This is a genomic window from uncultured Tateyamaria sp., assembly GCF_947503415.1.
Taxonomy (GTDB): domain Bacteria; phylum Pseudomonadota; class Alphaproteobacteria; order Rhodobacterales; family Rhodobacteraceae; genus Tateyamaria.
This window is the reverse complement of record NZ_CANNDS010000004.1, coordinates 337,370-392,409: the sequence shown is the minus strand read 5'-3', so window position 1 is coordinate 392,409 and position 55,040 is coordinate 337,370. Positions and strand designations below refer to the sequence as shown.

The window sequence follows — 55,040 nt, the reverse complement described above, 5'->3', positions numbered from 1 at the left end:
AAACGCCGCGGTCTTCGTGGTTGTCCGGCATCGGGATGCGCGCACCCGCCTCCAGCACGGCGTCGGCATAGAACATCTCCGAAAACGTCTCTACGGGCGCCTTTTCGCCCCAGGCGTCACCAAGGATCAATCGCACTTCCTTGCCCTCCCCCTCAAGCACCGGAAGCGTGTCCTTGGGCGCATGCTGGAAGTCCGCCGGATTGTCCTCGGCATCCTTGGGCAAAGCGACCCATGTCTGAATGCCAAACAGGTTGTGCGGTTTCTGGCGAATTTCACCGTCGGTCCGTTCGGAATGGGTGATGCCATGCCCGGCCACCATCCAGTTGACGGCACCGGGTTCAATCCATTGATCCGTGCCAAGAGAATCGCGGTGATGAATCTTGCCCTTGTAAAGATACGTGACTGTCGCCAACCCGATATGCGGGTGCGGGCGCACGTCGATGCCCTTGCCGGTCACGAACTCCGCCGGCCCCATCTGATCAAAGAAGATGAACGGCCCGACCATCTGCCGACGTGGCGCGGGCAATGCGCGGCGCACTTCGAAGCCACCCAGATCACGGGCGCGCGGCACAATCACGGTCTCGATGGCATCAACGGCGTCCCCCTTGGGACAATCGGGATCAAGGGCGGGGTTCCAGCTCATGGGGGTTCTCCTTGGGGATCTCCCTGCAAGATAACGGCTGAAACCCATCCCACAAGCAACAGATGTCCACCCCGCCTGTGCGCCGCTTCACAGGTGACGGGATCAGCCCTGCGACTTGTCGCGCAATTCCTGTGCCGTGCGCTCCATGTCAGCGGCCAAGAGGATCAGACGGGCGACCTCCCGCGCTTCGTCTGACTGAGCCATTTCGTAGGCTGCATATTCGAGCAGGCTGGCCGCTACGGCCAATGCGGCACTTGTTTTCCCTTCTTGCGGAAGATCATCCAACTCTCGCAACAGCCCCTGCACCTGTGCACCCAGCACGGGGCTCTGGACGGTAATTCCTTGCATAACAATTCCCTAAACATCTGCTAAAGCGTCATGCGTTCTAGGGAGTGCGGGTGAGGCATGTCATGTCACGCGCTTACGTGACATGACTTCAGGGCAGGATCAGACCGGCGCCAATCCCTTGGATGGCAGCCGTTGTCCGGTCCGCGACACCCAGCTTTGCAAAAATGCGCCGAACAAGCGTGTCGACCGTGTGCGGTGACAACAGCAATATATCCGCAATTGCGCTGTTGGACTTGCCGCGCGCGATCCATCGCAAGATCTGACGTTCGCGGGGCGACAGGTCAGCCAACGCCAGCGCGGGTGGGTTCAGTTCGCAATAGCGAATGTGGCCTGCCTGCGCCATGATCTGGATGTCGAGGATGCTGGAATCAGCCGGAAAGTCCCGCGGATGATCCATGCCCAACCCCACATACCCGTTGCGCAGGCCTGGCCCGAACACCTGAAAGGCCAGCCCGTCGCCGACGCCCGCCTCGCGCATTTCGTCCAGATAGGTCTGCTGATCCGCCGTCAGACGCACAAGGTCCCGAATGTCGGACCAGCGAAACGGAGTGGTGACGGCCTGCGCAAATTCGGTGATAGGGTCAATCGTATAGAGCTTTTGCTCGATGTAATGGCACACCCATTCATCGGAGAAGCCGTCCGCGCTGATGTTGACGGCGCGCCGCGTCCGGAAATCACCGGAACAGTGATGATAACTGACCTTGCTGATGCCGTGGTCGTGGAAATACCGCAGCAACAATGCCCAAAGCGCGCCGGTGTCCGTTTCGGCGCGCACCTCATCCAACGCGGTATCTGTCATCCTACCCCCCAAGGTCTGCTGGATCAGAATGCACGAGGCCATACCCGTGCCCGAATGATGTCAGCGCCGCTTGTCCCAAATGCACCAATACGGTCAGAACATGCTGCTTCACAAGCAGTGATGTCAGCCCCTGAGGAAGCGCCGTTCGCTTTGGCCGCGTCCTCGGCACGAACCAAACGCGAATTGGCAAACCAAGACGACGCGTCAACAGGCACGAAACAGGCAAAATGAATGGAGGGGTATGGTGGGTCGTGAGAGGCTCGAACTCCCGACATCTTCGGTGTAAACGAAGCGCTCTACCAACTGAGCTAACGACCCGATATGACGCCTCTTAGCCCAAGGCTGCGGGGGCGTTCAACCCCCTTCTGCAAGGCAAGACTGCGCGCCGCTGGCCATGTGGTAAATGACGCCCTGTCCGCCGGGCAAATCGGCGAACGCGGCAGGCTCCAGCCCCAGGTAGTGGCAGCGCATCATGCGCGATGTGATCCCGTGGGTGACGATGACTGCGGGCTGCTCAAGGTCCGCCAGAAACGCGCCTGTGCGGGCATAGAGCGCCTCAAGGCCCTCGCCGCCCGGCGCATGATCATACCAGTCCATACCGTCCCCAGCGTCAAAGAGCAGAGGTGCTTCGGCAGCAATCTCCGTGCGCAACTTTCCAGTCCAGTCGCCAAGGGTGATTTCGATCAACCGGCGGTCTTGTCGCGCCATGCCCGCTTGATCCCCCAAGGCAATCGCCGCCGTTTGCAAACAGCGGCCCAAAGGGCTTGTCCACATCCCCCACCGCGTCAGGTCCATTTGACCAAGCAATCGACCCTGCGCTGCGGCCTGCGCGCGGCCACGGTCAGTCAGCGGGCTGTCCGCCTCACCCTGCATGCGGCCCGCACGGTTCCACTCCGTCTCACCATGGCGCAGGATCAGAAGGTCGGGATAGGTCATGGGGCTGAGCTACGCGCACACGGCGCGCGCCACAAGGGGCAGTACGTGGTCCACAACCGCGCGGACACCCGGCGCAAACCGGGTGCGCGGATGCAAGACGCACCAAAGCGGACGCGATTCCACGTGGGCCGATGTCGGAAATCCAGCCGCCAGGGCGCGCGGCAACCATGCCTTGCCGATGCCTTGGGCCACGGCGGCCCGCGCGGACATTACATCCGACACCCGCAGCGCGATGGGTTCCTGCATCGCCTCTGTCCAAATGGATTGGGGAAGATGTGCGTTTTCAGGGCCGTATCCGATCCAGCCCGGGCCATCGCCAGCCGCGACAAAGGGCACGTCGCACAGTTTCCGCGCCACCGCGTCGCCCTCACCTTCGGGCCGCGCCAACCGCAACGCGATGTCCGCATCGCCCTGCAAAAGGCTCAGGTTGCCATGATCGGCAAGCAGGGACACTCGCACCTCCGGCGCGGATGGCCGCCAGTCCGCAAGCACGGGGATCAGCACGGTTTCGACGATCCACGGCACGGCGGTAAGACGCACGGCGCCGTTCGGCTGCGCGCCACCGCCAAGTGCGGTTTGCGCGGCGTGTACCTCTGCCTGCATGACATCGACATGCGACAGCAGCAGGTGCCCTTCTTCGGTCAAACCCGCCTCGGGTCCGCGCCACAGAATGTGCCCGCACGCCTGTTCCAGCTTGCGAATGCGCCGCGCGACCGTTGTTTCGTGCTGGCCCAGCACCTGACCTGCGCTGGCAAAGCTGCCCGCATGCGCGACGGCATGCAGGATGTGCAAGTCTTCCCAATCGATCCCCTGCAATTTTGCTGGCCTTTCCTGCACTCATGCACATTTACCCGCCAATTTTGCAGGTTCACACTGTGTGCAGCAACCGTGGAGGCCGCAATTGATTTACCTTATCCTGTTCGAAGACGCCCCGGACATGTCCCATATGCGAGATGCGTTGATGAAAGAGCATCTGGCGTTTCTGGCCGAAAACGCCAAGCAAATCCAATCGGCGGGTCCACTTTTCGATGGATCGGATGGGGCGGGCGGTGCGTGGTTGGTCGAAGTCGACACGCACGAAGAGGCGCAGAAACTGGTCGAGGCGGACCCCTTCTGGCCGTCGGGTCTCAGGCAATCGGTTCGTATTCTGCGCTGGCATCATGTGTTCAGGGATGGTGCGCAAACGTAAAGCGCCGAGCGGGGCATCGACCGGTTGTAGGGACATGGTGCTTAAGGCAACGCGATAAGGCTTCCCTGTGGAACGGAATCTTGTCGGTCTGAGGTGTAATGAATGACAGTGAACCGGCCATAGCGCCAAGCCGCGTCTGTCAAGTCATCAACAAAAGCCACCGCGGCTCGAATTCGCAACGGCAAAGCTTGGAGGGTGATAAGAGATCGACCTCCCGTCCCGGACAACCGCGAAGGTCAGGCCTACAGCCAGAGGGCACGCAGCTTAAATCCGAAATGGGAATGCTTGGTGGGTGATAAGAGATTCGAACTCCTGACATCTTCGATGTGAACGAAGCGCTCTACCACTGAGCTAATCACCCAAAGCCCGCGCGTCTTAGCCAAGTGCGCGGGACCTTGCAAGGGCCAGCAGGCCCAAAACGCTATTCGGCTGCGGTCTTGTCCGTTCCGGGTGCTGTATCCGCACTCGACCCGGTGTCGGGCCCTTGGTCGTCAGCAGGTTTGGCAGTGCCATCGTTCTGCCGGATGCGGGCCACCAGCATGCGGCCAGACGCAAGCTTCTTCTCGCGGTTGATCTTCACCTTGCCAAACGGCGGCAGATTGAGCTTGCGGCCATCCTGCAGCGCCTCACCCATCACGGCCAATGCCGCTTCAATGGCCGGTTTGACGTCTTTTTTCTTCAGGCCGCTGCGCGCGACAGCCGCGTCAACCAACTCTTTCTTGCGCATCATCGGACCAGCCACCACGGGGGTCGGCGCGTCCACGACCACAGGAGCCGCCGATTTGACCGGAGCGGGCGTCGCAGTGCTCTTGGCCGGTGTCGTTGCCTTGGTCGTCGATTTGGATTTGGTCGCGGTGCTGCGGGTCGTTGTGGTTTTGGGGGTCGTCTTTGTGGTGCGGGTCGCCATTTTGGCCTTCTCCGTTATGGACTGCTCGCAGCACCCATATCGTGAAACTTTAACTCAATCCATAACATCGCAACAAAACGGCAAAATGAACTTGGATTGTCGCGGTTTTGGCAACATTTCTTGGGCACACAAGACATCCGGAAACAAAAAGGGCGCGCAAGCAACAGCTTACGCGCCCTTCCTAAACTACAATACAAGTCAGTGCGCTGTTGCGCCTGCCCCGGAATCGCGCGCCGTCGCCGCCGCAGCAGCCGCTGCTTCTTCGGCCGCTTCGTCCCATTCGATGGCATCCGGCTTGGACACCAGCGCACGCTCCAGCACCTCGGTCACATGAGAAACGGGGATGATTTCCAAGCCCTCTTTCACGTTGTCGGGTATTTCGGTCAGGTCCTTCTCGTTCTCCTCTGGAATGAGAACGGTCTTGATCCCGCCGCGCAGCGCCGCCAGCAGCTTTTCCTTCAGCCCGCCGATGGGCATTGCGTTGCCGCGCAGCGACACCTCGCCCGTCATGGCGATGTCTCTGCGGACCGGAATGCCAGTCAGCACGGACACAATGGATGTCACCATCGCAAGGCCGGCAGAGGGGCCATCCTTGGGCGTCGCACCGTCGGGCACGTGCACGTGGATGTCCGTCTTGTCGAACAGGGGCGGCTTCACCCCAATTTCGGGGCTGATGGACCGCACGTAAGAGCTGGCCGCGTCGATGGATTCCTTCATCACGTCACCCAGCTTACCGGTGGTCTTCATCCGACCTTTGCCGGGCAGCTTCAGCGCCTCGATATGCAACAGGTCACCGCCTACAGACGTCCAGGCCAGACCGGTCACGACGCCGATTTGGTCATCCTGTTCGGCCAGACCATAGCGGTGCTTGCGCACACCCAGAAAATCGTCGAGGTTTTCAGAGGTTACAACGACTTCCTCAGCCTCTTTCTTGACGATCTTGGTCAGCGATTTCCGTGCCACCTTGGCAATCTCGCGCTCAAGGTTCCGCACACCGGCTTCCCGCGTGTAGTAGCGGATGATGTCCGACAACGCGTCGTCCTGCAGCACGAACTCGGACTTCTTCAGACCGTGATTCTTCACCTGCTTTGCGATCAGGTGCTGCTTGGCAATCTCGCGCTTTTCATCTTCGGTGTAGCCCGCCAGCGGAATGATCTCCATCCGGTCAAGCAACGGACCCGGCATGTTGTAGCTGTTCGACGTGGTCAGGAACATCACGTTCGACAGGTCGTATTCCACTTCCAAGTAGTGGTCCACAAACGTGCCGTTCTGTTCCGGATCAAGCACCTCAAGCATGGCCGAGGCCGGATCACCGCGGAAGTCCTGTCCCATCTTGTCGATCTCATCGAGCAGGATGAGGGGATTGGTGGTCTTCGCCTTCTTCAACGCCTGAATGATCTTGCCGGGCATCGACCCGATATAGGTCCGACGGTGCCCCCGGATTTCGGATTCGTCACGCACGCCACCCAGAGAGATGCGAATGAACTCGCGCCCCGTGGCTTTGGCGACCGATTTGCCCAGCGAGGTTTTACCCACACCCGGAGGGCCAACCAGACACATGATCGGGCCCTTCATTTTCTTCGAACGCTGCTGTACCGCCAGATACTCGACAATGCGCTCCTTGACCTTTTCAAGGCCATAATGGTCGTTATCAAGGATACGCTCGGCCCGGCCCAGATCCTTCTTCACGCGGGATTTCACGCCCCACGGGATCGACAGCATCCAGTCCAGATAATTGCGCACAACAGTGGCCTCGGCCGACATGGGCGACATGTTCTTGAGCTTCTTCAGCTCTGCATCGGCTTTCTCGCGCGCTTCTTTCGACAGCTTGGTTTCAGCGATTTTCGCTTCAAGTTCAGCAACTTCGTTCTTGCCGTCTTCGCCATCGCCCAGCTCTTGCTGGATCGCTTTCATCTGTTCGTTCAGATAATACTCGCGTTGCGTCCGCTCCATCTGGGACTTCACGCGGGTCTTGATCTTCTTCTCGACCTGCAGAACAGACATTTCGCCCTGCATAAGGCCATAGACCTTCTCAAGCCGCTCGCTCACCGCCAGCGTCTCAAGCAGGTCCTGCTTCTGATCTACCTCGATGCCCAGATGCCCGGCCACCAGATCGGCCAGTTTGGCAGGTTCGGTCGTTTCCCCGACAGCGGCCAGTGCCTCTTCGGGGATGTTTTTCTTCACCTTGGCATAGCGCTCGAACTCGTCAGCGACGGACCGCAGCAGGGCTTCGGTCGTGGCCACGTCACCCGGCATCTCGGTCAGATACTCGGCGCGGGCCTCAAAGAAGTTGTCATTGTCCAGATACTCGGTGATGCGCACGCGCGCCTGCCCTTCCACCAGCACCTTTACGGTGCCATCGGGCAATTTCAGCAATTGCAGCACATTGGCCAGAACGCCAGCCTTGTAGATGCCGGATGCTTCGGGGTCGTCGATGGACGGGTCGATCTGGCTCGACAGCAGGATCTGCTTGTCGTCGGCCATCACCTCTTCCAGCGCGCGGACGGATTTGTCACGTCCAACGAACAGCGGCACGATCATGTGGGGGAACACCACGATATCGCGCAGCGGCAGCACCGGGTACGAGGCGTTGAGTGGCTCTTGCATACTCAATAATTCCTTATCATTGGCAAGACAGCGCGGTCCCGCTTGGCGGCAACCCTGTGCTGTCTCCGTGTGTCGGACTGTTTGATCTGTGATCCCAGCCGCTCGGTTTCAAGGTGCATCCTGACGCGCACGCGGCAAGGGTGCAATGGGGCGAAGCAATCTGTCCCCAGTTTTTTGGCACAAATTGTCGTGGTCGAACGTTAACAAACCGCAACATCGTGCGATCATTTCTGTTCCATGCGGCAATCTGCGCACGCAGATGTGCTTGATCGGGAGGTGTCGGGCCTAAATCCCAACGCTCAGGAGGAGTTTCCCATGTCCACACTCGCCGTATTGCTGACCGCCCTGTTGTTTGGCGGTATGACCCTGTTTTCATTCGGCTTTGCCGCCGTTTTGTTCGCCAATTATGAGCCTGCGCTGGCGCGAAAGGGCATCCGAGGGGCATTCCCGCACTATTACCTTTGGGTCATCGCAACGGCTGCTGTTGCCGGTGCCATCGCCTTTTTCATCAACACGCTGGCTGCGTGGCTACTGATCGGCGTCGCGCTGAGCACGTTATATGCCCGCCAAAGCCTGATGCATCAGATCAACGCGGCCACGGACCGCGGCGATACGGCCCGGTTCAAATTGTTGCACGGGCTCAGCGTGATCATCCAACTTGCCCAGATCGGCATTGCCGGGTGGGCGCTGATCATTCTGGCAAGCTAAGCGCGGGTCACACCAGAGTCAGGACCGCCAATACGGATACTGAGAACCAAACAAACGAGAACACTGCAAACTGCATGACGGTCCCTCCCCAGGGTGTGCGACTGATTACAATGTATGCCACATTCGGAAACGCGGCGATGGGGGAATTCCTGACCTTTGGTCCCCGCCACGTCGCCTCCGGTCACATCTGTTGGTTCGCCCCTGCCCCGTCAGGCATGCCCATGGCACGAAAGATTCCCGAATTACGAGAATCACCGCACCACTGGTACACTCCGCCCATGCGGATCGATTCCCGCGCATTTTCACAATTTTTCAGGAGTTTTATTATGGGTTTTCCAGCAGATTACGCCAAAGCAATGGAAAAGCAGTTTGGGTTTCAAGTGATGTGGCCGCCGAACCGAACGGTCAAGATCGGGGACTACGGCACCATTCACGGAGGCAAAGGCAAAGGGGGTGCGTTCACCAAACTTGGGAACATTGCGAGAGATTTCGACATTCAATTCGAAACCGAAAACAGCGCTCGGGTCGAAGTGGAATCGCTGCAATCGGACGGTGTGTCCATCGTGAACGCCACAGCCGATGGTGGGGGCAAGGTGGAGGGCGTGGACTTCGCCGTCCAACTGTCCGTCAACTTCGAAAAGAAGAACAGCATGGTCTACAATGGCGCCGGCATGGTGGTCCGGTCCATGACCAATATCGGCTCCATCGGATCCAAGCTGGCCCAGAAACTGGCCGCTGGCACATGGAAAAAGAACTACCTCGTCGTCACCGATGTGCACGAGACAGAGGGCATGACCGTCCTGCTGTGCCAAACCAAAAACACCCAAGTCACGCTGGGTGGATCGGCGGCACTGTCCACCGGCAACATCGGCAAGGCCTCGGCCAATGTCGAAGTGATCTCGAACAAGTCTGCGGTTGCAAACTACATCGCGTCGACCCCGACGACACCGCTGCTCAAGGCGCGCGCCATCAACAAGCACGGTATGAAACTGCAGACCGACATGCTCGACAGCGGGGCACAAGCGGGCATCAACGCTGTCCTGCTTGATACCGGCGACACGTTCGAAGAGGTCCTGTTCGACTATTGCGATCTGGAGCACCTTCCAAACGCCGACGGCGATTGACACGCAAAACGTCAGAGCGGCGGGATATCCCCCTCCGCTCTGTCGCTATGAAACGCTGCCTGCCACGCCTCGAACGTGCCTCCCGCAATCGCGTCACGCATCCCCTGCATGATCTCTTGGTAATAATGCAGGTTGTGCCAGGTCAGCAGCATGCCCGAAATCATTTCCTGCGCCCGGAACACGTGGTGCAGGTACGCACGGGAATAATGTGAACAAGCAGGACAAGTGCAGTCTTCGTCCAAGGGGCGCGGATCATCGGCGTGACGCGCGTTCTTGATGTTGACCACGCCATGGCGGGTGAACACTTGCCCCGTGCGGCCCGACCGCGACGGCAGCACGCAATCCATCATGTCAATGCCACGGGCCACAGCGCCCACAATGTCATCCGGCTTGCCCACGCCCATCAGGTACCGCGGCTTGTCCTGTGGCAACTGCTCGGGCGCGTAGTCGAGACAGCCAAACATGGCCTCCTGCCCCTCTCCCACAGCCAGACCACCCACCGCATAGCCTTCAAAGCCGATCTCTTTCAAAGCCTCTGCACTTTCCCCGCGCAGATCTTCCTCGAGCCCACCCTGTTGAATGCCGAACAGCGCATGACCGGGCCGGTCCCCAAAGGCGTCACGCGACCGCTTGGCCCACCGCATGGACAGGCGCATACTTTCAGCAATGCGGTCCCGGTCGGCAGGCAGTGCGGGGCATTCATCAAAACACATGACGATGTCGGAGCCCAGCAGGCGCTGGATCTCCATCGACCGCTCGGGCGTCAGTGCGTGCTTGGACCCGTCGATATGGGATTTGAAGGTCACGCCCTCCTCGGTCAGCTTGCGCAGGCCTGCAAGGCTCATCACTTGAAAACCGCCACTGTCCGTCAGAATGGGCCGGTCCCAGTTCATGAACTTGTGCAGGCCACCCAGACGGTCGATCCGCTCCGCCGTGGGGCGCAGCATCAGATGATACGTGTTGCCCAGCAGGATATCAGCGCCGGTGGCGCGCACGTTTTCGGGCATCATCGCCTTGACTGTGGCGGCGGTGCCCACGGGCATGAAGGCAGGCGTGCGAATGTCGCCGCGCGGGGTTGAGATCACACCGGTGCGCGCCCGGCCATCGGTCGCTTTCAGATCAAAGGAAAATCGGGTCATCCCCCCTCATGCCGCGCTCAGCACAAAATGCCAAGTCCCGGTCGCTGACACACAGAAAGACCCTTCATTCGCCCGACGGTTGGGCGCATTGCGCCCATTTTTCAACAAATTGTCCGCATACCCACCGCAGAGCGAGTTTCCATAAGGCGCCCGGTGATCGGGTGCCGTCCCTGAACCAATGCGCGAGGCGTAGCCATGCCCATCATCGGACCCCCTTCCACGACCGTCACGGTCGAGGACACGGACAACAGCCAGGGCTGGACAACCATCTCCAGCGAATATGACGCGTCCGGGCTTCTGTCCGCCCGCACCACCGTCATGGACAATGGCAGCACAAATTCAGAAACGTTTTTCGGGCCGCAACGGGTGAGCCAGACAATCACGGATACCAGCGCAAATGATGCCAGTTGGTCCTCGCGCACGACAGAATGGGACTGGCTTGGCCAGAAGACCGCGCGCACCACGGAATTCGACGATGGCGACCAATTGATCGAACGGTTCGACACCGTCACCGGAACGCGCACCACACGGATCGATGTGGACGGGGACAATGACAAGCCTTGGTCGTTCCTCATCGCCACATATGATGCCGACACAGGGGGCCGCATCGGCACCACCAAGGTTCTGGACAACGGGCGCATCGACGCGATGACCTTCGATGCAGAGACCGGCAACCGAACCAGCCGTACAATCACGGATGGCGGCGATGACAAGCCGTGGCACTCCAAAACCCTTGTCTACGATGCGGACACAGGCGCGTTGACCTCACGCGAGATCATAGACGACGACGGCAGCTCCGACCTGATCACCTTCCAGAATGGCAGGAAGGCAACCCAGACCCTCACCGACGGCGACGCCGACACGTTCGACTGGATCACGTTCGAGACGACATACGACGGCAACGGACGCATCGCGCTGACCGAAGAGGTGCGCGATGACGGCGATCTGATCGTGTCGACATATGCAGGCGGCCGTCAGGTCGACCAGACGACCTACGACAACTCCGGGAACGAAGCGTGGCACGTCGAGGAAGTGTCATTCGACGCCGCCGGAGACGTCATCGAAACCATCTATTACGACGAGGCGGGCAACATCCTGATTGCCTGATCTCAGGAACAAATGCCTGCCCCACCGTCTTTACGTTGTGAGCGCACACCGCACTTGATACGGTGGCTGAACACACGGGGACAGGACACAAATACACATGGACACGCTGAATTTCGGCTGGGAAGAATGGGTGTCGCTGCCCGAACTGGGCCTGCCTGCCCTCAAGGCCAAGATCGACACAGGCGCGCGCACATCCGCCCTGCACGCCCATGATATCGAGGTGTTCGGCCCCGCCAAACAACCCAAGGTCCGGTTCAACGTGCATCCCATCGCGGGCAAGGATCATGTGTCCATCACCTGCTCCGCCCCCATCCTCGACCGGCGCGAGGTTACGTCGTCGAATGGTGAGGCGGAACTGCGCTATGTGATTGAAACCCGGCTTGAGGTTGGTGGGCAATCCTGGCCCATCGAGGTGACGCTGACGGACCGATCCGGCATGACGTCGCGCATGCTGCTGGGACGGCAGGCCCTGCAGGATCACATCACCATCACCGCCTCCGAAAAACGGCTGCAGCCGGACCTCAGCTACGACGTCTACCATTCATCGGCCATGCGCAAGGTGGCCCCTGCCCGCGCCCTGCGCATCGCCGTGCTCAGCCGTGAAAACAACTACTCCACCCGGCGGCTTGTCGAGGTGGGTGAGGCGCGCGGCCACACGGTCGAGGTGATCGACACCACGCGCTGCTACATGGCGATCAACGCCATGGCACCCGAGGTTCACTACGACGGCAAGCGTTTGCCGCGCTATGACGCGGTGATCCCCCGCATCGGGGCCTCCATCACCGCCTACGGCACCGCCGTCATCCGACAGTTTGAAACCACGGGCACCTACTGCCTGAACGGCAGTGCCGGGATCACGGCCAGCCGGGACAAGCTACACGCGCACCAGATCCTTGCGTCGAAGAAGATTGGCATGCCCACCACGGCCTTTGCCGCCTCGCCCAAGGACACGGCCAACATCATGGGGCTGGTCGGCACGGCACCTGTGATCGTGAAACTGCTGGAATCGACCCAAGGCAAAGGCGTCGTGCTGGCCGAAACCAAGAAAGCAGCCGAATCCGTGATCGACGCGTTCCGCGGTCTGCGCGCCAACTTCCTTGTGCAGGACTTCGTGAAAGAGGCCGCAGGCGAAGACATCCGTTGCCTCGTGGTCGATGGCAAGGTGGTGGCCTCCATGAAACGCACCGGGGCAGAGGGCGATTTCCGCTCCAACCTGCATCGGGGCGGATCGGCCAAATCGGTGCGGATCAGCAAGGAAGAACGCGAAACGGCGGTCCGTGCCGCGCGGGCGTTTGGGTTGGGCAAAGCAGGCGTGGACCTGTTGCGATCCGAGACCGGACCCAAGGTTCTGGAAGTGAACTCAAGCCCCGGCTTTGAAGGGATCGAGAATGCGACCGGGAAGGATATCGTTGGCAAGCTCTACGACATGATTGAGGCGCGCGTGAAACCCAAGCCGGTGCGCAAACGGGCCTGACACCGCACGAAAAGCAGGCCTTTTTCTACCACGGCGGGGCAACTCACTACTGGAGATTGCAACTTGGTTAATTTCGTGTTAACCAAGAGATTATTATTTTAAACGAGGATGTTCTGATGTCCCGACTATTTTCAATTTTTGCACTCGTAGCGATTACTGCGTTCCCTCTCCCGTTCAACCCAACAGATGCCGATCCGATGGCCGGGCCATGCAACCCTGCCGTCCAGAAATGCTGGTAGGCCTCTAGCCACAGGGTAAGTTCTTTGAATTTGATGATTTACGCCGGGGTGTTCGCCTTCGGCGCCGTCGCTCTATTGATCGAAGCACGGCGCAACTACCGCGAAAGCCTCAAGCAAGAACCGTTTCAACGCCACCCGATCCTGCACAATGCGCGGGTCGATGATCTGTGCACGCCACGAGACGGCTTCGTAGGGTTCATCATCTATTCGCTGCTCTATCTGGTCTCTTACGTCGTCATCCTGTCCTCGGCCGAGCTGTTCGACCTGATCCGGAATGTCAACATGGCCAAGGCGCAAGTGGGCGCGACCACCTCGTTCGATCCGTTCGCAGGCGATGTGCTGAACCTTGAGGGAACGGTGTACGCCAAGCCGATTTTCGTGTCGGCCTTTCTGATTGCAATCATGTCGGTGGGGGCCATGCGCCCCATCGAAAACTCGGTCCGGTCGGCGGCGCACCGGCTGGCTGGCATCCCGCGCGGCGTCTACCGCGTGATCGACGCGCTGCAAACTCCTGCCTTTCAGGCGCTGACATCGCGCCGGTCCGGACCTCTGCTGTCGCATTTCAGGCAGTTGATGAAGGCGCAATGCCCGGATCAGGACATTCATGACCTCGCAGGCCACCAGCACGATATCGAAGTGGCCCTCGGTGCCATCGACGTCCTGTCGCCCGCGGTCACACCTCACAAAAGGGCCAAGTATTTCCCGGCCTCTGAATTGGATATGCTCACGGAAATGGCGGGCAAGCTGCAGATCGAAATGGACGGACTGCGCAGCGATTTGATGACCTTTGTGCCCTCGGATCGCAGCCTTGAAGACCTGCAGGAAAAGGCAAACACCGCCGCCAACAACGTCAAGGCGCTCTTTGCGGTCCACTACATCCGCAACAACCGGTCGGTCAAAAACCTCGACCCCGGCTCGCCATTGCACCGATCCGTTGCGGTGATCGACAGGAACTACAATCCCGAACAGAACTCCATCGCGATGGCGGCGTTCCTGTCGGTGATCCTGGCGTTCTTCACGACGTTCTACCTGTACTACGATTGGCACAAGCGGACGGTGACGATCTACCCGGTGGTCGCCACAAAGGATGTGACCACTGCTGCGACCGCCGCAGGCATCGACGTGACCGCACAGCGCTGCATTGCCGTCTATGATACACGGCGGCTGCGCTATTCCGACGAACCCCCACCGCCACCGCTTGATCCCGCCGTAACCGATGAAGAGGTCAAATCCTGCATGCCCGTCATAGAGGCGGCACAATCCAGCTACATCCTGTCAATCCGCACCGATCTGGTCCGCGAAGCTTTCTGGGAAACGCTGCAAGGGGCGCTCATCACGCTGTTGGCCGTCACCTCCGTCGCCTTTGGGCGCGAGGTCAGGCTGGAACAGGAAAGCTGGAAACGCGGCTGGAGCCTTGCGCGCATGCCCTTCCTGCGGCTCTTCGGGCTTTGCCTGTTGCCATCCATCCTTGCGGTTGTCGGATCGGTCGGCGGCGAGTTGGCTGAACTGGCGAACGAGGCGGGTCCGATGAACCTGACATCCACGCAGATCGTCGATCTGTTTCAAACGAACTTCCTGCATTTCGCCCTGATGCTCGGGGTGGGCTTTGTGCTGTCCTTCTGCACGCTCATCATCCTCGACAAACATGACGACTTTTACAACGAAATCACCGTGCTCTTCCTCGGGGTGCCGTCCGCACTGGCCTGTGTCAGCATTTTCGGACTTGTCACCTTCGTAACCTATACATTCGCGGCACCGGAGTTGCCCGATGGCGGGATCAGCTACGTTCTGCGCGATATCCTGATCATGTCGGCCGTGCCCACCATCTTCATGATCACCTTCGCCATCTTCATCGAAATCACCGAAGAGCAGCGTTTGGGCAAGGACGGGATGCCCGAGCATCAATGGCTGGTGCAACGCATCCTGTTCGGGGAAGCCAAGGAAAAGGCGCTGCCATGAAGGGTCGGTTCCTTGCGACATGCTGCGCCCTGACCATCGCGCTGGTTGTGCAAGCCACGGCACAAGGCGCGCCGCGCACGGCGGCCAAAGACCCCAAATCGATATCGCAGTGCATCCTCGGCAATCCGCAGGCGCGCCTGCGCGTCGGTGTGCGTCACCACGCCCGACCGTTTTCCTACCACTCCTCCACGCTCAACGAGGTGTTGACGGCGGCCACGCCCGGCCCCCTCGCCGCGTCGAACTACACCGGCTACGTGGTCAAGATCTGCGATGCAGTGCTGAACGAAATGCGGATCGGGTCCGAGACAATGGCGCCGCTGCAAAGCAACGACGTGTCGATCCTCGACATCGATTGCGCGCAATCGGCCTCTCTCGGTGAGGCGGGCAGCCGTTTTCGGTTCATAAACGGCTCCGAAAAACCTCTGATAGACGTGCTTTGCGACCCTGCCACGATCACCAATGACAGGCGCACCGGAATGATGATCTCGGCGCCCATTTACCTCACGGGCGTCAGCTATATCACGCCCAAGAACATGCAGCGCCCGCGCGTGCCATCGGATGATGGTCACTGTCCCAGCTTCCTTCCCCCCGGCTCGGACAAGATCTTTTATCTCTTCGGGATGGTGGGCAACACCACGGCGGCAGGGGATGGCGTAAGGGCTGTGCTGGACGCGGACGAACTGCCCAACGACCGCGATGCACTGATCGAGTTTCTGAAGGAAACCGACAAATGCAGCGGTGCCGCGACGACAGCCGCGCTGGAAACCGGTATCCAGGGGCGCGGGCCGGTGCGCTTCTTCCGCACCCACGCCGAAGCGGCACGCGCATTCTGCAATCAGGAAATCTATTACTATGTCGGCGATCGAGAGATCATCACCGCCAACGCAGCCAGCGTTCCGGGGTGCGATTTCGACAATGGCACCCGCACCTTCACCACGGACCGCTATGCCATCTTCGGGCGCATTGACTACAACGAAAAGGACCGCGCATTGCTGGTCGCCCGCTTTTTCGAAGTGCTGAGCCAAAAGATCGTGTCGCACCCCTCCATTCTGGATCAGGCCTTCTACGACACGTTCCACCCCACCCGGCCAACGGACGCGCTCGACTTCTTTTTTCGCTCAGTGCGGGGCGCACCCTGAACGTGGATCGGCACCTTTGCGGTCCCCTGCCCTTTACCGCCCCGATGCTGTTCCCTATATAAACACTCAGGAACAAATCCGGGGACGACATGAACCAGCCCACAGAACAGATGGAAGGGACACCGCTCATTGCGCCGTCCTCCACCGATCATCCCCTGCACGAAGCTGTGGTCGAAGCCTGTCGCACGGTCTACGACCCTGAGATTCCAGTGAACATCTTCGAGCTTGGGTTGATCTATACCATCGACATCAATGCCGAGAACGAGGTGAAGGTCATCATGACACTCACCGCTCCGGGCTGTCCTGTCGCGGGCGAGATGCCGGGTTGGGTGGCTGATGCGGTCGAACCCCTGCCGGGCGTCAAACATGTGGATGTGGAACTCACATGGGAGCCGCCCTGGGGCATGGAAATGATGTCCGACGAGGCGCGGCTCGAATTGGGCTTCATGTAAGGCGGATCTCGATCCGCCCCTGCCCTTTTTTTACAGAACAGTCACCGGACTTTCGCAGAACTGTCACAGACATGGACTATGCGTGTGGTGTCCACCGCATAGGCCGCGTGTCTGTCCCCAACCTCTCACCGGCCTGCCAAGGGCCGCCGCACTCACGGCGGCCCTTTTGCGTGGGTTTCACAACTTACGCAGCACCCACATCAGAACCCTGCGGCGCTGGCTGCGCCGCTTGCGCATTTGCGCCTCCTCTTGCATTTTTGCAAATAGGCGCTGCTCCTGCCCGTAAACGGTGTCCATCTCCAATGCTCCATTGTGTTTTTGCATGATGTATCCTTTCGCTCTGACCCCGATATGACACCGAGCTGAGGCCATTGTCAGACCTCGCTTTCGCAGCTAGGCTTGCATTCATGCAAATCACTGATTGGACAGATTACGGGCTCTTCGCCGCCGTCGCCCGCCACGGCTCGCTTGCCCGTGCCGCACAGGAAACCGGGCTTAGCCAGGCCACCCTGTCACGCCGTATGACCTCGCTGGAACAGCGCACGGGCCGCAGGCTCTTTGCCCATGGCTCTGCCGGCTACACCCCCACCACGGAGGGGCGCGCCCTGCTCGACCAAGCCAAGAAAATGGAGGCGGCGGCGCGCGGCATCGCGCACTGGTCTGCCGCGCAGACAGGTGCGCCCCGCGTGCGTATCTCGGCCGGCACATGGACCACGCTCTATCTCACCCGGCATCTTGCCAGCTACTGGACCCATGGGGACCGCTGGACCCCCGAATTCGTCAGTTGCAACGAAGACATGGACATCGAACGGCGCGAAGTCGACATCGGTATCCGCAACCGCCGCCCGGAACATGATTGGCTCGCAGGCAGACGGACGGGCAAGGTCGAACACGCCATCTACGCGGTGTCCGAGGATGTCACCGGATGGATCGGTCCCAGCGACGACACCGCCACCCTGCCCTCCGAGGCATGGACAGTCGCCCACCACGGCCATGATCTGGTCGCCGTGGCCAATGATCCCCAAGTGCGCATGGCCATGGCCCAAAGCGGCGTGGGCCGGGTCGTGCTGCCCACCTTTGCCGCAGATACCGCCCCGGGCCTTGTCCGCGTGTCCGACCTGATCGACGCGCTCACCACCGAAGAGTGGCTGGTCTGTCATCAGGACACGCGCCACGATCCCGCCATCCGCGCGGCACTCGACGCCGTGGGCGGCTTTCTCAAACGCCCGCGCCCCTTGCGCGACGCCGCCCAAAGCCCTACCTTAACGGTCGGATAACCGCAGAGGTCCCCATGTTCTCGATCCCCGGCAAACAAGCCGTCAGCATCACCGCCCGCGCCGCCGCGCAAATCTCCAAACTGATGGAGAAAGAAGGCCATTCCGGCTTGCGCATCGGCGTCAAAAAGGGTGGCTGCGCAGGCATGGAGTACACCATGGAATACGTGGACGTGTCCGACCCCAATGACGAAACGGTGGAACAGGACGGCGCGCGAGTGATGATCGCCCCCATGGCGCAGATGTTCCTCTTCGGCACGGAAATCGACTACGAAACCTCGCTCTTGGAGTCTGGCTTCAAGTTCAACAATCCCAACGTGACGGATGCCTGCGGTTGCGGCGAGTCGATCTCGTTCAAGGATGTCGAAGCGCTCAGCGCCGAGCAGAACGCCCAGTAATATGGCCGTCAGCGCCGAAGAGATCGACCACGCGCTTGATCTCTTCGCGGGCCTCGGCCCCCTCACCACCCGCAAGATGTTCGGCGGCCTCTCGATCTATTGCGAGGGCACAATCTTTGCCATCCTGATGAGCGATGGCCGCCTCCTGCTCAAAGGCCAAGGCGCGATGCAGGACCGGTTCGATGCCATGGAGTTCGAGCGCTGGGACTACAAACGCAAGGACGGCAGCGCCACCTACATGCCCTACTGGTTTCTGCCCGACAGCGCCCAGGATGACGCGGACGAGGCCACGGCACTGGCGCGCGAAGCCCTAAACCACCTATGAGCTTCGCGCTGCAACCTTATGACTTTGCTTGTAAATGCACATAGGTTTCTTCGAACCGCGCAGACAGATGATCCCCCGCCAACATCACTTCATCCGACCCCTCCGGGGCCACATTCGTGTCATAGGTTGGATTGAAAAACAGCGGGATCGAAATCCGCTCCGCCGTTCCGCCCACAACCCTGTGCGGCGTGGCCTTCACCCGGCCTGCCGTCCAGAACTCCAGCATCTCACCAAAGTTGATGATGAACTCCCCCGGGGGTGCCGCTACAGGGATCCACCCGCCGCCACGCTTGCGCACCTCCAGCCCGGGCGATCCATCCGTGGCAAGCAAGGTCAAACACCCATAATCCGTATGGGTCGCAATCCCGAAGTCCTTGGCCCCGGCCCAATCGGGCCGCGCCGGATAAAAGTTGCCGCGCAAAAGCGCCATCGGTGTCTCAAACGCCCCGTCAAAATGCGTCGCATCCGCCCCGATGGCGCGCGCAATCGCCTTCAACAACCCCCGCGCCACATCCAACGCGTCGCTGTAATATGCTGTTATCACGGCCTTAAATGCCGGGTCCTTCGGCCACAGGTTCGGCGCATAAAACCGCTTGTCCCCAAGGGGATGGCCCTCGGGCAACTGAAATCCCACATCAAAGAACTGCTTGTAATCGGGGTTCGCCTCCGGATCGACCTGCTCTGATCCCGGCGCACCCCACCCGCGATTGGATCCGGTCCGCGCCATATCCACCGCCCGCTTCTCGGCCTCAGGCAAATGGAAAAACGCACGGTACGTGGCAATTGCCTCCTCCACCCGTTCAGCGGACAAAGTGGTGTTGTAAACGGTGGCAAAGCCCACCCCCGTCGCCGCCTCACCCAGCGCCGCAAGGCTCTCCTCATCCCCAGCCGCAAGGGCCGCCGCATCCAACCGTGGGATCATGTCACGCACTCCATCTTGGCGCAGCCCTACCGCGATGCTAGGACCAACGCAAACAGGGAAGGAAACGACATGCGGCGCAAACTGGCAGCAGGCAACTGGAAGATGAACGGCACACCCGAGATGCTGGCCGAACTCTCTACGCTCACCGGCGGCGAGGATGGCCCGCAAATCATCATCTGCCCCCCGGCGCCCCTACTCACGCGCGCCGCCGACGTCACGCTGGGCAGCCCGGTTGAAATCGGCGGTCAGGATTGCCACGAACACGACACCGGCGCGCATACCGGCGATGTGGCAGCCCCCATGCTCAAGGATGCTGGGGCCAGCGCGGTCATCGTCGGCCATTCCGAACGGCGCGCAGATCATGGCGAAAGCGACGCGCAGGTTCGCGCCAAGGCCGAAGCCGCGCGCGCGGCGGGCTTGACCGCGATCATCTGCATCGGCGAAAGCGAGGAAGAACGGCTCGGCCCCGACTGCCTTGATATCATTGCCGCACAGCTTGACGGCTCCGTCCCCGATGCAGCCACGGCAGACACCACCGTCATCGCCTACGAACCGATCTGGGCCATCGGCACAGGCCGCGTGCCCACCATGGAACAGATCGTGGAAACCCACGACATGATCCGCGAAAAACTCACCGCCCGCTTCGGCGACGAAGGCGCAACCATACGCGTGCTTTACGGTGGCTCTGTGAAACCCGCGAATGCTGCCGAAATCTTCGAGGCTGAGAACGTCGACGGTGCTCTCGTCGGCGGCGCGTCCCTCAAGGCCGCAGATTTCCAACCCATCATCGACGCGCTCGCCGCATCTTGATCGGCGGGTCGCAGGCCAAGAAAATTCGTACGAATTTTCTTGGCCGCACCCGAGGTTATTGCACGATTACCTCAGGTCCCATCATCAGCGTCGGCAACCAGATCGAGATGGCCGGGATATAGGTCACCATGATCAGGAACACGAACAGCACGGCCAGGAACGGCAGTGCTGCGCGCACCACCCGCATCATCGGCATGCCCGCCACGCCAGAGGTCACGAACAGGTTCAACCCCACGGGCGGCGTGATCATCCCGATCTCCATATTCACCACCATGATGATACCCAGATGAATGGGGTCGATCCCCAATTCGATGGCGATCGGGAACACAAGCGGAGCCACGATCACCAGCAGGCCCGACGGCTCCATGAACTGCCCGCCAATCAGCAGGATCACGTTCACGATAATCAGGAACACCACGGGGCCAAAGCCCGCGTCCAGCATGGCGGAGGCAATCTGCTGCGGGATCTGCTCATCCGTCAGTACATGCTTCAGGATCAATGCGTTGGCGATGATGAACATCAGTGTGACAGTCAGCTTGCCCGCCTCGAAAAACGCGTTCTTGGTATCACGGTGCACCAGCGCCAGCGGCATCTTGGCAAAGTCGGACGCAATGGACACCGGGTTCAGATCAAGCCCGCGCATCACCCGTTCGGCAACCGCACCAACGGCGGCCACTGCAAAGCCGATGAGGACAGAGGTGGTCAGGTCCAGACCACCCGCCAACAGCCAGATCAGGATGCCAATCGCCAATCCACCCATCAACGTAATACCGGTGAAGTTGCCCGCCCGAGGCGCGTTCTTCGCAAACGGCCCCATGTCGCGGTAGATGAAGCTGGCAATCAGGAACGAGTAGACAGCGGCGACCGCAGCGGCCTCTGTCGGGGTAAAGATACCCCCGTAAATGCCGCCCAGAATGATGATGATCAGAAACAGACCGCCCGACGCGGCCGCGGCGGAGGCCCCCACTTCCCCCCAGCCCAGCCAGTCGCCCTTGGGCAGATTCTTGATCTTCGCAATGGCGTAGATCGTGACCATCAACATAAAGCCCGCGAGCAGGCCCGGAATGACCCCCGCCAGGAACATCCGCCCGACGGAGACATCAACGGACGAGGCATAGACCACCATCACAATCGATGGCGGGATCAGGATGCCCAGCGTGCCCGCGTTGGCGATGACACCTGCGGCAAAATCCTTGGAATAACCCACCTGTTTCATGCCCGCGATCACGATGGACCCGATGGCCACCACAGTGGCAGGGCTGGACCCGGACAGGGCTGCAAACATCATGCAGGCGAACACGCCCGCGATGGCCAGACCACCGGGATAGTGGCCCACAACGGCGATGGAAAACCGGATGATCCGCTTGGCCACCCCGCCCGTCGACATGAAGGTCGAGGCAAGGATGAAGAACGGGATCGCCAGCAGCGTGTAGTGCCCCGCCATCGCCTGAAACAACGTCTGCGCGATGGAGGCGAGCGACGTGTCGCTTAGCACCAGCAAAAAGATGATTGAGGACATGCCAAGGCTGATCGCAATCGGCACCCCGATCAGCATCATCCCCACGACGAGGGCAAAGAGAATTGCAACTTCCATGATCTCAGTCCCCGGCGTTCATGTGTTTGACGTCTTCGACGGCGTCTTCGGCCTCATGGCTGACGATCAGGCTGGTGGAGGTGCCCTTCCAGATGCGGACAAACGCCTGGATGAAGCGGAACAAGAGCAACCCCATTCCAAAGGGCAGGATGGCGTATGGAATGAAGCGCGGGATCTTCTCGTATTCCTCGCCCTCGTTCATCAGCGGCTCGATCCAGTCGAGCCATGCGGGGTGCGGGATATCGACGGTTTCGTACCAGCCGCGGAAGGATGAGCGCTTCATCTCTTCGAACCCCGTGGGGAACCAGCGCCCGGTGGTCTGCGGCAGGTTGGCGAAGTTGGCCCAGTAGTCCCACGCGCCTTTGAAGACGAGGAAGGCGTAGCCGATGCAGATGGCCCCGGCGATCAATGCGATGACACGGCGCACGGGCGCGGAGAACAGGTTGATCACGGCATCCACGCCAAGATTGGCGGTGATCTTGACCGTGTAGGTGACGCCGAAAAGGACGAGCCAGGCGAACAGGAACGTCGTCAGCTCGAGCCCCCAGATCAGGCCGGTGTTGTAGCCGTAGCGCAGCACCACGTTGATGAAGGTTACGATGGTCATACCCGCCAGCAGCAAGGCGATGGCCGTCTCTTCGATCTCGTTGATCACACGGGAAAAACCCGTGCCCGGATCATAGCCTGATGACATGGACCTGCCCCCTTTTCGGGATAGTGTTTGTATTGGAAAAAAGGCCCGGCAGCGCGTGCCGCCGGGCCGGGTCGCTGCCTTAGTTGGTGGCAGCGTTGAACGCTTGGGCCGCGTCGATGTTGTCCTGGCCCACGTCATCCTTGAACTGGTCCCACACGGGGCTCATCACGGACACCCACTCGGCGCGCTGTTCCGGCGTCAGCTGGCGCACGGTGCCACCCGCGTCGATGATCGCCTGTTTGGCGGCCTCGTTCACGGTGAAAGCCTCGGTGTTGCGCGTTTCGGTCACTTCCTTGACGATTGTGCCCAACTGGTCGCGGACGTCGTCATCCAGCGCATCCCAGAAGTCGGTCGAGGTCACGACGAGGTAGTCGATGATGCCGTGGTTGGTTTCGGTGATGCCGTCCTGCACTTCAAAGAACTTGCGGCCGAAAATGTTGGACCATGTGTTTTCCTGACCATCCACAACACCCGTTTGCAGCGCGCCATAGACTTCCGAAAACGCCATGGGCTGGGGTGAGCCGCCGATGGCTGCCATCTGGGCTTTGAGCACGTCGGAGTTCTGGACGCGGAACTTCAGACCTTGGGCATCAGAGGGTGAGATCAGCGGCGTGTTGGCCGACATCTGCTTCATCCCGTTGTGCCAGAACGCGAGACCAAGCAGGCCGCGACGGGTCATGGATTCCTTCATCGCCTGACCGGTCTCGGACGCCTGGAAGGCGTCAACCGCGTCGATGTCCTTGAACATGAACGGCAGGTCGAAGATGCGGAATTGCTTGGTGAACTGCTCGAACTTCGACAGTGACGGGGCGGCCATTTGGACGTCGCCTTGCAGCAACGCTTCGAGCACTTGGTCGTCATTGTAGAGCGTGGAGTTGGGGAACACTTCCATGCAGGCGGTGCCGTTCATTTCTTCGTTCACGCGGTCTTGCAGCAGCGTGGCGGCGATGCCCTTGGGGTGACGGTCTGTGTTGGTCACGTGGCTGAACTTGATGACGATCTCGCCATCGTCACAGGCTGCGGATACGGCGCCCGCGCTCACGCTAAGCGTCAGCGCCACGGCTGCGGCGGTCAGGAATTTCATGGTCTGTCTCCTCCCAGAGATCTTTGGTTTTTGATGCGTCCCCGCGGGGACGTTTTTCATGTGTCCCCGCGGGGACAATGATTTTGATAAAACCAGACCGTACGGTGGGGTGCTTGTAAGGAATTTGGTAACGCGATTACATTTTCGAATAATATATTCTTATCAGAGACTTACGGACTTTTTCTTATGTTTCAGACATGTTGACATGTGACGGACTGTGCGAGATTCCGCACCGACCTGCGCAACACTGTGTGGATTTCCGCACAGTGTTAGCGTCGGTAGTCGTCGGCTCGAATCCCGTATTTCTTGAGCTTGTCGTAGAAGGTCTTGCGCGGGAGCCTCAGGGCCTCTGCCGCCGCCGAAGCATGTCCGTTTTGACGCCCCAAGGCGGCCACAAGCAAGGACCGTTCGACCCGCGCCATCTGTTCGGCCAACCCCAGATCGACCGCTTTTGACGCATCCTCGGGCATCCCCAGCACAAAGCGCATGGCCGCGCTCATCAGGGACCGGGCGTTGCCGGGCCAGTCCTGTGCCATGAGGGCAGCCATGTGATCGGGGGCGACTTCGGGGGCGGTTAGACCCGCCTGCTCTGCCGCCTGAGCGACGTAGTGGCGGAACAGGATCGGGATATCCTCGGGCCGTTCCCGCAAGGATGGGATGCGGATGGGGAACATTTCGATCTTGTAATAAAGATCGGCGTTCAGCGCACCGTCTTCCACTGCGGCCCCGAGATTGCGCGTGCTGCCAGCGATCAGACGGGGATCTGTGCCCGCCTCAAGCGCTTCGAGCAGAGCCAGTTGGCTGGCATGGGGAAGCTGCGTGATTTCGTCCAGAAAGAGGCTACCGCTTTTGGCCCGCTCCATGGCATCGGTCAGCGCGTTCGGGCGCAGATCAGCGGCGGCGCATTTGACGAAGGGGGCTTTGGACCGCAGGGACGACAGGTGGATCACCTCGGCCACTTTGGAGATGCCGCAGCCGGGCGCGCCTGTGACCAGCACTTCGGTCTCTAGCGGGGCCAGCAGGCGGACGCGATCGCGCAAGCCTTCGGCGAGGTCGGATTCGCCAAAGAGCATACGAGCCGCCGGATCGCCGCTTTCGACCAGTTGGCGCAGGCGGCGGTTTTCCAGCACCAGAGCGCGGGTTTTCAGAGCACGTTCAAGAACGTCCAGCAAGTCTCTGGGTGCGCAGGGTTTTTCGAGGAACCCGAAGGCGCCGTCCCGCATGGCTTGCACGGCCATGGGAATGTCGCCTTCGCCCGTGAGCAGGATCACCGGCAGGTCGGCGTCGACCTTGCGGGCATGGGCCAGCAGGTGAAAGCCGTCGCGTCCGGGCATGCGGATGTCCGAGACGATCACGCCGTCAAAGTCGCGGGTGATGTGGTCTTTGGCGACGATGAACGACCCCGCCGGGATCGGCTCATAATCGGCCAGTTCCAGCGTTTGCGCCAGCGCGTCGCGCACGGCGGCGTCGTCATCGACCAGAAGGACGCATGTCGTCATGCTGCGGCCTCTTGCGCCCAGGGCTGTAGCGTGACGGTGAAGATGGCGCCGTGCGGGCCGTTTTGCCCATGAATTTCGCCGCCGAACCCCTGGATGATCCCATAGGAGATGGACAGGCCCAGCCCCATCCCTTCGGACGCGCCGACCTCTTTGGTGGAATAGAACGGGTCGAACACGCGGTCGGGCGTTTCGATCCCGGGGCCGGTGTCTGAAATGGTGATGGAGGCTTGGTCCACCGTGATCGTGAGGGCGCGGGTGTCCTGCCCGGCCATGGCGTCCACGGCGTTGGAGATCAGGTTGACGAAGACCTGGCCCAGCCGCACTTCGCCCCCTGACACCCAGATGGGCGTATCGGGCAGCGTGAGGGTGAGCGCGACGTCTTCGTTGCGGATGCGCGGGGTGGTGAGTTCGACAGCACTTTGCACCACGGTGCGCAGGTCCACCCGCACGGCCGGTTCGCTTTCCTGCCGGGCAAAGGCGCGCAGGTTCTTGATGATGCGCCCCATGCGGCGGGCCATGTCGGCGATGCGGCTCAGATTGTCCTGGGTGCGCTCTGGTTTATCGCGCTCAAGAAAGGCTGCCGCGTTGTCGGCATAGGTCTGGATTGCCATGAGGGGTTGGTTGAGCTCGTGAGAGAGGCCCGCGCTCATCTGCCCCAAGGCAGAGAGTTTGCCCGCCTGAACAAGGTCGGCCTGCGCGCGCGCGAGGGCGGTTTGCGCCTCTTCGCGTTCTTCGGCTTCGCGCCTCAGCCTTGCGTTGGTGTCCGAGAGTTCGGCGGTGCGTTCGGTGACGCGAGCCTCAAGCTGGGCGTTGGCATCGGCCAAGGTGCGGCGGCGTTCGGTGGCCAGAAACAGCAGTGCACCAAAGGCGAGGCAGAGCCCGGCAACGGCGGCGGCCTGAAGCGTGGCAAGGCGGCGCGCCGGGGCCACATCCACCAGCGCCTCGCCCGTCATGCCGATGACGGGGAGTGGGCGGACAAGATGCAGCGCGTTTTGCGGCAGGTACGGCCCCCAGCCCAGTTGCCAGACCTCGTGCCGCCCGCGTTGGTAGCTGTCGAAGGGCAGTGCTGCGCCGTCTGCGGGCGTGAGGCCGGGGCCGGTTTCGGAGCGTTGCCAGTAGACGATTTCGGAGCGGTTGGTGATGAAAACGCGGTCGCGCGCGTCGGTGAAGAAGACCGCCGGGTTGGAGCCGACCCAGTCCCATTCGATGCCAGCGAGGTCGGCGGTGACGACCACGGTGCCTTTGACTTGCGCTTGGGCATCGAAGACGGGGGCGGCGTAGGCAAACACGCGGGTGCCTTGCGCCGTGCGCCCGTTGCCCCACCCCAGTGCGCCTTGGGCCGCGCGTGCGACCAGCGGTGCAATGTCGAGCCCCGGTTGGTCAGGCCGTGCGCTGGCGAGGATGGTGCCCGTGGCGTCTGTCAAGCGGATGTCTTGTGCTGCCGTTTTGTCGGCAATGTCGAGAAAGAGGATTTCGGTTTGAGTGATGTCTTCGCCCGCGAGGGCTGCGCTGACCTGCGGGTGGTCAGCCACCAACACGGCCAGTTCGCGGTAGCGTTGGAGTTGCCCGGTCAGCCGGTCGGAGGCGAGTGCGAGGTCGGATTGCCCTTGCCGCGCCAATTGGTCGAGCGCCTGGAAATAGCCGTAACGCCACACGCCTGCCGCTGCCGCCGCGACGAGGGCAACAAAGCCGAGAATGACGCTGATCCGTCTGAGATGTCCCATCGCGCGCACCCTATCTTCATGTGTTCGGGCTTGCCAAGCCGGGTGCGGATTGAGAGATGTGGGGCCATGTTGATCCAGTCCCCCCATGCGCCTGACTTTGTGCAGGATCCCTATGCGTTTTATGACCGCGCGCGGGCCGAGGGCCCGGTGCTGTATTGGCAGGACTATGGGATGCATGCGGCGTTTGATCATGCCACCGTGCATGCGTTGTTGCGCGATCGCCGCTTGGGCCGCGCCGTGCCGCGGCGTGGGGCGGCGCCCGCGCATCTCGCCGCGTTTGATGCGGTAGAGCGGTATTCATTGTTGGAGCTGGAGCCGCCCGAGCATACGCGGTTGCGGCGGTTGGTGCTGCATGCGTTCACGTCGCGCCGGATTGCTGGGCTGGAGGGGGATATTCGCAGCATTTGTTCGGAGGTGTTGGCTGGGTTGCCGGAGGGGCCGTTTGACCTGATCCCGACATATTGCCAGCTGGTGCCGGTGCGCGTGATTGCGCGGCTGCTGGGTGTGCCGGAGCAGATGGGGCCGGACCTGTTGCGCTGGTCCGGGGCGATGGTGGCGATGTATCAGGCAGGGCGCACGCGCGCCATTGAGGACGCGGCGAACACGGCCGCCGGTGAGTTTTCCGCGTTTTTGCGGAGGTATATCGAGGAGCGGCGCAGTGACCCGCGCGATGACCTGATCACCGAGCTGATTGCAGCGGAGGATGGGGGCGAGACCCTGAGCCGGGAGGAGATGATCGGAACGTGCGTGCTGCTATTGAATGCAGGTCACGAGGCGACGGTGCATTCGCTGGGCAACGCGGTGAAGGCGCTGGTCGCCTATGGCTCTGCCGAGGCGTTGGCACATCCGGAGCGGTGCGTGGAAGAGGTGATGCGGTTTGACCCGCCGCTGCATATGTTTACGCGGCATGTGTATGAGCCGATTGAGGTCGGTGGGCATGCCCTTGGCCCCGGCGACGAGATTGCGCTGATGCTGGGGGCTGCCGGGCTGGATCCGGCGGTGTTCAAGCGGCCCGATCAGTTTGACCCGACGCGCAAGAAGAATGCGCATGTGGCGTTTGGCGGAGGGCTGCATTTCTGCGTTGGGGCGCCGCTGGCAAGGCTCGAGATGCAAATTGCACTGCCGATGCTGTTCGAGGCGATGCCTGACCTCAAGATCGTGGAAAAGCCGACCTACGCCGACAGCTACCACTTCCACAAACTCGACCGGCTGATCGTCAGCCCGTGAGTCGGGACCGGGTCAAGGATCGCGCAGCGACGGCGCTTGCGCCGCTTGTCCTTGATGCGGGCGCGACTCACATCACCCTCGAACAGGTCTGTTTAGGACGCACCGCGCCCTAAACGACCTCTCAGCAGAAAACCCGAACCCATCAGACAACACATCGCCGGAAGCAATGCGTCGCCTTTCCGATTTCAGAATAAAACATGCGCGGTAGCGCGCAATTGGATCACGTCTCGATTGGCAGCATCGTGGTGGACTTGATCTCTTCCATCGACAAAAGCGCTGTGACGTTGTGCACCCGCACCTCCGAAATCAGCGCCTGATAAAACGCATCATAGGCGCGGGCGTTCTTCACGCGGACCTTCAGGATGTAATCGATGTCGCCTGCGAGCCTGTGCGCCTCCTGCACCTCGGGCCTGTCCCGCAGCGCCTTCAGAAAGCGGGCCTGCCAGTCGGCCTCGTGCTCAGACGTGCGGATCAGGACAAAGAAACAGGCCTCGAACCCCAGGGCTTCGGCATCGAGCACAACAGTCTGCTGACCGACCACGCCCGCATCGCGAAGTTTGCGAATCCGGTTCCATACGGGCGTCTTCGAGGACCCCACCGCCTTGGCGATATCGTCCAGGGACTGGCTGGCGTCGCGCTGCAGCTCGGCCAGAATTTTGCGATCCACGTCGTCGATGCGAACAGACATTCCAAAGCCCTCCAAATCGGGAAACAGGCGTTCTGCACCTGCACACAGGCAGAACAATCATCCTTATCTGCGCCGCTGTCTAGCGTCAAAGCGGGACAATTTCCTATATTAAGGGTCAGTTTTCGAGGATCGAGGCACAGATGAACCATTTCCCCATCTTCCTGAACACCGAAGGACGGCGGATCGTGCTGTCGGGCGGTGGCGATGCGGCGCTGGCGAAGCTGCGGCTGCTGATGAAGACAACGGCACATATCTCTGTCTTTGCGTCAGCCGCTGATGACCAGATCAAGGCATGGGCCGAGAGTGGCAAGCTGCGCCTGATCGAACGGGCGATGGAGCCGGGCGATGCGATGTGCGCCGCCCTGTTCTATGCCGCCGACGAGGATGCGGCAGAGGATAAGCGCACCGCCGCCATCGCCCATGCGGACGGCGCGCTGGTCAATATCGTCGACAATCTGGCCGACAGCCAGTTCATCACCCCCGCCATCGTGGACCGCGATCCTGTCACCGTTGCTATCGGCACCGAAGGGGCAGCACCTGTGCTGGCCCGCGCCATCAAGGCCGATCTGGAAGAACGCCTGCCAACGTCGCTGGGCACGCTGGCCCGCATCGGCAAGGCCTTCCGCAAGGCCGCCGATGCCCTGCCCTTTGGCCGCGCGCGCCGCGATTTCTGGCGCGATTACTATTTCAATGCCGGTCCCACGGCGTTTGCTGCAGGCGAAGGCGCCATTCAGCCCGCCCTGGATGACCTGCTGGCCGATCACTTGATGAAGGACACGCGCAAGGGTCATGTGGCCTTTGTCGGCGCGGGTCCTGGCGATCCGGAACTGCTGACCCTGAAAGCCCGCAAGGCGTTGGATGAGGCGGATGTGGTGATCTTTGACCGCCTGATTTCCAAGGAAATTCTGGAACTGGCGCGCCGCGAGGCGACCATGATTGATGTGGGCAAGGAGGCCTTTGGCCCCTCGACCCCGCAAGAGACCATCAATGACCTGATCGTGGAACATGGGTTGAAAGGCGCGCAAGTGGTGCGTTTGAAATCCGGCGATGCCACCGTCTTTGGCCGTCTGGATGAGGAAATCGAGGCTGTGACCGAGGCGGGCTTGGACTATCACATCGTGCCGGGCATCACGGCGGCCTCTGCCGCTGTGGCGTCGATTGGTCAATCGCTGACGCGCCGAGGCCGGAACTCTTCCGTGCGCTTCCTGACCGGTCACGACACGCGCGGCTTTGCCGATCACGACTGGAAGGCGCTGGCGCAGCCCGGCGAGGTCGCTGCCATCTACATGGGCAAGAAATCCGCCCGTTTCATCCAAGGCCGCCTGATGATGCACGGCATTGATCCGGCGACGCCCGTGACCTTTGTCGAAAACGCCAGCCGCGCGGATCAGCAGGTTCTGTCCACCACCGTGGCCGAGATGGAGCCGACCTTGACCGAGGCCGGTCTTGGCGGCCCTGCCCTGACCTTCATTGGCCTTGCACCCCGTGCCGCACTGGCCGCCCTTCCCGAGATCCCAATGCCCCACATGCACGACCAAATTCAGGAGGCGCACTGATGCCCAAGGCGTTCACACCCAAAGTTGTCACCGCCAATCACCTTCTGGCCGGCGACGTGATCTATCAAACCGCAACCGGCTGGACACGGCGGCTGGATGAGGCCGAAGTGCTGACCGACGAGGCCGATGCCGACCTGCGCCTGATCGAAGCCTCGCAACAAACAGACGAAGTTGTGGGCGCCTATCTGGCCGATGTGACCGTGACCGATGGCGTGCCCGCGCCCACCCATTTCCGCGAGGACTTCCGCGCGACGGGGCCTTCCAACTACGCCCATGGCAAGCAAGTGGAGCATGTGTGATGTACAGCTATTCCGAGTTCGACACCGCCTTTCTGGCCGAGCGGAACGCGCAGTTCCGTCAGCAGGTAGAACGCCGCATCTCCGGCGCGTTGACCGAGGACGAGTTCAAGCCGTTGCGCCTGATGAACGGCCTGTACCTGCAATTGCACGCCTATATGCTGCGCGTGGCGATCCCCTATGGCACGCTGTCTGGTGCCAAGATGCGCAAGCTGGCCGACATCGCAGAGCGGTGGGACAAGGGCTATGGCCACTTCACCACGCGCCAGAACATCCAGTACAACTGGCCTGCGTTGAAAGACGTGCCCGATATGCTGGACGCGCTGGCCGAGGCGGGGATGCACGCCATCCAGACCTCCGGCAACACGATCCGCAACGTGACGGCAGACCATTTTGCGGGGGCTGCGGCGGACGAGATTGCCGATCCGCGCCCGGTGGCTGAATTGCTGCGCCAGTGGTCCACGGATCACCCGGAATTCCAGTTCATGCCGCGCAAGTTCAAGATTGCGATTACCGGGTCCCCGAATGACCGTGCGGTAACGAAGGCGCATGACATCGGCATCCGCATGGTCGAGCGGGATGGTGCCAAGGGCTATGAGATCATCGTCGGTGGCGGCCTTGGTCGGACACCCATGATTGGCAAGGTGATCAACGACTTCCTGCCCGAAGCGGACCTGCTGCCCTACCTTGAAGCCGTTGTCAGCGTATGGAACCAGATCGGGCGGCGCGACAACAAGTACAAGGCGCGGATCAAGATCACGGTGCACGAGCACGGCATCGACGAAATCCGCCGCCTGGTCGAGGACCGTTTTGTCGAGACGCGCGAGGCGTTTTCGGGTGTGGATGTACAGATGCTGCGCGAGATCGAAGGCCACTTTGCCCCACCCGCGTTCGTGCAGGCGGACACGGCCCCCTACACCCGCGCGCTGGAGACCTACCCCGCCTTCCGCGCCTGGACCGACACCAATGTGACCGAGCACCGCGATGCGGACCACGCCATCGTCACCATCAGCCTGAAGAAACACGGGGCAACGCCGGGTGATGCGTCGGCTGCGCAGATGCGCCTGATTGCGAACCTGGCCGAGACCTACGGCTATGACGAGATCCGCATCAGCCACGAGCAGAACGTGATCCTGCCGCATGTGCACAAGGCGTCGCTGCCGTCGATCTATTCGGCCCTGCAGGCTGAAGGGCTGGCGACCGCCAACATTGGCCTGATCAGCGACATCATCGCTTGCCCTGGCATGGACTACTGCGCGCTGGCGACCGCCCGGTCGATCCCGATTGCGCAAGAGATTGCAACGGCATTTAACGACCTCAAGCGCGAGCACGATATCGGCCAGCTGAAGATCAAGATCTCGGGCTGCATCAACGCCTGCGGACACCACCATGTGGGCCATATCGGCATCCTCGGCCTCGACCGGGCGGGTGTGGAGAACTACCAGATCACGCTGGGCGGCGATCACACTGAAACGGCGGCCGTGGGCGACCGGGTGGGCCCCGGCTTCTCGGCGGACGAGGTCGTGCCGGCCATCGAGCGGATCGTCGACACCTATCTGGATCTGCGCACGGACGAGGGTGAGGCGTTCATCGACACCTACCGCCGCACGGGCCTTGGCCCCTTCAAGGCAGCGCTTTACCCCGAAACTAAGGTCGCAGCGGAGTAATATCCCATGCTTCATCTTGCCCGAAAAACTCCCCCCGGAGGGCTCGCCCGCCCCGAGGCCTCCGTGATGGTCAGCGCGCTGAATGCGCAACTGACCCATCACGGTGCCACGGACGTGCTACGGGCCGCTTTTGAGGCTGTGCCGGACGCAGCACTTGTGTCCAGCTTTGGCGCGGAATCGGTGGTGCTGCTGCACCTCGCAGCAATGGTGAAACGGGACGTGCCGGTGATATTCATCGACACGGAGATGCTCTTTGCCGAAACGCTGGTCTACCAGCTGGAGTTGGCGGAACGGCTGCGCCTCAGCAATGTCCGCATCATCCGCGCAGACGATGCAGAGGCGCGAGACCCCAGCCGGAGCCTGCACCGGCGCAATGTCGATGCCTGCTGTGCGCTGCGTAAAGTCGCGCCGCTGCGCCGCGCGCTGGAAGGTCACAGCGGCTGGATCACGGGGCGCAAACGGTATCAGTCCGGAACACGCGCCGACCTTGAGTTTTTCGAGGTCGAGGACGCCACGGGCAAGATCAAGGTGAACCCGCTGGCGCGCTGGTCGCGCGCGGACATCACCGAATACATGGAAGAGAACCGCCTGCCCCGGCACCCGCTGGTGGCCCAAGGGTATCCCAGCATTGGATGCGCGCCCTGCACGTCCAAGGTGGCGGACGGAGAAGACCCGCGCGCGGGGCGCTGGCGGGATCAGGACAAGGACGAATGTGGGATCCACTTCGTTGATGGAAAACTCGTGAGAGCAGGACAAGACACATGACAATTGTTGTGACCGATCAGGGCTTTGGCCCGGACACTTGGGACCGGGGTTATGCCCCTCTGGGGGAAGCGGCGAATGATGCAGCCGCACTGGATGTGCCGAGCGACGCGGACCCCGACCAGATCCCGCTGAACGCCGACATCATCCGCGTGGATTTCCCCAGCTTCGCCGATGGCCGTGGGTTCACCATTGCGCGGATGCTGCGCCTGCGTGGGTTTCAGGGGCGATTGCGGGCCAAGGGGCATGTGATCTCGGATCAGTATGCCATGGCGCGGCGGTCCGGCTTTGATGAGGTCGAGATCAGCCAGGCACTGGCCGCCCGTCAGCCCGAGGATCAGTGGCAGTTCCGCAGCGATTGGCAGAGCCATGATTATCAGGCGCGGCTGCGTGGAAACTCCAATCACTGAGCGCGCCATCCACTGACCTAGATCAAGGCGCGCGACCTTTCGCGCCCTTACCAAACCACAAAATCCTTCCCAAATGGAGAGGCGCAGGTGTAAGCCTGCGTTGACATATTCATGACCGAGCAAACACCCGTGAACGAGACAACCGCCGTAAAAGCGACCCCCACCCTGCCCGATGCGCAAACCGTGACCGAGATCGAGCATTATACGGATCGCCTGTTCCGCTTCCGCTGCACGCGGCCTGCGTCCTTGCGCTTCCGGTCGGGTGAGTTTGTGATGATCGGCCTGATGGGCGATCCGCATCCCGAGACAGGCAAGCAGAAGCCGCTGCTGCGCGCCTACTCCATCGCGTCGCCAAGCTGGGACGAGGAACTGGAGTTCTACTCCATCAAGGTGCAGGACGGTCCGCTCACGTCGAAATTGCAGCACATCCAGCCCGGCGACGAGATCATCCTGCGTCCCAAGCCTGTGGGCACGCTGGTCCATGACGCGCTGCTGCCGGGCAAGCGCATCTGGTTTTTTGCGACGGGAACCGGCTTTGCGCCGTTCGCGAGCCTTCTGCGCGAGCCGCAGACCTATGAGGATTATGACGAGATCATCATCACCCATACCTGCCGTGAAGTGGGTGAGTTGACCTATGGCCGCGATCTGATCGAAAGCCTCAAGAGCGACGAGTTGTTGAACGAGGTGATCGGTGAAGGGTTCTGGAAGAAGATCAAGTATTACCCCACCACCACCCGCGAAGAGAGCCCGAAGATGGGCCGCATCACCGATTTGATGAAATCGGGCGAGGCCTTTGCCGATCTGGGGGTCGAGCCGCTGAACCCCGAGAGTGATCGGGCGATGATCTGCGGCAACCTGGCCTTCAACCTCGAACTCAAGGAGATGTTCGAGGAATACGGGCTGGAGGAAGGTGCCAATTCCAAGCCCGCGCATTACGTGGTGGAAAAAGCGTTTCTGGACTAGCCCACTCAAGTCAGTCCGGGCAAGAACGAAGGCGCGCGCTGCGCCGTGACGACTTATTTGTCCGGCTGAAGGCGTGATCGCTGTGTCCGCTTTGCGGGATTAGCTGACTTTTGCTGCCGCTAAGCGAATGTTTGGTTCGGCAAACTCAGTCCAGCATATTCCGTGTCGCTGACCCTAAGCTCTAGTTGTCACCAACTTGTAGCTCGCAAAGCAGAAAAACATCCCTAACCCTGTCTCGATCCACCGCCGGGCTCTCGTGAAACCTGCCACCATGGGTTTAGTTGAGAAGGCGAGTGCGTATGCCATGTGGCCGCCGAACGAAATGAAGCCTGTGCCCAACACGATTATGCCGCCAATCCACCATGGAGAGTCGGGAGATAAACCAAGCGAAATCGTCGCGGTCCAAGTCAGCGCGGCCTTTGGATTGGTCATTTGGATGAGTAGGCCCCGGCGATAGTAGGCGCTGGCACCCCCATTCAGCGAAAGAGCCTTGGCTGTGAGATCGCGCTGCGACATTGCTGATCTGAAGGATTTGAAAGCCAGCCAGAGCAAGTAAGCAGCGCCAGCAATTTTGATGATGGTCATGAGTGAGGCGTAAGCGACCAAAACGGTTGTCAGACCGCCCCAAGCGAGCAAACCCCAGATCAAAGAACCTGATGCTATGCCCAAAGCCAAGGATTTACCGGCATCTCGTCCGACGCCCATCGAAGTACCCATGATCGATAGAATATTGGGGCCAGGACTGAACATGCCCATCACGAAAACGCCGTATGCGATAAGGATGCCTGGCAAGGCGATTATGAGAGCTTCCATAGGTCCATTCCGTCTAACTGGCTACATCGTCACTATCCGCGACCGATCCCACCGGATCAACCTCGTTCCCGCACCCTGCTGCCTATGCCGACATTGGTGCAGGACGCAGCATCCGGTACTCTGGGCTCAATCCTGACTTTCAGTAGTTGTCCCTTTTACACCCCCTGTTGAACCGCGCGGCAAGACCCAGCGATCACAAAAAAGCCGCGCCCACGGTGATCGGGGCGCGGCTTCGTCGTCAAAAAAAGCGGATGGATCAGAGGCCCATCGCCGATTTCAGTTGGTCCAGCAGACCCGAAAGTACTTCGGGGTTGTTCTGGGCTTGCTCGATCCCCGCTTTGAGCGTGGTTTTCTGCACAACGCTCAGCGCTTCGGAATTGTCGATCATCTCGGACACCTTGTCGAAGTCGAACCCATCGACGGTCAGCAGGTCGGCAACGCCACCTGCATCTGTGGCCTCTTCTGTACCTTCGGCGGCAGTTTCGGCGGCTTCATCCACGGCATCGGCTGCTGTGGTGTCGGTGGCTTCGGTTGTCGCGTCTGTCGCTTCGGCCGCGCTGTCGGCGGCTTCGGTGGCTGTGTCTGCTGCGGCGTCGCCCGCATCTGAGGCGGCGTCCGTCGCTGCGTCCGCAGTGTCGGTGGCGGCGTCCACCGCTTCGGTGGTGGCTTCGGCTGCATCTGTTGCGGCGTCTGCTGTTGCATCTGCGGCGTCAGTTGCGGCGTCCGCCGTCGCTTCGGCAGCGTCGGTGGTGGCGTCTGCGGCATCCGAAGCAGCCTCGGCTGTCGCGTCGGCGGCATCTGTGGCTGTTTCTGTCGCGGCGTCCGCAGCGTCAGAGGCCGTGTCCGTTGCTGCATCTACGGCATCGTCCGTGGCGTCCGTCACTGCATCTGCGGCATCGTTTGCCGTGCCGGTTGCGGCATCTACCGCGTCACCTGCAGCGTCGGTTGCATCCTCGGCCAGCGATTGAACGCCATCGACAGCGTCGCTGACGGCATCAGCGGCGCCATCAACCACTTGCTCGGCGGTGTCAGCGACTGCGTCTGCAGCACCTTCGACGGCTTCCACGGCCGCTTCGCCTGCGTCTGCGGCAGCTTCGGCGGCGTCGGTTACAACCTCTTCGGTGACGTCGACCGCATCGCCCACAGCGTCGCTGGCGCTTTCCAGCGCTTCCGGCGCGTTGACGGCGTCAGCGGCCTCGGTGATGGCCTCTTGCGGCGTCTGACCGGAATAGAGCAGATAGGCCCCGCCCGCGATCACGACCGCCACAACGATCCAAATCAGATTTTTCATAAACACGTCCTTTTGCTGTCGTTGCGATCAACCCCCGGGCCGCAACTTTGGTTCCGCGTGTCAGATGCGCGGCAAGAAAGAAAGGTTCAAGGGGGAAATTCGCAGTTTTCGGCGCAGGATGGCCGATTCACGGGGTTGAAGAAAACCGGACCAAAGGCTACCTTCTGCCCTCATAATTTTGGAACGATCAAAGGACGACCACCATCGCTCGCAGACCCCACAACGCGCCGCCCCAGAGAGACACCGGCCCGCGCGTCAACGACAAGATCCGTGCAAATGAAATCCGCCTGATTGGCGCCGACGGCGAAAATGTCGGTGTTGTCACCCCCGCCCGCGCCATGGATATGGCCGACGATGCGGGCCTGGACCTGGTCGAAATCTCGCCCAATGCCAGCCCGCCCGTGTGCAAGATCATGGATTTCGGCAAGTTCAAATATGAACAGCAAAAGCGCGAGAGCGAAGCCCGCAAGAAACAGAAGATCATCGAGATCAAAGAGGTCAAGTTCCGTCCGAATACGGACATCAACGACTATGACGTCAAGATGCGCAACGTCTTCAAGTTCCTTGAGAATGGCGACAAGGTGAAGGTGACCCTGCGCTTTCGTGGCCGCGAGATGGCGCACCAGAACCTTGGTCGCGAGTTGCTGGAACGGGTGGCCGACGACACCAAGGACCATGGCAAGGTCGAAAACTTTCCTAAGATGGAAGGCCGCCAGATGGTCATGCTGATCGGACCGCTTCCGCAGAAGTGAGTACGCAGCACAATACGGAATGACGAAGGGCGCCTGCGTTTGCGGCGCCCTTTCCTGTTCACATAGCGGGGCTGGGCCGATCTCAGACGTTTACATTGTCCGCCAGGTCATCGTCGCTGTCGTCTTCCGACGCCTCGAACAGTCTTGAGCTGAGTTCGATCATCTTGCCCGTCTCAGCCGAATACTGATCCAGCGCATTCTGAAGGAACGTCATTTGCACATGCTGCACGTCCGCCGGTGTCTTGGCATGCAGAAGCGAATGCTGCAGCGCCACATCCTCGCGCACCCGCTCGGCCACGAAAGTCATCCACTCCGCACCCATGTCGCTCATGCGTTCAATTGTCGGCGCTCCGAACCAGTTCAGCGCGCCCAAGCTTGCCGCTTGCCAGTTGGCCATGGCGTCGATCATCGTGCCGGTGGCATCGGGTGGACGCTTGGTGTCGGTTGATTTGGCCATGATGTGTCTCCTCCGCTGGCAGGGGTATAGTAGCACGCGCGCCGCACTTCTTCTTGGATCGTGCGCAAGTGGCATCTGCCCCGGCGGCGCATTGCTTACTTTGCAGGCACGTGCCGTCGTCTTGACCTTCGGGCAGCGACACCGGACAAGGAGCATGCTCCAAACAACAGGTGATCCATGTCCAGTTTCGCACGTTATCCAAGCCTGACAGACGCCCCTGTTCTGATCACCGGTGGTGCGTCCGGTATCGGGCGGTTGACGGTCGAAGCCTTTGCCGATCAGGGGGCGAGGGTTGCCTTTCTGGACCGGGATGCGACGGCGGCTGCCGAAGTCAGCGCCGCCACCGGTGCCGCGCATGCCCTGTGCGACCTGCGGGACATCCCAGCCACCCGCGAGGCGATTTCAGAGCTTGCGGGTCGGGTTGGTGCCTTCACCGTGCTGGTCAACAACGCCGCGCGCGATGACCGCCACAACTGGCAGGATGTAACGCCCGAATACTGGGATGAGCGGATGCAAACCAACCTGCGTCACATGTTCTTTGCCATCCAGTCTGTCGCACCCGGTATGATTGACGCCGGCGGTGGGTCCATCATCAACCTGGGCTCCAATTCCTGGTGGGAGGCCGGTGGCGGCTTTCCGGCCTACGCCACGGCCAAGGCTGCGGTGCATGGCCTGACCCGCACCATGGCGCGCGATCTGGGCGATCACCGCATCCGCGTAAACACGGTTGTGCCCGGCTGGATCATGACGGACCGTCAAAAAGAGCTGTGGGCCACGCCGGAGGCGTTGGAAGCTCACCGGGCACGGCAGTGTCTGCCAGACCTGATCGACCCGGTCTATGTCGCGCGGATGGTGCTTTGGCTGGCCTCGGCGGACAGCGCAATGTGCACGGCGAACAACTTCATGATCGAAGCGGGTTCTATCTAGCGCAAGCGGACCCCGGCCGCCCGAGCGGCATTGAAGAGATCGCGCAGATGTCCGAACTCTGCCACCACGGCGCAGCGCGCGCGATCCACGTCTGCGCTGTAGCGTGCCATGCACAACGTGTTTGACGCATCGCGCGGTGTGTCCACACGCAGCCGCTCTTCCAGTTCCGTGGCACCCGTTTGCAGCGCTTCGGACAGATCCCGAAAACACGTCACTGCGGGGCCGCTTTCTGGTCCTTCGCACAACGCTATTGCCAAGGTCAGGCACTGGCTTTGCATCGGGGCACGCATGGCGTCATCCAACGTGTCAACGGCGATAGCACAGCCTACAATATCGGCCCGCACCAGCGGTGTGCTTTGGCCATGCACGCCGCCTGCAAAAACCAAAAGGGCCGCCATCAGGCAGCCCTTGGTCAGTGTTTCGAACGCCATCGTCACACCGCTGCGGCAACTGCCCGCTTGGTCATCACACCGCAAAGATGTGCGCGGTAGTCGCCGGTGCCGTGCAGGTCGCTGATCATGTCATCGCCGCTCAGCGACAGCCCGTCGATGGCGTCGGCGGAGAAGTTGGAAGACAGTGCGGCTTCCGCCTCTGTCCAGCGGAACACACCGTCATTGCTGGCCCCGGTGATGGCCACGCGCACACCGTCGGCATATTTTGCAACGAACACACCCACCAGTGCAAAGCGCGAAGCGGGCTGCACGAATTTCTGATAGTTGGCTTTCTCCGGCACGGGGAAGCGCACTTCGGTGATGATCTCACCTTCGTCCAGCGCGGTGGTGAACATGCCCTGAAAATAGTCATCCGCCGCGATCTCGCGGGTGTTGGTCTTGATCGTGGCACCGGATGCCAATGCGGCAGCAGGGTAGCACGCCGAAGGGTCGTTGTTGGCAAGGCTGCCACCGATCGTGCCGCGATTGCGCACCGCCGGATCCCCGATATGGGACGCGGTGGCTGCAAGTGCCGGATAGTTTCCGGCCTCTGCCGCGACGGTGGCGTGCGTGGTTGCGCCACCGATGCAAACCGACCCGTCGTCGCCTTTGCAGACGCCCTGCATCTCATCGATACCGGCGACACTCACCAGCTTTTCGGGGCTGGCCAAACGCTGCTTCAACGTCGGGATCAGGGTCTGACCGCCACCCAATGGCTGGCTTTCCGTACTGTCTGATAGTTCCTTGACCGCATCCGCAATCCGGCTGGGTCTTACGACATCAAAATTATACATCTCTTGTCCTTTCCATCGGCAAAACGATCCTCTTCATCTTGCCAGATAAACTTCGGGGGTCCGGGGGCTGGCCCCCGTCCCGCATTCTCAACTCAGCCGTTCATCGCCGCCCAGACACGATCAGGCGACAGGGGCATGTCCACATGGGTCACGTCCTTGCCCGCCGATTGCAGGGCATCCACCACGGCGTTGACCACCGCAGGGGGCGAGCCAATCGCGCCCGCTTCGCCACAGCCTTTCACACCCAACGGATTGTGCGTGCAGGGCGTCTGGCTGGAGTGATCGACCGAGAACATCGGCAGATCGTCCGCGCGGGGCATGGCGTAGTCCATGTAGGACGCGCTGAGCAGCTGGCCGTTGTCGTCGTAGGCGCAGTTTTCCAGCAGCGCCTGCCCAATCCCCTGAGCAATGCCGCCATGGACCTGACCTGTCACGATCATCGGGTTGATGATGTTGCCGAAGTCATCGGCGGCCGCAAACCGTTCGATGGTCACTTTGCCGGTGTCTGGATCCACTTCAACTTCACAGGCATAAGCCCCTGATGGGTATGTGAAATTCGATGGATCGTAGAAGGCCGTTTCCTCAAGCCCCGGCTCGATATCCTCAAGCGGGTAGTTGTGGGGCACGTAGGCCGCAAGGGTGACATCCCCCCACGCGACCGACTTATCGGTGCCTGCAACAGAGAACGCGCCGTCCTTCAGCTCGATATCCGCCTCGGAGGCTTCGAGCAGGTGAGATGCGATCTTCTTGGCCTTGTTGATGATCTTCTCGGTCGCGCGGACCATGGCCGATCCGCCCACCGCGATGGAGCGGGAGCCGTAGGTGCCCATGCCCATCGGCGTGTTGGCGGTGTCGCCATGCACGATCTCGATCATGTTTTCGTCGATGCCGATCATCTCGGCCACAACTTGCGCGAACGATGTCTCGTGCCCCTGCCCGTGGCTGTGCGAACCGGTCATGACAACCAGACCACCTGTGGCATTCACACGGACGGTGGCGCTCTCGTAAAGCCCGGCCCGTGCACCCAACTGCCCAACAAGGTTCGACGGCGCAATACCGCAGGCCTCAATATAGCAGTTCACGCCCAGACCACGCAGCTTGCCGTTCTTTTCGCTTTCCGCACGGCGCGCCGCGAAGCCGGAGAAATCGCCCATCTCTTCGAGCTTGTCCATCGTGCCATGGTAGTCGCCAGTGTCGTATTCGACAGCGACGGGCGTGGCATAGGGGAACTCGGTGATGAAGTTCTGGCGGCGCAGCGCGATGGGATCGACGCCCAGTTCACGCGCCGCCTTGTCCACCACCCGCTCCAGCTGGAACGTCGCCTCGGGGCGGCCTGCCCCGCGATAGGCATCGACTGGCACAGTGTTGGTGAACACCGCTTTGACATTCACATAGATCAGCGGAGTCTTGTAGTTCCCGGCCATCAGGGTGCCGTGCAGCCATGTGGGCACGCTTGGTGCAAAGGTCGACAGGTACGCACCCATATTGGCATGGGTTTCGGTGCGCAACGCGGTGAAGTTGTTGTCTGCGTCCAGTGCCAGTTCGATCTTGGTCACGTGGTCGCGGCCATGGGCGTCCGAGATGAACGCCTCGGACCGGCTTGATGTCCATTTGACCGGACGGTTGCAGGCCTTGGCGGCGAATGTGCAGAATGCTTCTTCCTGATAATGGAAGATCTTGGTGCCGAAACCGCCGCCCACATCGGGGGCCACAACGCGCAGCTTGTGTTCGGGGATACCAAGCACGAACGCACCCATCAGCAGCCGGATCACATGCGGGTTCTGCGAGGTGGTGTAGAGCGTGCTTTCGTCCGTGCCGCGGGCATAGTCACCCACCGCCACGCGCGGTTCCATCGGGTTGGCGACAAGGCGGTTGTTGACCAGTTCAAGCGATGTGACGTGGGCCGCATCCTCGAACGCCTTGGTCACGGCGTCCTTGTTCTCTTCGACAAAGCCCCAGTCGTAGCAGAGGTTGTTGTTGAGATCGTCGTGCACCTTGGTTGCGCCGTCCTTGAGCGCGTCTTTCATGTCGACAACGGCGGGCAGTTCGTCGATGTCGAGCACGATGGCTTCGGCCGCATCGCGCGCCTGTTCGGGACTGTCGGCCACAACGGCTGCGACGGGTTCACCCACATGCCGGACCTTGCCTTGGGCAAGGATCGGGTGGGCGGGTTCCTGCATCACTTCGCCGTGGCGGTCCGTGACCTGCCAGCCGCAAGGAATTGTGCCGACCCCTTCGAAATCCGTTCCGGTAAAGACGCGCACCACGCCCGGCATGCCTGCCGCCGCAGCGGTGTCGATGCTCTTGATCGTACCGTGCGCAATGTCGGAGCGCAGAAAATGCACGTAAGCCTGACCACGCAGGTTGATGTCGTCGGTGTAGTTGCCTTCACCCGTCAAAAATCGAATGTCTTCGCGCCGTTTGCTGCTGGCGCCGATGCCTCCGTCTTTTGGCATGATTGTATTCCTCCCTGTTGGCGCGGCGAGCCTCCCCGCTCACCTGCTGACTGACAGCCCGAAAGGATATTCGGGCTGCGGAATCTCGTATTATTCGGCGGCGATGGCCGACACGTCCTGACCGGATGCCGCCATGATCGCCTTGACGATGTTGTGGTAGCCCGTGCAGCGGCAGATATTGCCTTCGAGGTATTCACGTACTTCCGTCTCGGACGGTTTCGGGTTGTCCTTGAGCAGGGCTGCTGCCGACATCACCATGCCCGGCGTGCAGAACCCACATTGCAGTCCGTGGTGGTCCTGAAACGCCTGCTGGATTACATTCAGCGACCCGTCCGCATTGGCTTGCCCTTCGATCGTGGCCACCTCGGCCCCTTCGGCTTCAACGGCCAGCATCGTGCAGGATTTGACTGCCTGGCCGTCCACATGCACCACACACGCGCCGCATTGCGAGGTGTCGCAGCCCACATGCGTGCCTGTCAGCATCAGCTCGTCACGCAGAAAGGACGACAGCAATGTGCGCCCCTCGACCTCGCCCGACGCAGCTTTTCCGTTCACGGTCATCGAGACCTGTGCCATGACATCCTCCCATTTGGCATTCTTGTTGTGGGGGAGTTAAGCATGGGCTGTGACGGTTGAGAACAGAAATTTTCACCGCCATGCCAAAACCGCAAGATTGCGCAGTGCCTTAGCGCCGATCCTGCGCCCTCAGCCGTCTCTTGGCCGTGGCCGTGTCGGGATTTCCTTGAGCAGGCCACCGACCCCCATTTCGGCGATGTCCTGCGGTCCAAGTGGCACGCCGCAGATCAACCGTTCGAGCACCCAGTCCGCGCCATTGAGTGCCGGGGACCGCGCGCAGCCCGGCAGGCCAATGGTCGGTTTGTCGCCATGTGTTCCGAAGAACAGCAGGTTTCCGGGATCAACGGGCATGCCGTAGGTTGTGACGGTTCCGCCTGCTTCTCGCAAAGCCGACGGGGCCACATCATGAGTGTCCGACGTGGCCGATGCGGTCAGGATGAATACGACCTCTCCGGCCGCATCAGCAATGGCATGTGACAGCGGATCTGACTGATGCGGGACCACCACACGCGGCGTGAGTGCCACGTTCATACGGTCGAGCCGTCCGGTCAGCGCCGCACGCCCCTTGGTCGAGGGTTCCGCGTTGCCCACTTGGGTTTCGATCAGCGTGGCCGATGCAAATCTGGGCGGCAACACCCGCAACGCGCGGGCCGCGTCCGCAACAGTTGCGTCGAGTGCGGATTGCGGCACCCCGTAAGCGATGATCTTGATCGTCGCGACCATGGTGCCGGCATCGACCCGGTGAAACGGCGGCACGGTGGCGATGGTGATCATCGGGTCAATCCCGTTGATTGCCGTGATCCGGTCGGCATCCAGCGACACCACCCCGGGTCCGGTTGCATAGAGGTTCACGCGCCCTGCCCCTGCCGCGCTGATCCGCAATCCTTGCGCGTCCGGGTCCGGCACCAATGCGTTTGCCAACGCGGCGGCCGCGGTATTTTCCTCAATGTCCGTCGCGTCCAGAGCAGCGACGATCAGCGTCTTGTGCCCGGCGGCTTGCAACTCGGCGATATCATCTTGGCTCAGAACCGTGCCTTTTGGAACGCGGCGGGTTTGTCCGGCCAGCGAATGCGCAAGGGTCATGCCAATGGCGTCTGCCGCAGGCTGCGGGCCGAAGTTCATGCGTCTTGCCTGAGCGTCGCGATCATTTGCGCCAGGATCGATACGGCTATCTCGGGTGGGCTGGCAGCCCCGATGTCAAGACCAACGGGACCTTTGATCCGCGCGATCTGGTCGGCGCTGAACCCCGCCTCTTGCAACCGCGCCACGCGTTTGGCGTGCGTGCGCGTCGACCCAAGCGCGCCGATATAGAATGCGTCGGAGTTCAACGCGATGTGCAATGCCGGGTCGTCCAGCTTGGGGTCATGTGTCAGCAAAACGAGGGCAGTGCGGGCATCCACGCCGACTTCGGCCAAGGCCTCGTCCGGCCAGTCATTCAAAAGCCGTTCGCCGGGAAACCGCGCTTCGGACCCGAAGGCACCGCGCGGGTCAATGACAACCGGGTCGTAGCCAGCAAGCTTCGCCATCGGCACGAGCGCTTGGGCAATGTGCACCGCACCGACAATGGCAAGCCGCAGAGGCGGGTTGTGGATCGCGACAAAGGTTTTTCCGTCCTCCTCCATGCCCGTGCGGTCCTTGGCAAACCGGGCATCGTGGCCATCGTGATCCAGTCGTCGCGTCCAGTTTTCAGTGTCGACAACATAGGCGGCGCGGGTTCGGCCCGCGCGTGCTGACACAAGTGCCTCGAGCATATCGGTGGGCATCGCCGTACCGACGGGTTCGACCAATATCTTGATCGTGCCACCGCAGGCGAGCCCGACCGCAAAGGCGTCGCCATCGCTCACACCGTATTCCAGAAGCTGCGGCGCGCCGGTTTCAAGGGCGTCCATCGCCTCGACCACCACGGCGCCTTCGACGCATCCGCCTGACACGGAACCCATCATGTCGCCCTCGCCCGACACGACCATCTGCGCACCCGCGCGGCGCGGGGCGCTGCCCCACGTCTCGATCACGGTGGCCAGCGCGGCCCCCTTACCCGATTTGACCCAATCGAGCGCTTGTTCCGGTGCGGTTTCGACGGACGCCATCATGCTCTCTGCTGCTGGTGAAAGGATGCAGCCCAAGCGTACTCTCTGGTCTGGCGCGGACACAACCCCATGTCGTGCACAGACCACCGTGCGACCGCAAATGCTTGCGTGTCCGGGGCTTGCGCCCTACATCCTTTTCCAAGACCTGCTGGAGACGTTCAAATGCCAATGCAAGCCCAGGAAATCGAAGACCTGATCCGCGAAAGCTTTCCCGATGCCAAGATCACCATCAGTGATCTGGCAGGTGACGGAAATCACTACTCGGCCGAGGTGATCGATGCGTCCTTTGCCGGGATGAACCGTGTTCAGCAACACCGGGCCGTCACCAAGGCGCTGAAGGGCAAGATGGACGGCAGCCATGGTGAATTGCACGCGCTGGCCCTTACGACCAAAGCACCGTGACATGGGGTTGTGGCGCATCATAACCACACCCTTTCGGCGGTCTCCGCGACGTCCGCTGGCAGATCGCCGTCCCAATCGGGACGACATGGGGCAGAACCGCACCGTGCCGCTGGGCATGGAGGGGTTGGATCTGGATGTGATCGACAAGGCCGCCCGCGCCAATGACACCGCCGAACGCCTGCCGACCGTTATGGGGCGCGACGGTTTCTTTGCCCGGTCCAGCACACATGTGGCGCCAATGCCCGAAGATGAAACCTATGCCGCGCGGTACCACCGCGCCTTCCAAAAGAAAGGCAAATGACATGAGCGATGCCGCAAGCCGGATCACCGAGACCAACAAGGCCAATGACGTTGTGCTGTATATGAAAGGCACCAAGTCGATGCCCCAATGCGGCTTTTCCAGCCGTGTGGCCGGTGTGCTGAACTACATGGGCGTTGATTTTGCCGATGTGAATGTGCTGTCCGATGAAGAGATCCGGCAAGGGATCAAGGATTTCTCGGACTGGCCCACCATTCCGCAGCTTTACGTCAAAGGCGAGTTCGTGGGGGGCTGTGACATCATCACCGAGATGACGTTGTCGGGCGAGTTGGACACGCTGTTCGATGAGAACGGTGTGACTTACGACAAGGACGCCGCCGAAAAAATCCGCGAAGCCAACGGCTGAACCGGCGGGGCGCACGACACGTGCGCCTTACAGTAAGACAAAAGGCGCGCCCGATGAGCGCGCCTTTTTTATCCCGGCTTGGCGCGGCAAGCGGCGCCTTACGCTGTCTTTTCATCAACCTCTGCGGCCAGAGCTTCGGCGCGGGCGGCCAGTTCAGCCAGCGTTTCCTTGACGGCTTCCGGCACAACGGGCACTTCGATGCGCTCAGGCTCGGGTGCCCCCATGGTGCGCAGCCCTTCCAGTTCGGCCTCGCGCTCCGCCAGTTGGGCTTCGACCTCGGCCACACGGTCTTCGACGCTTGCTGTCTTGTCGGCGAGCATCAGACCCGCCATCAGCAACATCCGCGCCTCGGGCATCCGCCCTGCCTGGTCGGCAAGCACTTGTGCTTCGTCATCAAGCATCTTGGCGGCAGAATGCAGATAGCTTTCCTCGCCCACCTGACAGGCGACCTGAAACGGGCGACCGCCGATTTGGATTGTGACCTCAGGCATCTGCGTCCTCCTCTTCCGGAGCTTCGAGTTGATCAAGAAGCGGGGTCAGCGCCCCGATGATGCTGCTGGCTTCGGCCACGTCAGCGGCACGTGCCGCCCGCAGGCCTTCAAGCTCGGCCATCATGGACTTGTTGATGAGGTGCGGCTCACCTACCCCGTCCTCATTTGCAGCGCGAAGGGCCGCGTTCGATTCGCGCAGCTGTTCATTGGCCTTGCGCAACCGTTGCAGTTCAAGATCAAGCTCGGACATGCGCGTCTCAGCCGCCGCGGTGGCGGCCTTCGCGTCCGCCTCGGCGCTGTCCTGCCGTTCGGAGAGCCTGCGCACCCTTTCGGTCAACTGCGCGTTGACAACCTTTTCGTCATCAAGTGCGGCTTGAAGGGCTGCCGTGTCATCGGCCCCCGCCGCATCCAGCCCACCAAGGCCGGTTGCAATTCGGTCCATTGCGGCGGTCAGCCGCTGTTGCAATGCGTCGATGTCGCTCATTTTAGGTGCCTGTCCCCTTTTTCTTTTGCACTCAGGCGCGTCGGTCCCACCCGCCGGGCCTATTCGAATCGATTTCCCGTTCCGTCGCCGTCGAGTGTATCCAATGCAATCTCGAAATGCGCCCCCCTTTGCGATCAAGCACTTGGCGGGCGGCTTTGATGTAGCAACTCACCGCCGATGCCCCAAGGCCCCTGTTTGCAACTGCGGATCGCCTTGATCTTTGGCCTTTGCCTGATATGCAGCCTCAAACCAAACCCTTAAGGACGAGCATTTTCCGTGGATCTGACAGCCCTTCGCACCGCCCACCCTGACCACTGGTCCAAGGCGACCGCCATCCGCGCATTGACGCTGGACGCCGTTGCAGCCGCCAATTCCGGCCACTCCGGCATGCCCATGGGGATGGCCGATGTCGCCACCGTTCTCTACGAAAAACACCTGAAATTCGATGCCAAGGCCCCCGACTGGCCCGACCGCGACCGGTTTATCCTGTCTGCCGGTCACGGGTCGATGCTGCTCTATTCGCTGCTGCACCTGACGGGCTACGAGGACATGACGCTGGAGCAGGTCAAGAACTTCCGCCAGTGGGGTGCCATCACCGCAGGCCACCCGGAATACGGCCACGCCAAGGGGATCGAGACGACCACCGGCCCGTTGGGTCAGGGTATTTCCAACGCTGTAGGCTTTGCCATGGCCGAGGAAATCCTGCGCGCGCAATACGGAAAGAAGATCGTCGATCACTATACATATGCCATCGCCGGGGACGGTTGTCTGATGGAAGGTGTGAGCCAAGAGGCGATCACGCTGGCAGGTCGCCATCAGCTGAGCAAGCTGATCGTGTTCTGGGACAACAACAACATCACCATCGACGGCCCCGTTTCGCTGGCAGACGCCACCGACCAGCCACAGCGCTTCAAATCCGCAGGCTGGGCCGTGATCGAGATCGACGGGCACGACCCAGAGGCCATCGATGCCGCCATCACCAAGGCGAAAAGCCAGAGCAAGCCCACGATGATCGCTTGCAAGACCCACATCGCGCTGGGTCATGCGGCTCAGGACACGTCCAAGGGCCACGGCGCTTTGACCGATCAGGGTCAGTTGCAAGATGCCAAGGCGGCCTATGGCTGGACCACCGGCCCGTTTGATGTGCCCGCAGACGTGAAAGCGGCATGGGAAGCTATTGGCACCCGAGGCGCAGAGGCGCGCGCGGCATGGGAAGAACGATTTGCATCCGTCTCAGGCTCGAAACAGGCGCAGTTCAACCGCACCCTTGCCCGCGAGGTGCCGAAGAAGCTGTCGGCCACGGTCAAAGCCTTCAAAAAACAGATGTCGGAAAGCGCGCCCAAGCTGGCGACGCGGGCCGCATCGGAAAAAGCGTTGGAGGTTATCAACCCGATCATGCCCGAAACCGTGGGCGGCTCTGCCGACTTGACGGGATCGAACAACACCAAGACAGGCGATCTGGGTGTGTTCGACACCGACAACCGCAAGGGCCGTTACATCTATTGGGGCATTCGCGAACACGGCATGGCTGCCGCGATGAACGGCATGGCCCTGCATGGCGGTCTGCGCCCCTATGGCGGCACGTTCATGTGTTTCACGGACTATGCCCGCCCCGCCATGCGACTGGCGGCACTGATGAAAATCCCAACGGTCTTTGTCATGACCCATGACAGCATTGGCCTGGGCGAAGATGGCCCCACGCACCAACCGGTCGAGCATCTGGCGATCAGCCGCGCCACGCCCAACACACATGTGTTCCGACCCGCAGACGCCGTTGAGACCGCCGAGGCGTGGGAACTGGCGCTGTCATCCACCGAAACACCGTCGGTTCTGTCCCTGACCCGTCAGGGCCTTCCCACCGTGCGGACCGAGCACAAGTTGAAGAACATGACGGCGCAAGGCGCGTATGTCCTGGCTGACGCTGAAGGCAAGCGGCAGGTGATTCTGATCGCCTCTGGGTCCGAAGTCTCCATTGCGATGGATGCGCGCGCCAAACTGCAGGACGCGGGCATCGGGTGCCGGGTTGTCTCGATGCCCTGCATGGAGCTTTTTGCACAGCAGGACGAGAGTTATCGCCGCAAGGTGCTGCCTGCAGGGCCTGTGCGTGTCGGGATCGAAGCCGCTGTGCGCCAAGGGTGGGACCAATGGTTGCTGGGTGAGCGCGGCAAGGCAAACAAGGCAGATTTCGTTGGCATGGACGACTTCGGGGCATCCGCACCCGCCAACGTCCTGTTCGAAAAGTTCGGCATTACGTCGGACGTTGTGGTCGAACGCGCGAAGGAACTTATATAACGTTTTAGGGGCCAACTGGCCCCCTGACACAAACCAGTGTATTGATTTGGTAACAAATGTTCAGGCAAGGGCAAAAATAAACGGATTCAACCATAGAAGGTAATCAAAGGCTGCATGTGATTGGTGTAGTGATTATTTCAGCGTTTTTCGCCGCTGCAGCCGCAGTTACCGCGTTGCTGATGGGCAGCGGCTGGTGGATGGCGCTCATTGTCTACTCATGTGGTGGAGCCTTTGTTTTGGTCGCTTTAGCCCTTGTCGTTGCACGACGTGAAGAAAACGACTGCCCTTCGCAAGATGCCAAATCCGTCAGCGTCACTCCAACCAACATTGCCATCGCCAACGCCGAAACGAGCGTCAAATCACACGCCGATTCGACGGGGTGACTGCGTGGGTGTGACGTAGCGCACTCATCAGGCGTTCGACAGTTTGGATGTCACACCGCGCCAGATCGGAGTGACCAGCTTTTCCCCAATCGGGATCAGCACAAACCCAAGAGCGAGCCCCAGAACGCCGTCAACCGCAGCCTTGGTCGCCCAGGATGCAAAACCGGAGCCTCCCTCAAACATCGCTCCTACCGATTTGCCCAGGCCATAGATGATCTCTTCGGGCGCGTGCCAGCCCATCTCGGCCAAACCATGCACGATGATGGATCCACCGACCCAAAGCATGGCTGCGGTGCCGACGATTGTCAGAAGTTTCATGAAACCGGGCATCACCTTGACGATCCCGCGCCCCAATGATCGCGTCAGCCCCAAACGACCGCGATTGGCCATGGCAAGGCCGACGTCGTCCGCTTTCACGATCAATGCGACAGAGCCGTAGACCGCAATCGTGATCATGATGGCGACGGCGGCAAGCGTTGCGGCCTCCATCCAGAAATTGCTTTCCGGGATCGCAGACAATGCAATGGTCATGATTTCGGCCGACAGAATAAAATCAGTCTTGATCGCCCCTTGGGCCTTTTGCTCCTCCAGATGTGCAGGGTCCTGCACTTCCTGCTCCTTGCCTGCGTAATCCTCGTGCCCGTGGCCCCAGCCCAAAACATGAGCGACCTTCTCGGCACCTTCGAAACACAGATACGCGCCGCCAAGCATCAGAAGCGGCGGAATGGCCCATGGGGCAAAGGCCGACAAGGCCAGACCTACGGGCAACAGGTAAACGAGCTTGTTCTTGAAGGAGCCTTTGGCAATTCGCCAGATGACGGGCAATTCGCGATCGGCGGCAAATCCGTCCACATATTTGGGTGTCACAGCGGCGTCGTCAATCACGGCCCCCGCTGCCTTGGCCCCCGCTTTGGCCGCCTGCCCGATCACGTCATCGACCGATGCAGCCGCCACCTTGGCGATTCCCGCCACATCATCCAACAGGGCCAAAAGTCCACTCATCCTGCCCGCTCCCTCGCGACTTGTTTACGTTAGCGCATAACATACGCAGATGGTTCCACAAACTGTTAGCGCGAACTGTATACAACGGAACACCTTTATCGCTAACACTCTGATTATTTGTGTCTTTTCCCTTCTCACGCTGCGGTGCGGCGGCTATCACCTGTGCAAACAAAAGCTGCCCCTTGCGGAAGGACCACGGAACCATGACCATCAAAGTCGGCATCAACGGGTTTGGGCGCATCGGCCGCTGCACCCTGTCCCACATCGCCACATCGCTGCGCAACGACATCGACGTGGTGGCCGTGAATGCCACCGGCCCGCTGGCGACGGCAGCGCATCTGATGAAATACGACAGCGTGCATGGCCGCTTTCCGAACGAGATCACTTTGTCCAACGACACGATGGATTTGGGCCGCGGCCCGATCCGGATGATGTCGACCTACGACATGAATGAACTGGACTGGACCGGCTGTGACGTGGTGCTGGAATGCACGGGCAAGTTCAACGACGGCGAAAAAGCCAAGGCGCATTTCGAGCGTGGCGCGAACAAGGTGCTGTTGTCCGCTCCGGGCAAGAACGTGGACAAGACCGTTGTGTTCGGCGTGAACGATGAACAGCTGGCAGCCAATGATCGCATGATCTCCAACGGTTCGTGCACCACCAACTGCCTCGCCCCGCTGGCGAAGGTGCTGGATCGTGCCATCGGCATAGAGCGCGGGGTAATGACCACAATCCACAGCTACACCGGTGACCAGCCCACGCTGGACCGTCGGCACGATGACCTTTACCGCGCCCGGGCGGCTGCGATGGCCATGATCCCGACCTCAACCGGTGCAGCCAAGGCACTGGGCGAGGTGCTGCCCAACCTCGCAGGCAAGCTCGATGGCACGGCCATGCGCGTGCCCACGCCAAACGTGAGCGCCGTGGACCTGACATTCGAAGCCAGCCGCGATGTGAGCGTCAAAGAGGTCAACGCCGCCGTGGCCGAAGCCGCGGCAGGCCCCATGGGCCGGGTCCTGGCCTATGATGACGAACAGAAGGTCAGCATCGATTTCAACCACACTGAACACTCGTCGATCTTTGCGCCTGACCAGACCAAGGTGGTGGGCAACAGGCTGGTGCGGGTCCTCGCATGGTACGACAACGAATGGGCTTTTTCGGTGCGCATGGCAGATGTTGCTGTCGCCATGGGCCGGTTAACCTGATCGACACCACAACTTGCAAGCATCGGGCGGGGCTGTCACAAGAGCCCTGCCCTTTTTCGTTGTGATCCAAGCCCCATGACCAACCGCATCGCTCTTGTTCTCGCCCTGTTGATCATTGGTGCGATTGTAACAGACGTGATGCTTTACGGGATGGAGCACCTGATCTTTCTCGGCAAGAAATTCGCGGAACTGCTGGAGTGGCTCGCCTTCTGGCGATGATGCCTGCCCCACATGTCGCAGGGTTTTGAGCGCCACCCCCGGTTGACAATTGCGCGCATTTGCCTTTGTTAGCGGTAACGGCGCAGACCGGAGCTTCGGGCCTGCGTTCAGACACCAATCTGACACCAGACATGGGGGATACCATGGCCATCAAAGTTGCAATCAACGGGTTCGGGCGCATCGGGCGCAACGTGCTGCGCGCGATCGTCGAAAGCGGTCGTACAGATATCGAGGTGGTCGCGATCAACGACCTCGGCCCCGTCGAAACAAACGCCCACCTGCTGCAATATGACAGCGTGCATGGCCGTTTCCCTGCAAAGGTTACGGTCGCGGGCGACAGCATCGACGTGGGCCACGGCCCAATCAAGGTCACGGCAGAGCGGAACCCCGCAGACCTGCCCTGGGGCCATGTGGACATCGTGCTGGAATGCACCGGCATCTTCACGTCCAAGGACGCCTGCCAGGCGCATCTTGAGAATGGGTCGAGCCGCGTTCTGATCTCTGCCCCCGGCAAGGATGCCGACAAGACGATCGTGTATGGTGTGAACCACGACACGCTGTCGGGTGACGATGTGATCGTGTCGAACGCGTCCTGCACCACGAATTGCCTGACGCCTGTGGCCAAGGTCCTGCACGACCAGTTCGGCATCAAGCGCGGCTTCATGACCACCGTGCACAGCTATACCGGCGATCAGCCGACGCTGGACACGATGCACAAGGACCTCTACCGCGCCCGCGCGGCGGCCCTGTCCATGATCCCCACATCCACCGGTGCGGCCAAGGCCGTGGGTCTGGTGATGCCGGAGCTGAACGGCAAGCTGGACGGCGTCGCCATCCGCGTGCCCACGCCGAACGTGTCCTGCGTCGACCTGACGGTCGAAGTGGACCGCGATGTCACGCCCGAGCAGATCAATGCCGCGATGAGCGCCGCCGCTGCCTCTGGCCCGCTGAAGGGCGTATTGGGTGTGACCGATGCCAAACTGGTGTCGATGGACTTCAACCATGACCCGCATTCGTCGATTTTTGCCACCGACCAGACCAAGGTCATGGACGGCAACATGGTCCGTATCCTCAGCTGGTACGACAACGAATGGGGCTTCTCGAACCGCATGGGCGACACAGCGGTCGAAATGGGCAAGTATCTGTAAGTCCAAGCTGTTAATCTGCGTTCAAGGAGGCACCCAAAGAGGTGCCTCTTTTTTTTGGGGGGTGGCGGTCAGTGGCTCAAATGGCAGACCTGAGCCCAAACCTACCTCGACACGAAAACCTACAATAGTAGGTATCGGGCATGAATGTTTGGCGACCTCAACAGCATATACAGGTGAAAGCGCTTGGCCTTGTCTGGCGCAATGGACTGTTGCTCGCGAGTGAAATCTATCTTGACGATGGAACTGTGAAAGGCGTCAGGCCTCTTGGTGGTCGGCTCGAATTTGGTGAAACGTGGCACGATGCACTTATACGGGAGTTCGATGAAGAACTTGGGGTTGCTGTTGAAGTGATTGGTAAGCCAATGGTTCTGGAGAATATATATACCCATCAGGGCGTGGTTGGACACGAAGTCACCTTTATCTCTGAAGTGGCTTTCCCCGCTACCGCATACGAAGGACTGGGGCCCATTGAGTATTTTGAGGACAATGGCGAAAAGTGCGTCGCACGTTGGTACGATGTGAGACAACTGGATTGTGGAAACCTAGAACTCTATCCGAACGGTCTTAAGGCTCAGCTTCAAGAAAGAACAAATCCGAGATTGATTTGAACGGCAGCAAAGTCCCCAAACCGTCCCTTACCCAAACCGATCCTTCAGCGCGTCGTTCACCAGCGGCGTCACAAACTTGCTGACGTCCCCGCCCAGACGCGCGATCTCTTTGACCAGTTTGGACGCAATCGCCTGATGCTCCGCCTCGGCCATGAGGAACACCGTCTCGATACTGTCATCAAGCTGCCGGTTCATGCCAACCATCTGAAATTCGTATTCAAAATCGGCCACAGCGCGCAGGCCCCGAATGATCAGTTGCGCCCCCACGTCGCGGGCGCAATCAATCAGCAGGTTGTCAAATGGGTGGGCAACAATTTCTGTCCCGGTCTGTGCGCTCAGTTGGGCGCATTCCGCCTCGATCATGGCGACGCGTTCTTCTAGGGAAAACAAGGGCCCCTTGTCGCGGTTGATGGCCACGCCAATCACCAGCCGATCCACCATCGGGCTTGCCCGCCTGATGATGTCCATATGCCCCAGCGTGATGGGATCGAATGTGCCAGGATAAAGGCCGATGCGCATGGGGCGGCTCCGTAGTCGTCGTCCGCTCAATGCAGCATTTCAGGCCAGCGATTGCAAGCGCGCTAGTGGCCCATGATCATGCCCTGCAGGGCATCTTTCTCCATCGCCAGCTCGGACAGCCGCGCCTTGACCACATCGCCCAGCGTGATCAGGCCCACAAGTTGGCCGTCCTCAACCACCGGCATGTGCCGGAACCGGCCTTCGGTCATCTTGGCCAGCACGTCATCGGCCTTGTCCTCGCGCCCGCAGGTCACCAGCTTCGAGGTCATGAACGTGTCGACCGTTTCGTTCAGAATGGAACCGCCGCGGGCCGCCAGAACACGCACAATGTCCCGTTCAGACAGGATGCCTGCCGCCGTCTGCCCGTCCGCCGAT

The 55,040-nt window shown here is 61.0% G+C and carries 60 protein-coding genes and 2 tRNA genes (2 of these 62 running past the window's edge); 30 read left to right on the top strand and 32 right to left on the bottom strand.

What is annotated here, in order from left to right; genetic code table 11:
• The 6 genes from Q1A32_RS20915 to Q1A32_RS20890 form a co-directional block, all read right to left on the bottom strand.
• A protein-coding gene (locus Q1A32_RS20915; protein WP_299657622.1) for a pirin family protein crosses the window boundary here: on the bottom strand, positions 1-643 show its 5' portion. The gene continues 296 nt to the left of window position 1, outside the view; 643 of the gene's 939 nt are visible here — the first part of the coding sequence; its start codon is at positions 641-643; the stop codon falls past the left edge of the window.
• Between the two features lie 102 nt (positions 644-745).
• Positions 746-991 (bottom strand): hypothetical protein, encoded by a 246-nt coding sequence (locus Q1A32_RS20910; RefSeq protein WP_299657620.1) that lies wholly within the window; start codon positions 989-991, stop codon positions 746-748.
• Positions 992-1,079: 88 nt separating this feature from the next.
• On the bottom strand, positions 1,080-1,790 hold the full coding sequence (locus tag Q1A32_RS20905; RefSeq protein ID WP_299657618.1) for a LuxR family transcriptional regulator: 711 nt from the start codon (positions 1,788-1,790) through the stop codon (positions 1,080-1,082).
• Between the two features lie 242 nt (positions 1,791-2,032).
• Positions 2,033-2,108: transfer RNA gene (locus tag Q1A32_RS20900), tRNA-Val, on the bottom strand.
• Between the two features lie 36 nt (positions 2,109-2,144).
• Complete coding sequence (locus tag Q1A32_RS20895) at positions 2,145-2,726, bottom strand: histidine phosphatase family protein (protein ID WP_299657616.1); 582 nt, start codon at positions 2,724-2,726, stop codon at positions 2,145-2,147.
• A gap of 9 nt (positions 2,727-2,735) precedes the next feature.
• On the bottom strand, positions 2,736-3,542 hold the full coding sequence (locus tag Q1A32_RS20890; protein WP_299657614.1) for a LysR family transcriptional regulator: 807 nt from the start codon (positions 3,540-3,542) through the stop codon (positions 2,736-2,738).
• Positions 3,543-3,627: 85 nt separating this feature from the next.
• On the opposite strand from Q1A32_RS20890, the gene Q1A32_RS20885 reads away from it, so the two are divergent.
• Complete coding sequence (locus Q1A32_RS20885) at positions 3,628-3,915, top strand: YciI family protein (RefSeq protein ID WP_299657612.1); 288 nt, start codon at positions 3,628-3,630, stop codon at positions 3,913-3,915.
• Between the two features lie 286 nt (positions 3,916-4,201).
• Here Q1A32_RS20885 and Q1A32_RS20880 read toward each other — a convergent pair.
• The 3 genes from Q1A32_RS20880 to lon all read right to left on the bottom strand — a co-directional run bounded on the left by Q1A32_RS20880 (position 4,202) and on the right by lon (position 7,429).
• Positions 4,202-4,276: transfer RNA gene (locus Q1A32_RS20880), tRNA-Val, on the bottom strand.
• A gap of 60 nt (positions 4,277-4,336) precedes the next feature.
• Complete coding sequence (locus tag Q1A32_RS20875; RefSeq protein ID WP_299657610.1) at positions 4,337-4,822, bottom strand: HU family DNA-binding protein; 486 nt, start codon at positions 4,820-4,822, stop codon at positions 4,337-4,339.
• A 198-nt stretch (positions 4,823-5,020) separates the two neighbouring features.
• The gene (gene lon / locus Q1A32_RS20870; protein WP_299657608.1) at positions 5,021-7,429 is read right to left on the bottom strand and encodes an endopeptidase La; all 2,409 of its coding nucleotides are present in this window, start codon (positions 7,427-7,429) and stop codon (positions 5,021-5,023) included.
• A gap of 315 nt (positions 7,430-7,744) precedes the next feature.
• Between lon and Q1A32_RS20865 the strand changes: the two genes are divergently transcribed.
• A complete protein-coding gene (locus Q1A32_RS20865; RefSeq protein ID WP_299657606.1) occupies positions 7,745-8,137 on the top strand; it encodes a DUF4149 domain-containing protein in 393 nt (130 codons plus the stop codon).
• A 326-nt stretch (positions 8,138-8,463) separates the two neighbouring features.
• Positions 8,464-9,261, top strand: a complete 798-nt coding sequence (locus tag Q1A32_RS20860; RefSeq protein ID WP_299657604.1) for a hypothetical protein — start codon at positions 8,464-8,466, stop codon at positions 9,259-9,261.
• Between the two features lie 11 nt (positions 9,262-9,272).
• Here Q1A32_RS20860 and tgt read toward each other — a convergent pair whose 3' ends face one another.
• A complete protein-coding gene (gene tgt / locus Q1A32_RS20855) occupies positions 9,273-10,400 on the bottom strand; it encodes a tRNA guanosine(34) transglycosylase Tgt (RefSeq protein WP_299657602.1) in 1,128 nt (375 codons plus the stop codon).
• A gap of 195 nt (positions 10,401-10,595) precedes the next feature.
• On the opposite strand from tgt, the gene Q1A32_RS20850 reads away from it, so the two are divergent.
• From Q1A32_RS20850 to Q1A32_RS20830, 5 genes are all read left to right on the top strand, one after another.
• On the top strand, positions 10,596-11,507 hold the full coding sequence (locus Q1A32_RS20850) for a hypothetical protein (protein ID WP_299657600.1): 912 nt from the start codon (positions 10,596-10,598) through the stop codon (positions 11,505-11,507).
• A gap of 97 nt (positions 11,508-11,604) precedes the next feature.
• A complete protein-coding gene (gene rimK / locus Q1A32_RS20845; RefSeq protein ID WP_299614317.1) occupies positions 11,605-12,981 on the top strand; it encodes a 30S ribosomal protein S6--L-glutamate ligase in 1,377 nt (458 codons plus the stop codon).
• A gap of 272 nt (positions 12,982-13,253) precedes the next feature.
• Positions 13,254-15,179: a hypothetical protein gene (locus Q1A32_RS20840; protein ID WP_299657641.1), complete on the top strand. Its 1,926-nt coding sequence runs from the start codon at positions 13,254-13,256 to the stop codon at positions 15,177-15,179.
• Positions 15,176-16,318, top strand: a complete 1,143-nt coding sequence (locus Q1A32_RS20835) for a hypothetical protein (RefSeq protein WP_299657598.1) — start codon at positions 15,176-15,178, stop codon at positions 16,316-16,318. Before Q1A32_RS20840 ends, Q1A32_RS20835 begins: the two co-directional genes overlap by 4 nt.
• Before the next feature lie 89 nt (positions 16,319-16,407).
• Complete coding sequence (locus Q1A32_RS20830; RefSeq protein WP_299614315.1) at positions 16,408-16,770, top strand: SUF system Fe-S cluster assembly protein; 363 nt, start codon at positions 16,408-16,410, stop codon at positions 16,768-16,770.
• Positions 16,771-16,947: 177 nt separating this feature from the next.
• On the opposite strand, the gene Q1A32_RS20825 is transcribed toward Q1A32_RS20830, so the two are convergent.
• A complete protein-coding gene (locus Q1A32_RS20825; RefSeq protein WP_299614314.1) occupies positions 16,948-17,094 on the bottom strand; it encodes a hypothetical protein in 147 nt (48 codons plus the stop codon).
• Between the two features lie 83 nt (positions 17,095-17,177).
• On the opposite strand from Q1A32_RS20825, the gene Q1A32_RS20820 reads away from it, so the two are divergent.
• From Q1A32_RS20820 to Q1A32_RS20810, 3 genes are read left to right on the top strand one after another with little or no spacing between them, the layout of a single operon-like run.
• A complete protein-coding gene (locus tag Q1A32_RS20820) occupies positions 17,178-18,047 on the top strand; it encodes a LysR family transcriptional regulator (RefSeq protein WP_299657596.1) in 870 nt (289 codons plus the stop codon).
• 14 nt (positions 18,048-18,061) lie between these two features.
• A complete protein-coding gene (locus Q1A32_RS20815) occupies positions 18,062-18,442 on the top strand; it encodes an iron-sulfur cluster assembly accessory protein (protein ID WP_299657594.1) in 381 nt (126 codons plus the stop codon).
• 1 nt (position 18,443) lies between these two features.
• On the top strand, positions 18,444-18,767 hold the full coding sequence (locus Q1A32_RS20810) for a TfoX/Sxy family protein (protein ID WP_299657592.1): 324 nt from the start codon (positions 18,444-18,446) through the stop codon (positions 18,765-18,767).
• A 16-nt stretch (positions 18,768-18,783) separates the two neighbouring features.
• Here Q1A32_RS20810 and Q1A32_RS20805 read toward each other — a convergent pair whose 3' ends face one another.
• Entirely contained in the window at positions 18,784-19,689 is a 906-nt protein-coding gene (locus Q1A32_RS20805; RefSeq protein ID WP_299657590.1) for an isopenicillin N synthase family oxygenase, read from the bottom strand.
• A gap of 69 nt (positions 19,690-19,758) precedes the next feature.
• Here Q1A32_RS20805 and tpiA point away from each other — a divergent pair, with 69 nt between their 5' ends.
• A complete protein-coding gene (tpiA, locus tag Q1A32_RS20800) occupies positions 19,759-20,499 on the top strand; it encodes a triose-phosphate isomerase (protein ID WP_299657588.1) in 741 nt (246 codons plus the stop codon).
• A 55-nt stretch (positions 20,500-20,554) separates the two neighbouring features.
• Here tpiA and Q1A32_RS20795 read toward each other — a convergent pair whose 3' ends face one another.
• From Q1A32_RS20795 to Q1A32_RS20775, 5 genes are all read right to left on the bottom strand, one after another.
• Entirely contained in the window at positions 20,555-22,093 is a 1,539-nt protein-coding gene (locus Q1A32_RS20795) for a TRAP transporter large permease (RefSeq protein WP_299657586.1), read from the bottom strand.
• A gap of 4 nt (positions 22,094-22,097) precedes the next feature.
• Positions 22,098-22,787, bottom strand: a complete 690-nt coding sequence (locus tag Q1A32_RS20790; RefSeq protein WP_299657584.1) for a TRAP transporter small permease — start codon at positions 22,785-22,787, stop codon at positions 22,098-22,100.
• 79 nt (positions 22,788-22,866) lie between these two features.
• On the bottom strand, positions 22,867-23,871 hold the full coding sequence (locus tag Q1A32_RS20785) for a DctP family TRAP transporter solute-binding subunit (RefSeq protein WP_299614306.1): 1,005 nt from the start codon (positions 23,869-23,871) through the stop codon (positions 22,867-22,869).
• A 269-nt stretch (positions 23,872-24,140) separates the two neighbouring features.
• Positions 24,141-25,370, bottom strand: a complete 1,230-nt coding sequence (locus Q1A32_RS20780; protein WP_299657582.1) for a sigma-54 dependent transcriptional regulator — start codon at positions 25,368-25,370, stop codon at positions 24,141-24,143.
• Positions 25,367-27,094, bottom strand: a complete 1,728-nt coding sequence (locus Q1A32_RS20775; protein WP_299657580.1) for an ATP-binding protein — start codon at positions 27,092-27,094, stop codon at positions 25,367-25,369. The genes Q1A32_RS20780 and Q1A32_RS20775 overlap by 4 nt, the downstream gene beginning before the upstream one ends.
• A gap of 66 nt (positions 27,095-27,160) precedes the next feature.
• Here Q1A32_RS20775 and Q1A32_RS20770 point away from each other — a divergent pair, with 66 nt between their 5' ends.
• Entirely contained in the window at positions 27,161-28,321 is a 1,161-nt protein-coding gene (locus Q1A32_RS20770; RefSeq protein WP_299657578.1) for a cytochrome P450, read from the top strand.
• A 220-nt stretch (positions 28,322-28,541) separates the two neighbouring features.
• Here the strand turns inward: Q1A32_RS20770 and Q1A32_RS20765 are convergent, their stop codons facing one another.
• On the bottom strand, positions 28,542-29,009 hold the full coding sequence (locus tag Q1A32_RS20765; RefSeq protein ID WP_299657576.1) for an Lrp/AsnC family transcriptional regulator: 468 nt from the start codon (positions 29,007-29,009) through the stop codon (positions 28,542-28,544).
• A gap of 140 nt (positions 29,010-29,149) precedes the next feature.
• On the opposite strand from Q1A32_RS20765, the gene cysG reads away from it, so the two are divergent.
• The 6 genes from cysG (at position 29,150) to Q1A32_RS20735 (ending at position 34,663) form a co-directional block, all read left to right on the top strand.
• Positions 29,150-30,565, top strand: a complete 1,416-nt coding sequence (cysG, locus tag Q1A32_RS20760; protein ID WP_299657574.1) for a siroheme synthase CysG — start codon at positions 29,150-29,152, stop codon at positions 30,563-30,565.
• Positions 30,565-30,864 carry a DUF2849 domain-containing protein gene (locus Q1A32_RS20755; RefSeq protein WP_299614300.1) on the top strand — a complete coding sequence of 100 codons (300 nt, stop codon included), beginning with the start codon at positions 30,565-30,567 and terminating at the stop codon, positions 30,862-30,864. Before cysG ends, Q1A32_RS20755 begins: the two co-directional genes overlap by 1 nt.
• Entirely contained in the window at positions 30,864-32,528 is a 1,665-nt protein-coding gene (locus tag Q1A32_RS20750) for a nitrite/sulfite reductase (RefSeq protein ID WP_299657572.1), read from the top strand. The genes Q1A32_RS20755 and Q1A32_RS20750 overlap by 1 nt, the downstream gene beginning before the upstream one ends.
• A 66-nt stretch (positions 32,529-32,594) precedes the next feature.
• Positions 32,595-33,293 carry a phosphoadenylyl-sulfate reductase gene (locus tag Q1A32_RS20745; protein ID WP_299657639.1) on the top strand — a complete coding sequence of 233 codons (699 nt, stop codon included), beginning with the start codon at positions 32,595-32,597 and terminating at the stop codon, positions 33,291-33,293.
• Positions 33,290-33,700, top strand: coding sequence for a DUF934 domain-containing protein (locus tag Q1A32_RS20740; protein WP_299614298.1), 411 nt, complete (start codon positions 33,290-33,292; stop codon positions 33,698-33,700). Before Q1A32_RS20745 ends, Q1A32_RS20740 begins: the two co-directional genes overlap by 4 nt.
• Positions 33,701-33,811: 111 nt before the next feature.
• A complete protein-coding gene (locus tag Q1A32_RS20735) occupies positions 33,812-34,663 on the top strand; it encodes a ferredoxin--NADP reductase (protein WP_299657570.1) in 852 nt (283 codons plus the stop codon).
• A 174-nt stretch (positions 34,664-34,837) separates the two neighbouring features.
• On the opposite strand, the gene Q1A32_RS20730 is transcribed toward Q1A32_RS20735, so the two are convergent.
• The gene (locus tag Q1A32_RS20730; protein WP_299657568.1) at positions 34,838-35,476 is read right to left on the bottom strand and encodes a LysE family translocator; all 639 of its coding nucleotides are present in this window, start codon (positions 35,474-35,476) and stop codon (positions 34,838-34,840) included.
• A gap of 256 nt (positions 35,477-35,732) precedes the next feature.
• Complete coding sequence (locus Q1A32_RS20725; protein ID WP_299657566.1) at positions 35,733-36,767, bottom strand: translation initiation factor 3; 1,035 nt, start codon at positions 36,765-36,767, stop codon at positions 35,733-35,735.
• Between the two features lie 203 nt (positions 36,768-36,970).
• Between Q1A32_RS20725 and infC the strand changes: the two genes are divergently transcribed.
• On the top strand, positions 36,971-37,519 hold the full coding sequence (gene infC / locus Q1A32_RS20720) for a translation initiation factor IF-3 (RefSeq protein ID WP_366141252.1): 549 nt from the start codon (positions 36,971-36,973) through the stop codon (positions 37,517-37,519).
• Between the two features lie 82 nt (positions 37,520-37,601).
• Here the strand turns inward: infC and Q1A32_RS20715 are convergent, their stop codons facing one another.
• Positions 37,602-37,976, bottom strand: a complete 375-nt coding sequence (locus Q1A32_RS20715) for a phasin family protein (protein WP_299657564.1) — start codon at positions 37,974-37,976, stop codon at positions 37,602-37,604.
• 177 nt (positions 37,977-38,153) lie between these two features.
• Between Q1A32_RS20715 and Q1A32_RS20710 the strand changes: the two genes are divergently transcribed.
• On the top strand, positions 38,154-38,903 hold the full coding sequence (locus Q1A32_RS20710) for an SDR family NAD(P)-dependent oxidoreductase (RefSeq protein WP_299657562.1): 750 nt from the start codon (positions 38,154-38,156) through the stop codon (positions 38,901-38,903).
• On the opposite strand, the gene Q1A32_RS20705 is transcribed toward Q1A32_RS20710, so the two are convergent.
• The 6 genes from Q1A32_RS20705 to Q1A32_RS20680 all read right to left on the bottom strand — a co-directional run bounded on the left by Q1A32_RS20705 (position 38,900) and on the right by Q1A32_RS20680 (position 45,247).
• Complete coding sequence (locus Q1A32_RS20705; RefSeq protein ID WP_299657560.1) at positions 38,900-39,334, bottom strand: hypothetical protein; 435 nt, start codon at positions 39,332-39,334, stop codon at positions 38,900-38,902. The genes Q1A32_RS20710 and Q1A32_RS20705 overlap by 4 nt on opposite strands.
• 2 nt (positions 39,335-39,336) lie before the next feature.
• Positions 39,337-40,128 carry a xanthine dehydrogenase family protein subunit M gene (locus Q1A32_RS20700; RefSeq protein WP_299657559.1) on the bottom strand — a complete coding sequence of 264 codons (792 nt, stop codon included), beginning with the start codon at positions 40,126-40,128 and terminating at the stop codon, positions 39,337-39,339.
• Positions 40,129-40,220: 92 nt separating this feature from the next.
• Positions 40,221-42,584, bottom strand: coding sequence for a xanthine dehydrogenase family protein molybdopterin-binding subunit (locus Q1A32_RS20695; RefSeq protein ID WP_299614290.1), 2,364 nt, complete (start codon positions 42,582-42,584; stop codon positions 40,221-40,223).
• 90 nt (positions 42,585-42,674) lie between these two features.
• Entirely contained in the window at positions 42,675-43,160 is a 486-nt protein-coding gene (locus tag Q1A32_RS20690; RefSeq protein WP_299657557.1) for a (2Fe-2S)-binding protein, read from the bottom strand.
• A 129-nt stretch (positions 43,161-43,289) separates the two neighbouring features.
• Positions 43,290-44,282: a molybdopterin-binding protein gene (locus Q1A32_RS20685; RefSeq protein WP_299657555.1), complete on the bottom strand. Its 993-nt coding sequence runs from the start codon at positions 44,280-44,282 to the stop codon at positions 43,290-43,292.
• Entirely contained in the window at positions 44,279-45,247 is a 969-nt protein-coding gene (locus Q1A32_RS20680) for an XdhC family protein (RefSeq protein ID WP_299657637.1), read from the bottom strand. Before Q1A32_RS20680 ends, Q1A32_RS20685 begins: the two co-directional genes overlap by 4 nt.
• A 162-nt stretch (positions 45,248-45,409) precedes the next feature.
• Between Q1A32_RS20680 and Q1A32_RS20675 the strand changes: the two genes are divergently transcribed.
• From Q1A32_RS20675 to grxD, 3 genes are read left to right on the top strand one after another with little or no spacing between them, the layout of a single operon-like run.
• Entirely contained in the window at positions 45,410-45,649 is a 240-nt protein-coding gene (locus Q1A32_RS20675) for a BolA/IbaG family iron-sulfur metabolism protein (RefSeq protein ID WP_299614286.1), read from the top strand.
• Between the two features lies 1 nt (position 45,650).
• Positions 45,651-45,950 carry a hypothetical protein gene (locus Q1A32_RS20670; RefSeq protein ID WP_299657553.1) on the top strand — a complete coding sequence of 100 codons (300 nt, stop codon included), beginning with the start codon at positions 45,651-45,653 and terminating at the stop codon, positions 45,948-45,950.
• 1 nt (position 45,951) lies between these two features.
• A complete protein-coding gene (gene grxD, locus Q1A32_RS20665) occupies positions 45,952-46,314 on the top strand; it encodes a Grx4 family monothiol glutaredoxin (RefSeq protein ID WP_299614284.1) in 363 nt (120 codons plus the stop codon).
• Between the two features lie 98 nt (positions 46,315-46,412).
• Here grxD and Q1A32_RS20660 read toward each other — a convergent pair whose 3' ends face one another.
• Together Q1A32_RS20660 and Q1A32_RS20655 are read right to left on the bottom strand one after the other, a co-directional pair.
• Positions 46,413-46,805, bottom strand: a complete 393-nt coding sequence (locus Q1A32_RS20660) for a cell division protein ZapA (RefSeq protein ID WP_299614283.1) — start codon at positions 46,803-46,805, stop codon at positions 46,413-46,415.
• A complete protein-coding gene (locus tag Q1A32_RS20655; RefSeq protein ID WP_299657551.1) occupies positions 46,798-47,289 on the bottom strand; it encodes a hypothetical protein in 492 nt (163 codons plus the stop codon). The genes Q1A32_RS20660 and Q1A32_RS20655 overlap by 8 nt, the downstream gene beginning before the upstream one ends.
• A gap of 276 nt (positions 47,290-47,565) precedes the next feature.
• Here Q1A32_RS20655 and tkt point away from each other — a divergent pair, with 276 nt between their 5' ends.
• Positions 47,566-49,581 carry a transketolase gene (gene tkt / locus Q1A32_RS20650; RefSeq protein ID WP_299657549.1) on the top strand — a complete coding sequence of 672 codons (2,016 nt, stop codon included), beginning with the start codon at positions 47,566-47,568 and terminating at the stop codon, positions 49,579-49,581.
• A gap of 116 nt (positions 49,582-49,697) precedes the next feature.
• The gene (locus Q1A32_RS20645; RefSeq protein ID WP_299657547.1) at positions 49,698-49,964 is read left to right on the top strand and encodes a hypothetical protein; all 267 of its coding nucleotides are present in this window, start codon (positions 49,698-49,700) and stop codon (positions 49,962-49,964) included.
• Between the two features lie 27 nt (positions 49,965-49,991).
• Here Q1A32_RS20645 and Q1A32_RS20640 read toward each other — a convergent pair whose 3' ends face one another.
• Positions 49,992-50,966 carry a DUF808 domain-containing protein gene (locus tag Q1A32_RS20640; protein WP_299657545.1) on the bottom strand — a complete coding sequence of 325 codons (975 nt, stop codon included), beginning with the start codon at positions 50,964-50,966 and terminating at the stop codon, positions 49,992-49,994.
• 203 nt (positions 50,967-51,169) lie between these two features.
• On the opposite strand from Q1A32_RS20640, the gene gap (Q1A32_RS20635) reads away from it, so the two are divergent.
• From gap (Q1A32_RS20635) to Q1A32_RS20620, 4 genes are all read left to right on the top strand, one after another.
• Complete coding sequence (gene gap, locus Q1A32_RS20635; protein WP_299657543.1) at positions 51,170-52,171, top strand: type I glyceraldehyde-3-phosphate dehydrogenase; 1,002 nt, start codon at positions 51,170-51,172, stop codon at positions 52,169-52,171.
• Between the two features lie 75 nt (positions 52,172-52,246).
• Entirely contained in the window at positions 52,247-52,390 is a 144-nt protein-coding gene (locus Q1A32_RS20630; protein WP_299657541.1) for a hypothetical protein, read from the top strand.
• A gap of 143 nt (positions 52,391-52,533) precedes the next feature.
• A complete protein-coding gene (gene gap / locus Q1A32_RS20625) occupies positions 52,534-53,538 on the top strand; it encodes a type I glyceraldehyde-3-phosphate dehydrogenase (RefSeq protein ID WP_299657539.1) in 1,005 nt (334 codons plus the stop codon).
• A 173-nt stretch (positions 53,539-53,711) separates the two neighbouring features.
• Positions 53,712-54,146: an NUDIX hydrolase gene (locus Q1A32_RS20620; RefSeq protein WP_299657537.1), complete on the top strand. Its 435-nt coding sequence runs from the start codon at positions 53,712-53,714 to the stop codon at positions 54,144-54,146.
• Positions 54,147-54,173: 27 nt separating this feature from the next.
• On the opposite strand, the gene coaD is transcribed toward Q1A32_RS20620, so the two are convergent.
• Positions 54,174-54,665 carry a pantetheine-phosphate adenylyltransferase gene (gene coaD, locus Q1A32_RS20615; protein WP_299614273.1) on the bottom strand — a complete coding sequence of 164 codons (492 nt, stop codon included), beginning with the start codon at positions 54,663-54,665 and terminating at the stop codon, positions 54,174-54,176.
• 62 nt (positions 54,666-54,727) lie between these two features.
• On the bottom strand, positions 54,728-55,040 hold the 3' portion of the coding sequence (locus Q1A32_RS20610) for a CBS domain-containing protein (RefSeq protein ID WP_299614272.1). It continues 122 nt past the right edge of the window; only the last 313 of its 435 coding nucleotides appear in the window; its start codon lies off the right edge, out of view; the stop codon is at positions 54,728-54,730.

Excerpts from the sequence above, each read along its gene's own strand:
- Q1A32_RS20910 (WP_299657620.1), bottom strand. The coding sequence starts at position 991 with ATGCAAGGAATTACCGTCCAGAGCCCCGTGCTGGGTGCACAGGTGCAG.
- Q1A32_RS20905 (WP_299657618.1), bottom strand. The coding sequence starts at position 1,790 with ATGACAGATACCGCGTTGGATGAGGTGCGCGCCGAAACGGACACCGGC.
- Q1A32_RS20895 (WP_299657616.1), bottom strand. The coding sequence starts at position 2,726 with ATGACCTATCCCGACCTTCTGATCCTGCGCCATGGTGAGACGGAGTGG.
- Q1A32_RS20875 (WP_299657610.1), bottom strand. The coding sequence starts at position 4,822 with ATGGCGACCCGCACCACAAAGACGACCCCCAAAACCACAACGACCCGC.
- lon (WP_299657608.1), bottom strand. The coding sequence starts at position 7,429 with ATGCAAGAGCCACTCAACGCCTCGTACCCGGTGCTGCCGCTGCGCGAT.
- Q1A32_RS20865 (WP_299657606.1), top strand. The coding sequence starts at position 7,745 with ATGTCCACACTCGCCGTATTGCTGACCGCCCTGTTGTTTGGCGGTATG.
- Q1A32_RS20860 (WP_299657604.1), top strand. The coding sequence starts at position 8,464 with ATGGGTTTTCCAGCAGATTACGCCAAAGCAATGGAAAAGCAGTTTGGG.
- tgt (WP_299657602.1), bottom strand. The coding sequence starts at position 10,400 with ATGACCCGATTTTCCTTTGATCTGAAAGCGACCGATGGCCGGGCGCGC.
- Q1A32_RS20850 (WP_299657600.1), top strand. The coding sequence starts at position 10,596 with ATGCCCATCATCGGACCCCCTTCCACGACCGTCACGGTCGAGGACACG.
- rimK (WP_299614317.1), top strand. The coding sequence starts at position 11,605 with ATGGACACGCTGAATTTCGGCTGGGAAGAATGGGTGTCGCTGCCCGAA.
- Q1A32_RS20840 (WP_299657641.1), top strand. The coding sequence starts at position 13,254 with ATGATTTACGCCGGGGTGTTCGCCTTCGGCGCCGTCGCTCTATTGATC.
- Q1A32_RS20835 (WP_299657598.1), top strand. The coding sequence starts at position 15,176 with ATGAAGGGTCGGTTCCTTGCGACATGCTGCGCCCTGACCATCGCGCTG.
- Q1A32_RS20830 (WP_299614315.1), top strand. The coding sequence starts at position 16,408 with ATGAACCAGCCCACAGAACAGATGGAAGGGACACCGCTCATTGCGCCG.
- Q1A32_RS20825 (WP_299614314.1), bottom strand. The coding sequence starts at position 17,094 with ATGCAAAAACACAATGGAGCATTGGAGATGGACACCGTTTACGGGCAG.
- Q1A32_RS20820 (WP_299657596.1), top strand. The coding sequence starts at position 17,178 with ATGCAAATCACTGATTGGACAGATTACGGGCTCTTCGCCGCCGTCGCC.
- Q1A32_RS20815 (WP_299657594.1), top strand. The coding sequence starts at position 18,062 with ATGTTCTCGATCCCCGGCAAACAAGCCGTCAGCATCACCGCCCGCGCC.
- Q1A32_RS20810 (WP_299657592.1), top strand. The coding sequence starts at position 18,444 with ATGGCCGTCAGCGCCGAAGAGATCGACCACGCGCTTGATCTCTTCGCG.
- Q1A32_RS20805 (WP_299657590.1), bottom strand. The coding sequence starts at position 19,689 with ATGATCCCACGGTTGGATGCGGCGGCCCTTGCGGCTGGGGATGAGGAG.
- tpiA (WP_299657588.1), top strand. The coding sequence starts at position 19,759 with ATGCGGCGCAAACTGGCAGCAGGCAACTGGAAGATGAACGGCACACCC.
- Q1A32_RS20795 (WP_299657586.1), bottom strand. The coding sequence starts at position 22,093 with ATGGAAGTTGCAATTCTCTTTGCCCTCGTCGTGGGGATGATGCTGATC.
- Q1A32_RS20790 (WP_299657584.1), bottom strand. The coding sequence starts at position 22,787 with ATGTCATCAGGCTATGATCCGGGCACGGGTTTTTCCCGTGTGATCAAC.
- Q1A32_RS20785 (WP_299614306.1), bottom strand. The coding sequence starts at position 23,871 with ATGAAATTCCTGACCGCCGCAGCCGTGGCGCTGACGCTTAGCGTGAGC.
- Q1A32_RS20780 (WP_299657582.1), bottom strand. The coding sequence starts at position 25,370 with ATGACGACATGCGTCCTTCTGGTCGATGACGACGCCGCCGTGCGCGAC.
- Q1A32_RS20775 (WP_299657580.1), bottom strand. The coding sequence starts at position 27,094 with ATGGGACATCTCAGACGGATCAGCGTCATTCTCGGCTTTGTTGCCCTC.
- Q1A32_RS20770 (WP_299657578.1), top strand. The coding sequence starts at position 27,161 with ATGTTGATCCAGTCCCCCCATGCGCCTGACTTTGTGCAGGATCCCTAT.
- Q1A32_RS20765 (WP_299657576.1), bottom strand. The coding sequence starts at position 29,009 with ATGTCTGTTCGCATCGACGACGTGGATCGCAAAATTCTGGCCGAGCTG.
- cysG (WP_299657574.1), top strand. The coding sequence starts at position 29,150 with ATGAACCATTTCCCCATCTTCCTGAACACCGAAGGACGGCGGATCGTG.
- Q1A32_RS20755 (WP_299614300.1), top strand. The coding sequence starts at position 30,565 with ATGCCCAAGGCGTTCACACCCAAAGTTGTCACCGCCAATCACCTTCTG.
- Q1A32_RS20750 (WP_299657572.1), top strand. The coding sequence starts at position 30,864 with ATGTACAGCTATTCCGAGTTCGACACCGCCTTTCTGGCCGAGCGGAAC.
- Q1A32_RS20745 (WP_299657639.1), top strand. The coding sequence starts at position 32,595 with ATGGTCAGCGCGCTGAATGCGCAACTGACCCATCACGGTGCCACGGAC.
- Q1A32_RS20740 (WP_299614298.1), top strand. The coding sequence starts at position 33,290 with ATGACAATTGTTGTGACCGATCAGGGCTTTGGCCCGGACACTTGGGAC.
- Q1A32_RS20735 (WP_299657570.1), top strand. The coding sequence starts at position 33,812 with ATGACCGAGCAAACACCCGTGAACGAGACAACCGCCGTAAAAGCGACC.
- Q1A32_RS20730 (WP_299657568.1), bottom strand. The coding sequence starts at position 35,476 with ATGGAAGCTCTCATAATCGCCTTGCCAGGCATCCTTATCGCATACGGC.
- Q1A32_RS20725 (WP_299657566.1), bottom strand. The coding sequence starts at position 36,767 with ATGAAAAATCTGATTTGGATCGTTGTGGCGGTCGTGATCGCGGGCGGG.
- Q1A32_RS20715 (WP_299657564.1), bottom strand. The coding sequence starts at position 37,976 with ATGGCCAAATCAACCGACACCAAGCGTCCACCCGATGCCACCGGCACG.
- Q1A32_RS20710 (WP_299657562.1), top strand. The coding sequence starts at position 38,154 with ATGTCCAGTTTCGCACGTTATCCAAGCCTGACAGACGCCCCTGTTCTG.
- Q1A32_RS20705 (WP_299657560.1), bottom strand. The coding sequence starts at position 39,334 with ATGGCGTTCGAAACACTGACCAAGGGCTGCCTGATGGCGGCCCTTTTG.
- Q1A32_RS20700 (WP_299657559.1), bottom strand. The coding sequence starts at position 40,128 with ATGTATAATTTTGATGTCGTAAGACCCAGCCGGATTGCGGATGCGGTC.
- Q1A32_RS20695 (WP_299614290.1), bottom strand. The coding sequence starts at position 42,584 with ATGCCAAAAGACGGAGGCATCGGCGCCAGCAGCAAACGGCGCGAAGAC.
- Q1A32_RS20690 (WP_299657557.1), bottom strand. The coding sequence starts at position 43,160 with ATGGCACAGGTCTCGATGACCGTGAACGGAAAAGCTGCGTCGGGCGAG.
- Q1A32_RS20685 (WP_299657555.1), bottom strand. The coding sequence starts at position 44,282 with ATGAACTTCGGCCCGCAGCCTGCGGCAGACGCCATTGGCATGACCCTT.
- Q1A32_RS20680 (WP_299657637.1), bottom strand. The coding sequence starts at position 45,247 with ATGGCGTCCGTCGAAACCGCACCGGAACAAGCGCTCGATTGGGTCAAA.
- Q1A32_RS20675 (WP_299614286.1), top strand. The coding sequence starts at position 45,410 with ATGCCAATGCAAGCCCAGGAAATCGAAGACCTGATCCGCGAAAGCTTT.
- Q1A32_RS20670 (WP_299657553.1), top strand. The coding sequence starts at position 45,651 with ATGGGGTTGTGGCGCATCATAACCACACCCTTTCGGCGGTCTCCGCGA.
- grxD (WP_299614284.1), top strand. The coding sequence starts at position 45,952 with ATGAGCGATGCCGCAAGCCGGATCACCGAGACCAACAAGGCCAATGAC.
- Q1A32_RS20660 (WP_299614283.1), bottom strand. The coding sequence starts at position 46,805 with ATGCCTGAGGTCACAATCCAAATCGGCGGTCGCCCGTTTCAGGTCGCC.
- Q1A32_RS20655 (WP_299657551.1), bottom strand. The coding sequence starts at position 47,289 with ATGAGCGACATCGACGCATTGCAACAGCGGCTGACCGCCGCAATGGAC.
- Q1A32_RS20640 (WP_299657545.1), bottom strand. The coding sequence starts at position 50,966 with ATGAGTGGACTTTTGGCCCTGTTGGATGATGTGGCGGGAATCGCCAAG.
- gap (WP_299657543.1), top strand. The coding sequence starts at position 51,170 with ATGACCATCAAAGTCGGCATCAACGGGTTTGGGCGCATCGGCCGCTGC.
- Q1A32_RS20630 (WP_299657541.1), top strand. The coding sequence starts at position 52,247 with ATGACCAACCGCATCGCTCTTGTTCTCGCCCTGTTGATCATTGGTGCG.
- gap (WP_299657539.1), top strand. The coding sequence starts at position 52,534 with ATGGCCATCAAAGTTGCAATCAACGGGTTCGGGCGCATCGGGCGCAAC.
- coaD (WP_299614273.1), bottom strand. The coding sequence starts at position 54,665 with ATGCGCATCGGCCTTTATCCTGGCACATTCGATCCCATCACGCTGGGG.